At 69.1% G+C, this 56,255-nt stretch carries 52 protein-coding genes and 2 tRNA genes (2 of these 54 running past the window's edge); 27 read left to right on the forward strand and 27 right to left on the reverse strand.

The window, feature by feature from the left end:
- Together ASD13_RS01530 and ASD13_RS01535 are read left to right on the forward strand one after the other, a co-directional pair.
- Window positions 1-451: the 3' portion of an Lrp/AsnC family transcriptional regulator gene (locus ASD13_RS01530; RefSeq protein ID WP_017828874.1), read on the forward strand. Its footprint begins 17 nt before the window's first position; the window shows 451 of its 468 coding nt (coding positions 18-468); the start codon falls outside the window, past its left edge; its stop codon occupies window positions 449-451.
- Window positions 448-1,842 carry an aspartate aminotransferase family protein gene (locus ASD13_RS01535; protein WP_055865040.1) on the forward strand — a complete coding sequence of 465 codons (1,395 nt, stop codon included), beginning with the start codon at window positions 448-450 and terminating at the stop codon, window positions 1,840-1,842. The genes ASD13_RS01530 and ASD13_RS01535 overlap by 4 nt, the downstream gene beginning before the upstream one ends.
- A 28-nt stretch (window positions 1,843-1,870) precedes the next feature.
- Here ASD13_RS01535 and ASD13_RS01540 read toward each other — a convergent pair whose 3' ends face one another.
- A complete protein-coding gene (locus ASD13_RS01540; protein WP_082531413.1) occupies window positions 1,871-3,412 on the reverse strand; it encodes a PucR family transcriptional regulator in 1,542 nt (513 codons plus the stop codon).
- 102 nt (window positions 3,413-3,514) lie between these two features.
- On the opposite strand from ASD13_RS01540, the gene ASD13_RS01545 reads away from it, so the two are divergent.
- Window positions 3,515-4,999, forward strand: coding sequence for a CoA-acylating methylmalonate-semialdehyde dehydrogenase (locus ASD13_RS01545; protein WP_055865043.1), 1,485 nt, complete (start codon window positions 3,515-3,517; stop codon window positions 4,997-4,999).
- A gap of 14 nt (window positions 5,000-5,013) precedes the next feature.
- A complete protein-coding gene (locus tag ASD13_RS01550) occupies window positions 5,014-6,402 on the forward strand; it encodes an aspartate aminotransferase family protein (RefSeq protein ID WP_055865046.1) in 1,389 nt (462 codons plus the stop codon).
- Between the two features lie 80 nt (window positions 6,403-6,482).
- On the opposite strand, the gene ASD13_RS01555 is transcribed toward ASD13_RS01550, so the two are convergent.
- The 10 genes from ASD13_RS01555 to ASD13_RS01600 form a co-directional block, all read right to left on the reverse strand.
- Window positions 6,483-8,144, reverse strand: a complete 1,662-nt coding sequence (locus ASD13_RS01555) for an amidohydrolase (RefSeq protein WP_442922311.1) — start codon at window positions 8,142-8,144, stop codon at window positions 6,483-6,485.
- Between the two features lie 2 nt (window positions 8,145-8,146).
- A complete protein-coding gene (locus ASD13_RS01560) occupies window positions 8,147-9,022 on the reverse strand; it encodes an ABC transporter permease (protein WP_200942434.1) in 876 nt (291 codons plus the stop codon).
- Window positions 9,019-9,903 (reverse strand): ABC transporter permease, encoded by an 885-nt coding sequence (locus ASD13_RS01565; RefSeq protein WP_055865053.1) that lies wholly within the window; start codon window positions 9,901-9,903, stop codon window positions 9,019-9,021. Before ASD13_RS01565 ends, ASD13_RS01560 begins: the two co-directional genes overlap by 4 nt.
- On the reverse strand, window positions 9,896-11,074 hold the full coding sequence (locus ASD13_RS01570; protein WP_055865057.1) for a polyamine ABC transporter substrate-binding protein: 1,179 nt from the start codon (window positions 11,072-11,074) through the stop codon (window positions 9,896-9,898). Before ASD13_RS01570 ends, ASD13_RS01565 begins: the two co-directional genes overlap by 8 nt.
- Window positions 11,071-12,231 (reverse strand): ABC transporter ATP-binding protein, encoded by a 1,161-nt coding sequence (locus ASD13_RS01575; RefSeq protein WP_055865062.1) that lies wholly within the window; start codon window positions 12,229-12,231, stop codon window positions 11,071-11,073. Before ASD13_RS01575 ends, ASD13_RS01570 begins: the two co-directional genes overlap by 4 nt.
- 137 nt (window positions 12,232-12,368) lie before the next feature.
- Window positions 12,369-13,097: a FadR/GntR family transcriptional regulator gene (locus ASD13_RS01580; protein WP_055865065.1), complete on the reverse strand. Its 729-nt coding sequence runs from the start codon at window positions 13,095-13,097 to the stop codon at window positions 12,369-12,371.
- A gap of 33 nt (window positions 13,098-13,130) precedes the next feature.
- Window positions 13,131-13,910 carry a 3-oxoacyl-ACP reductase gene (locus tag ASD13_RS01585; protein WP_055865069.1) on the reverse strand — a complete coding sequence of 260 codons (780 nt, stop codon included), beginning with the start codon at window positions 13,908-13,910 and terminating at the stop codon, window positions 13,131-13,133.
- Between the two features lie 39 nt (window positions 13,911-13,949).
- Window positions 13,950-15,311 (reverse strand): aldehyde dehydrogenase family protein, encoded by a 1,362-nt coding sequence (locus tag ASD13_RS01590; RefSeq protein WP_055865072.1) that lies wholly within the window; start codon window positions 15,309-15,311, stop codon window positions 13,950-13,952.
- Window positions 15,308-16,060: a gamma-glutamyl-gamma-aminobutyrate hydrolase family protein gene (locus tag ASD13_RS01595; protein WP_055865075.1), complete on the reverse strand. Its 753-nt coding sequence runs from the start codon at window positions 16,058-16,060 to the stop codon at window positions 15,308-15,310. Before ASD13_RS01595 ends, ASD13_RS01590 begins: the two co-directional genes overlap by 4 nt.
- Window positions 16,041-17,447, reverse strand: coding sequence for a glutamine synthetase family protein (locus tag ASD13_RS01600; protein WP_055865078.1), 1,407 nt, complete (start codon window positions 17,445-17,447; stop codon window positions 16,041-16,043). The genes ASD13_RS01595 and ASD13_RS01600 overlap by 20 nt, the downstream gene beginning before the upstream one ends.
- A gap of 105 nt (window positions 17,448-17,552) precedes the next feature.
- Here ASD13_RS01600 and ASD13_RS01605 point away from each other — a divergent pair, with 105 nt between their 5' ends.
- Window positions 17,553-19,103, forward strand: a complete 1,551-nt coding sequence (locus tag ASD13_RS01605) for an amino acid permease (protein ID WP_055865081.1) — start codon at window positions 17,553-17,555, stop codon at window positions 19,101-19,103.
- A 62-nt stretch (window positions 19,104-19,165) separates the two neighbouring features.
- Here ASD13_RS01605 and ASD13_RS01610 read toward each other — a convergent pair whose 3' ends face one another.
- Window positions 19,166-19,438 carry a metal-sensitive transcriptional regulator gene (locus tag ASD13_RS01610; protein ID WP_017828890.1) on the reverse strand — a complete coding sequence of 91 codons (273 nt, stop codon included), beginning with the start codon at window positions 19,436-19,438 and terminating at the stop codon, window positions 19,166-19,168.
- Window positions 19,439-19,542: 104 nt separating this feature from the next.
- Here ASD13_RS01610 and ASD13_RS01615 point away from each other — a divergent pair, with 104 nt between their 5' ends.
- Window positions 19,543-20,820 (forward strand): DUF445 domain-containing protein, encoded by a 1,278-nt coding sequence (locus tag ASD13_RS01615; RefSeq protein WP_055865084.1) that lies wholly within the window; start codon window positions 19,543-19,545, stop codon window positions 20,818-20,820.
- Window positions 20,821-20,822: 2 nt separating this feature from the next.
- A complete protein-coding gene (locus ASD13_RS01620; protein ID WP_055865088.1) occupies window positions 20,823-21,755 on the forward strand; it encodes an agmatinase family protein in 933 nt (310 codons plus the stop codon).
- A gap of 44 nt (window positions 21,756-21,799) precedes the next feature.
- Here ASD13_RS01620 and ASD13_RS01625 read toward each other — a convergent pair whose 3' ends face one another.
- The 7 genes from ASD13_RS01625 to galU all read right to left on the reverse strand — a co-directional run bounded on the left by ASD13_RS01625 (window position 21,800) and on the right by galU (window position 29,969).
- Window positions 21,800-23,197 carry a HupE/UreJ family protein gene (locus ASD13_RS01625; protein ID WP_055865092.1) on the reverse strand — a complete coding sequence of 466 codons (1,398 nt, stop codon included), beginning with the start codon at window positions 23,195-23,197 and terminating at the stop codon, window positions 21,800-21,802.
- Window positions 23,194-26,343 carry a LamG-like jellyroll fold domain-containing protein gene (locus tag ASD13_RS01630; protein ID WP_055865095.1) on the reverse strand — a complete coding sequence of 1,050 codons (3,150 nt, stop codon included), beginning with the start codon at window positions 26,341-26,343 and terminating at the stop codon, window positions 23,194-23,196. The genes ASD13_RS01625 and ASD13_RS01630 overlap by 4 nt, the downstream gene beginning before the upstream one ends.
- Before the next feature lie 162 nt (window positions 26,344-26,505).
- Window positions 26,506-27,219, reverse strand: coding sequence for a GntR family transcriptional regulator (locus ASD13_RS01635; RefSeq protein ID WP_082531366.1), 714 nt, complete (start codon window positions 27,217-27,219; stop codon window positions 26,506-26,508).
- 143 nt (window positions 27,220-27,362) lie between these two features.
- Window positions 27,363-27,435: transfer RNA gene (locus ASD13_RS01640), tRNA-Ala, on the reverse strand.
- Between the two features lie 52 nt (window positions 27,436-27,487).
- The gene (locus tag ASD13_RS01645) at window positions 27,488-28,333 is read right to left on the reverse strand and encodes a hypothetical protein (protein WP_055865100.1); all 846 of its coding nucleotides are present in this window, start codon (window positions 28,331-28,333) and stop codon (window positions 27,488-27,490) included.
- Window positions 28,334-28,426: 93 nt separating this feature from the next.
- Window positions 28,427-29,056 carry a GNAT family N-acetyltransferase gene (locus ASD13_RS01650; protein WP_200935152.1) on the reverse strand — a complete coding sequence of 210 codons (630 nt, stop codon included), beginning with the start codon at window positions 29,054-29,056 and terminating at the stop codon, window positions 28,427-28,429.
- A 25-nt stretch (window positions 29,057-29,081) separates the two neighbouring features.
- Window positions 29,082-29,969: a UTP--glucose-1-phosphate uridylyltransferase GalU gene (galU, locus tag ASD13_RS01655; RefSeq protein ID WP_031205546.1), complete on the reverse strand. Its 888-nt coding sequence runs from the start codon at window positions 29,967-29,969 to the stop codon at window positions 29,082-29,084.
- A gap of 41 nt (window positions 29,970-30,010) precedes the next feature.
- Here galU and ASD13_RS01660 point away from each other — a divergent pair, with 41 nt between their 5' ends.
- The 3 genes from ASD13_RS01660 to mscL are packed head-to-tail and all read left to right on the forward strand — an operon-like array spanning window position 30,011 to window position 31,341.
- Entirely contained in the window at window positions 30,011-30,607 is a 597-nt protein-coding gene (locus ASD13_RS01660; protein ID WP_017828900.1) for a 5-formyltetrahydrofolate cyclo-ligase, read from the forward strand.
- 14 nt (window positions 30,608-30,621) lie between these two features.
- The gene (locus tag ASD13_RS01665; protein ID WP_017828901.1) at window positions 30,622-30,894 is read left to right on the forward strand and encodes an FmdB family zinc ribbon protein; all 273 of its coding nucleotides are present in this window, start codon (window positions 30,622-30,624) and stop codon (window positions 30,892-30,894) included.
- 24 nt (window positions 30,895-30,918) lie between these two features.
- On the forward strand, window positions 30,919-31,341 hold the full coding sequence (mscL, locus tag ASD13_RS01670; protein WP_055865112.1) for a large conductance mechanosensitive channel protein MscL: 423 nt from the start codon (window positions 30,919-30,921) through the stop codon (window positions 31,339-31,341).
- A 286-nt stretch (window positions 31,342-31,627) separates the two neighbouring features.
- Here the strand turns inward: mscL and ASD13_RS01675 are convergent, their stop codons facing one another.
- Window positions 31,628-35,347, reverse strand: coding sequence for an ATP-binding protein (locus ASD13_RS01675; RefSeq protein ID WP_055865124.1), 3,720 nt, complete (start codon window positions 35,345-35,347; stop codon window positions 31,628-31,630).
- A 178-nt stretch (window positions 35,348-35,525) separates the two neighbouring features.
- Here ASD13_RS01675 and ASD13_RS01680 point away from each other — a divergent pair, with 178 nt between their 5' ends.
- The 3 genes from ASD13_RS01680 to ASD13_RS01690 all read left to right on the forward strand — a co-directional run bounded on the left by ASD13_RS01680 (window position 35,526) and on the right by ASD13_RS01690 (window position 37,460).
- Window positions 35,526-36,053: a methylated-DNA--[protein]-cysteine S-methyltransferase gene (locus ASD13_RS01680; RefSeq protein WP_055865127.1), complete on the forward strand. Its 528-nt coding sequence runs from the start codon at window positions 35,526-35,528 to the stop codon at window positions 36,051-36,053.
- Between the two features lie 110 nt (window positions 36,054-36,163).
- A complete protein-coding gene (locus ASD13_RS01685) occupies window positions 36,164-37,021 on the forward strand; it encodes a LuxR C-terminal-related transcriptional regulator (RefSeq protein ID WP_017828906.1) in 858 nt (285 codons plus the stop codon).
- Between the two features lie 94 nt (window positions 37,022-37,115).
- Window positions 37,116-37,460, forward strand: coding sequence for a histone-like nucleoid-structuring protein Lsr2 (locus tag ASD13_RS01690; protein WP_031205549.1), 345 nt, complete (start codon window positions 37,116-37,118; stop codon window positions 37,458-37,460).
- A gap of 48 nt (window positions 37,461-37,508) precedes the next feature.
- Here the strand turns inward: ASD13_RS01690 and ASD13_RS01695 are convergent, their stop codons facing one another.
- Window positions 37,509-38,156 carry a MarR family winged helix-turn-helix transcriptional regulator gene (locus ASD13_RS01695; RefSeq protein ID WP_081603847.1) on the reverse strand — a complete coding sequence of 216 codons (648 nt, stop codon included), beginning with the start codon at window positions 38,154-38,156 and terminating at the stop codon, window positions 37,509-37,511.
- 88 nt (window positions 38,157-38,244) lie between these two features.
- Here ASD13_RS01695 and idi point away from each other — a divergent pair, with 88 nt between their 5' ends.
- The 9 genes from idi (at window position 38,245) to ASD13_RS01740 (ending at window position 46,253) form a co-directional block, all read left to right on the forward strand.
- Window positions 38,245-38,766 (forward strand): isopentenyl-diphosphate Delta-isomerase, encoded by a 522-nt coding sequence (gene idi / locus ASD13_RS01700; RefSeq protein WP_055865130.1) that lies wholly within the window; start codon window positions 38,245-38,247, stop codon window positions 38,764-38,766.
- Window positions 38,767-38,769: 3 nt separating this feature from the next.
- Window positions 38,770-39,852: a polyprenyl synthetase family protein gene (locus tag ASD13_RS01705; protein WP_055865133.1), complete on the forward strand. Its 1,083-nt coding sequence runs from the start codon at window positions 38,770-38,772 to the stop codon at window positions 39,850-39,852.
- Window positions 39,849-40,757 (forward strand): phytoene/squalene synthase family protein, encoded by a 909-nt coding sequence (locus tag ASD13_RS01710; RefSeq protein ID WP_055865136.1) that lies wholly within the window; start codon window positions 39,849-39,851, stop codon window positions 40,755-40,757. The genes ASD13_RS01705 and ASD13_RS01710 overlap by 4 nt, the downstream gene beginning before the upstream one ends.
- Window positions 40,754-42,355, forward strand: a complete 1,602-nt coding sequence (crtI, locus tag ASD13_RS01715) for a phytoene desaturase family protein (protein ID WP_055865141.1) — start codon at window positions 40,754-40,756, stop codon at window positions 42,353-42,355. Before ASD13_RS01710 ends, crtI begins: the two co-directional genes overlap by 4 nt.
- Window positions 42,355-42,696, forward strand: coding sequence for a lycopene cyclase domain-containing protein (locus tag ASD13_RS01720; protein ID WP_055865142.1), 342 nt, complete (start codon window positions 42,355-42,357; stop codon window positions 42,694-42,696). Before crtI ends, ASD13_RS01720 begins: the two co-directional genes overlap by 1 nt.
- Window positions 42,693-43,037: a lycopene cyclase domain-containing protein gene (locus ASD13_RS01725; RefSeq protein ID WP_055865146.1), complete on the forward strand. Its 345-nt coding sequence runs from the start codon at window positions 42,693-42,695 to the stop codon at window positions 43,035-43,037. Before ASD13_RS01720 ends, ASD13_RS01725 begins: the two co-directional genes overlap by 4 nt.
- The gene (locus ASD13_RS01730; protein ID WP_055865149.1) at window positions 43,034-43,927 is read left to right on the forward strand and encodes a prenyltransferase; all 894 of its coding nucleotides are present in this window, start codon (window positions 43,034-43,036) and stop codon (window positions 43,925-43,927) included. The genes ASD13_RS01725 and ASD13_RS01730 overlap by 4 nt, the downstream gene beginning before the upstream one ends.
- 26 nt (window positions 43,928-43,953) lie before the next feature.
- Window positions 43,954-46,140, forward strand: a complete 2,187-nt coding sequence (locus ASD13_RS01735; protein ID WP_055865151.1) for an MMPL family transporter — start codon at window positions 43,954-43,956, stop codon at window positions 46,138-46,140.
- A gap of 40 nt (window positions 46,141-46,180) precedes the next feature.
- Window positions 46,181-46,253, forward strand: a tRNA-Arg gene (locus ASD13_RS01740).
- A gap of 80 nt (window positions 46,254-46,333) precedes the next feature.
- Here the strand turns inward: ASD13_RS01740 and ASD13_RS01745 are convergent.
- The 3 genes from ASD13_RS01745 to ASD13_RS01755 form a co-directional block, all read right to left on the reverse strand.
- Window positions 46,334-46,831: an HNH endonuclease gene (locus tag ASD13_RS01745; protein ID WP_029258662.1), complete on the reverse strand. Its 498-nt coding sequence runs from the start codon at window positions 46,829-46,831 to the stop codon at window positions 46,334-46,336.
- Between the two features lie 309 nt (window positions 46,832-47,140).
- Window positions 47,141-47,887, reverse strand: coding sequence for a M23 family metallopeptidase (locus ASD13_RS01750; protein ID WP_055866793.1), 747 nt, complete (start codon window positions 47,885-47,887; stop codon window positions 47,141-47,143).
- A gap of 361 nt (window positions 47,888-48,248) precedes the next feature.
- Window positions 48,249-48,950 (reverse strand): metal-dependent transcriptional regulator, encoded by a 702-nt coding sequence (locus ASD13_RS01755; protein WP_055865154.1) that lies wholly within the window; start codon window positions 48,948-48,950, stop codon window positions 48,249-48,251.
- 101 nt (window positions 48,951-49,051) lie between these two features.
- Here ASD13_RS01755 and serC point away from each other — a divergent pair, with 101 nt between their 5' ends.
- The gene (gene serC / locus ASD13_RS01760) at window positions 49,052-50,164 is read left to right on the forward strand and encodes a phosphoserine transaminase (protein ID WP_055865158.1); all 1,113 of its coding nucleotides are present in this window, start codon (window positions 49,052-49,054) and stop codon (window positions 50,162-50,164) included.
- Window positions 50,165-50,174: 10 nt separating this feature from the next.
- Here serC and ASD13_RS01765 read toward each other — a convergent pair whose 3' ends face one another.
- Window positions 50,175-50,753 carry a DUF3027 domain-containing protein gene (locus ASD13_RS01765; protein ID WP_055865161.1) on the reverse strand — a complete coding sequence of 193 codons (579 nt, stop codon included), beginning with the start codon at window positions 50,751-50,753 and terminating at the stop codon, window positions 50,175-50,177.
- A complete protein-coding gene (locus tag ASD13_RS01770; RefSeq protein WP_017828921.1) occupies window positions 50,737-51,117 on the reverse strand; it encodes a cold-shock protein in 381 nt (126 codons plus the stop codon). Before ASD13_RS01770 ends, ASD13_RS01765 begins: the two co-directional genes overlap by 17 nt.
- Window positions 51,118-51,235: 118 nt before the next feature.
- On the opposite strand from ASD13_RS01770, the gene ASD13_RS01775 reads away from it, so the two are divergent.
- The 3 genes from ASD13_RS01775 to ASD13_RS01785 are packed head-to-tail and all read left to right on the forward strand — an operon-like array spanning window position 51,236 to window position 54,909.
- Window positions 51,236-51,511: a hypothetical protein gene (locus ASD13_RS01775; protein WP_017828922.1), complete on the forward strand. Its 276-nt coding sequence runs from the start codon at window positions 51,236-51,238 to the stop codon at window positions 51,509-51,511.
- A 10-nt stretch (window positions 51,512-51,521) separates the two neighbouring features.
- Entirely contained in the window at window positions 51,522-53,231 is a 1,710-nt protein-coding gene (locus ASD13_RS01780; RefSeq protein WP_055865164.1) for a helicase-associated domain-containing protein, read from the forward strand.
- 37 nt (window positions 53,232-53,268) lie between these two features.
- Window positions 53,269-54,909 carry a DNA repair helicase XPB gene (locus tag ASD13_RS01785; RefSeq protein WP_017828924.1) on the forward strand — a complete coding sequence of 547 codons (1,641 nt, stop codon included), beginning with the start codon at window positions 53,269-53,271 and terminating at the stop codon, window positions 54,907-54,909.
- A gap of 10 nt (window positions 54,910-54,919) precedes the next feature.
- On the opposite strand, the gene ASD13_RS01790 is transcribed toward ASD13_RS01785, so the two are convergent.
- Window positions 54,920-55,951, reverse strand: coding sequence for a CPBP family intramembrane glutamic endopeptidase (locus ASD13_RS01790; RefSeq protein WP_055865167.1), 1,032 nt, complete (start codon window positions 55,949-55,951; stop codon window positions 54,920-54,922).
- Window positions 55,952-56,114: 163 nt separating this feature from the next.
- Here ASD13_RS01790 and ASD13_RS01795 point away from each other — a divergent pair, with 163 nt between their 5' ends.
- Window positions 56,115-56,255 carry the start of a response regulator transcription factor gene (locus ASD13_RS01795; protein ID WP_017828926.1) on the forward strand. Its footprint extends 552 nt past the window's final position, so 141 of the gene's 693 nt are visible here — the first part of the coding sequence; the start codon lies at window positions 56,115-56,117; its stop codon lies beyond the right edge, outside the window.

Consider the following 56,255-nt stretch of genomic DNA (forward strand, 5'->3'; position numbering starts at 1 on the left):
GCACCCTTCCCTCGATGCGGTCTCGAAGACGATCGTCGAGCTGCTCCAAGAGGACGGCCGTCGTTCCTACTCCGAGATCGGCCGCACCGTGGGGATGAGCGAGGCGGCCGTGCGCCAGAGGGTGCAGCGGCTGACCGAGTCCGGTGTCATGCAGATCGTCGCCGTCACCGATCCGATGCAGCTGGGCTTCCATCGCCAGGCCATGATCGGCGTGCGCGTGTCCGGCGATGCCCGCCGCGTCGCCGAGGCGATCGCCGCGATCGACGCCGTGGACTACGTCGTCATCACGGTCGGCTCCTTCGATGTCCTCGCCGAGGTGGTCTGCGAGGACGATGACGACCTGCTCGCACTGATCAACGACGTGATCCGCCCGATCGAGGGCGTCCTCTCCACCGAAACCTTCATATACGCCAAGCTGCAGAAGCAGCTCTACAACTGGGGGACCAGATGAGCATCGCACGCACCATCCCGTCGGAATCCGAGCTGCAGACGATGGCGAAGGATCATCTCTGGATGCACTTCACCCGGCAGTCCACGATGGCCGAGTCTGGTGTGCCCATCATCGTCAAGGGCGAGGGTCATCGGATCTGGGACGCCAAGGGCAAGGAGTACTTCGACGGCCTCGCCGGACTCTTCGTCGTGAACGCCGGTCACGGTCGGCGCCGACTGGCCGAGGCCGCGGCGGCACAGGCGTCCGAGCTGGCGTTCTTCCCGCTGTGGTCGTATGCGCACCCGGCGGCGATCGAACTGGCCGACCGCCTCGCGGACGAGGCACCCGGCGACCTGAACAAGGTCTTCTTCTCCACCGGTGGCGGCGAGGCGGTCGAGACCGCCTTCAAGCTCGCCAAGCACTACTGGAAGCTGCAGGGGAAGCCCGCCAAGCACAAGGTCATCTCGCGCGCGGTGGCGTACCACGGCACCCCGCAGGGCGCTCTGGCGATCACCGGCATCCCGGCGATGAAGTCGATGTTCGAACCGGTCACCCCCGGCGGCTTCCGCGTGCCGAACACCAACTTCTACCGCGCGGCCGAGATGGGCGGGCCCGCCGATGACCTCGAGGCCTTCGGCCGGTGGGCGGCCGACCGCATCGAGGAGATGATCCTCTTCGAAGGGGCCGACACCGTGGCCGCGGTCTTCCTCGAGCCCGTGCAGAACTCCGGCGGATGCTTCCCGCCCCCTCCCGGCTACTTCGCCCGCGTGCGCGAGATCTGCGACCGCCACGACGTGCTGCTCGTCTCGGACGAGGTCATCTGCGCCTTCGGCCGCCTCGGTCACACGTTCGCGTGCACGGGTCTGGGCTACGTGCCCGACATGATCACGTGCGCCAAGGGCATGACGAGCGGCTACTCCCCCATCGGAGCGACGATCGTCAGCGACCGCATCTACGAGCCCTTCTCGAAGGGCGACATGTCCTTCCCGCACGGCTACACCTTCGGCGGACACCCGGTCTCGGCCGCGGTCGCGCTGGAGAACCTCGCGATCTTCGACGAGGAGGGGCTGAACGCGCACGTGCGTGAGAACTCCCCGCTGTTCCGCTCCGAGCTCGAGAAACTGCTCGATCTGCCGCTGGTCGGCGACGTGCGCGGCGACGGGTACTTCTTCGGCATCGAGCTCGTGAAGGACAAGGCGACCAAGGAGACCTTCGACGACGCCGAGTCGGAGCGGCTGCTGCGCGGTTTCCTCTCCCCCGCCCTGTTCGAAGCCGGTCTGTACTGCCGTGCGGATGACCGCGGCGACCCCGTGATCCAGCTCGCACCGCCGCTCACCGTCGGGCCTTCGGAGTTCCGCGAGATCGAGCAGATCCTGCGGGATGTGCTCACGCGCGCGCAGTCGGTCCTCTGACCGTCGCGGAGACGGCACGGCGCGAAGGTCACACGACCGGCGCCGCGCTCCGCTTCGCCAACAGCGCGAGGTAGAGCGCGGCGAGGGTCTCCCCGTCGTCGAGATCCACATCGAGCAGGTCGCCGATCAGCGTGAGGCGCTGGTAGAAGACGGAGCGTGAGAGGTGGCTCGCGGCTGCGGCGGCCGAGCGGTTGCCGGGGTGTGCCACGAGCGCCGCCAGCACATCGAGCAGGTCGCCACGGCGCTCGCGGTCGTGCGTCACGAGCGGCGCCAGCATCCGCTCGCTGTGTGCGAGCAGGCGATGGTCGTCGCGCAACGAGGCGACGAAGCGCTCGAGCGGACGGTCGTCCACGCGCCGCACGCGCGGACCGCCATCCGAACGGTCGCTGGCCGCCAGATCGCGCGCGGCCCGCAGCGAGGCGAGCAGACCCAGCACCTCCTCCGCAGGGGGCCCGACGAAGACCGTGCGGTCAGGACCGACGAGGCTCGCGACGAGCGCATCCGACAGCGGAACGGATGCCGGCAGCGACAGCAGTGCGACATCGTCGTCACCCACCCGCGCGGCGACCACCGCGACCCCGAGCTGCGCCGCGCGGTGCGCAAGGTGCACCGCAGGTTCCGTGCCACGTGCCACGATGCCGTGGCAGTGCCGCCCCGCGAGCAGGAAGCCGCTGGCCGCGAGGCGGGCCTCGATGTCATCCGGACTCGCGAACCGCGCGCCGAGCAGGTCGTCGATGAGGCCGCGCTGTGCAAGCAGCGACCACTCGGAATCACCGCCGTCCGCGAGGCACCCGAAGGCGAGGGCCGTGGCCCCCTGTTCGAGCACGGTGAGCCGGCCGGCCGGATGCGCGGGTCCGGGGAGCGCGAGCAGGGTCCCCCACCGCACGCCGCGCGCCTGGACGGGAACACGGTCGGCGGAGCGCAGCATTCCCAGCGCCTGGGCCACCGGCATCCGCAGGGTCTCGTGCGCTATCACCTCCCGCGCCAGGTTCTCCAGCACGACGGGTGCGCCGAGCGCCCGCGCCGTCTCGGCGACGACGATGTCGGCCGGGGCTCCCCGCAGGCTCAGCGCCGTGAAGAGTTCGTGCAGGTGCTGGCGTTCGCGCAGCGCCATGGTCTGCGCGGCGATCAGCGCGCGGTGCACGGTCTCGGTGACGGCGACGAACTTGACCTCGCTGGTCAGTGCGATCAGCGCGAGCCCGCGCTCCGCGCACACCTCGACGACGGCATCCGGGATGCGCGCCTGGCCGGAGCCGAGCTCGACCACGATGCCCGCGACCCCGGCCTGGTGCAGTCCCTGGGCGAAAGCACGCAGCTCCGCCGCAGCGGTCGGCCAGCCGGCCCCGGTGCTGAGCAGGAGTTCCCCGCCGTCGAGCAGACGGGCGACACCGGCGCTGTCGGACACGTGCACCCAGCGCACGGCGGCATCGAGCGCACTGCCGCCGACGATCAGCTCGGGAGCGCCCGCCTGCAGCACGGGCTCTGCGAGCACATCGGCGACCGTGAGGAGCGCGTCACCGCGTGTCGGACGATCTGTCCGGATGAAGCGGAAGTCCTGACGTTCTGACATCACGATCAGCTCCCTCGCTCTGTGATCATTGAGGAGCACAAGCCTATCGAACACCGGTCAGAGTGTTCGAGCCCCGCATTCTTCAGCCCTCGGAGGAACATCGTGGACATCGTCCGTCACGTCATCAACGGCACGGAGACCGCCGAAGCGGCCCGCACCGGTCAGATCTTCGACCCCGCAACGGGTCAGGTGTCCAAGCAGGTCGCCTTCGCATCGGCGGCCGAGGTGGAGACCGCGATCGCCGCGGCTGCGGCCGCCCTGCCGGCCTGGCGCGAGACGAGCCTGATCAAACGCGCCGACGTGTTCTTCCGCCTTCGCCAGCTGTTGAAGGAGCGCACGCCCGAGCTGGCCGCGATCGTCACCTCCGAGCACGGCAAGGTGCTCTCGGATGCCGCCGGCGAGGTGTCGCGCGGCATCGAGAACGTCGAGTTCGCGGCCGGACTCGTGCACCTTCTCAAGGGCGAGCGCAGCGAGCAGGTCTCGCGCGGTGTCGACGTGCACTCGGTCAAGCAGCCGGTCGGCGTCGTCGCCGCGATCACCCCGTTCAACTTCCCCGTGATGGTGCCGCTGTGGATGGTGGCCTCGGCCATCGCCTGCGGCAACACGGTCGTGCTCAAGCCGAGCGAGAAGGACCCGTCCGCCGCGGTGTGGCTCGCGAAGCTCTTCACCGAGGCCGGCCTCCCCGACGGCGTGCTCAACGTCGTCCACGGCGACAAGGAGGCCGTGGACGCGATCCTCGACTCCTCCAGGGTCGACGCCGTCAGCTTCGTCGGCTCCACCCCGATCGCACGCTCGATCTACCAGCGCGCCTCGTCCGCCGGCAAGCGCGTGCAGGCCCTCGGCGGCGCCAAGAACCACATGGTCGTCATGCCCGACGCCGACATCGATGCGGCCGCAGACGCCGCGGTCTCCGCCGCCTACGGCTCCGCCGGCGAGCGCTGCATGGCCGTCTCGGTGCTGGTCGCGGTGGGCGACATCGCCGATGACCTGGTCTCCGCCATCGCCTCGCGCATCGACGGGCTGAAGATCGGCGCCGGCACGGATGCCGAAAGCGAGATGGGTCCGCTCATCACCCGCGAGCACCGCGACAAGGTCGCCTCCTATGTCACCGGCGCCGAAGCCGAGGGCGCGACGGTCGTCGTCGACGGCACGCAGAAGCAGTTCGACTCCGAGGGCTTCTTCCTCGGCGTCAGCCTGATCGACCAGGTCGCCCCCGGCATGAAGGTCTACGACGACGAGATCTTCGGCCCGGTGCTGTCGGTCGTGCGCGTCGAGACCTACGCCGAGGCGGTGGCCCTCGTGAACGCGAACGCCTACGGCAACGGCACCGCGATCTTCACCCGAGACGGCGGCACCGCCCGTCAGTACGAGTTCGACATCGAGGTCGGCATGGTCGGGGTCAACGTACCGATCCCGGTGCCGATCGGCGCCTACTCGTTCGGCGGATGGAAGGACTCGCTGTTCGGCGACTCCCACATCTACGGCCCCGAGTCGGTGCACTTCTACACGCGCTCCAAGGTCGTCACGACCCGCTGGCCCGATCACACCCCGTCGCAGATCGACCTCGGCTTCCCGAGCAACCACTGACAGGAGCGACCACGATGACGAACTTCACCGACCGCCACGGCGTCTCGCACCCGCTCCCCGCCCCCGAGGCCGAGGCTCAGGTGCGTGCCGACGACCGCGGCCACGTGTTCCACTCCTGGAGCGCGCAGGGCATGATCGACCCGATGCCCGTCGCGACGGGCGAGGGCTCGACGTTCTGGGACTACCAGGGCAACGCGTACCTCGACTTCTCCAGCCAGCTCGTGAACCTCAACCTCGGGCACCAGCATCCCGACCTGGTCGCCGCGATCCAGCAGCAGGCGGGGCGTCTCGCGACGATCCAGCCCTCGATCGCGAACGACGTGCGCGGGGAGCTCGCGCGCCTGATCGCCGAGGTCGCCCCGGAAGGACTCGAGAAGGTCTTCTTCACGAACGGCGGCGCCGAAGCCAACGAGTACGCAGTGCGCATGGCCCGCCAGTTCACCGGCCGCCGCAAGGTGCTCTCGATGTACCGCAGCTACCACGGCTCCACCTCGACCGCGATCTCGCTCACCGGCGACCCCCGGCGCTGGGCCAACGACACCGTCGATTCCGGGGCCGTGCGCTTCTTCGGGCCCTACCTGTACCGCTCGCCGTTCCACGCCGAGACCCCGGAGCAGGAGTCGGAGCGAGCGCTCGCCCATCTGGAGCAGACGATCCAGCTCGAGGGACCGCAGACGATCGCGGCGATCATCATCGAGACCGTGGTCGGCACGAACGGCGTGCTCGTGCCGCCGCCGGGCTACCTGCAGGGCGTGCGCGCGCTGTGCGACCGCTACGGCATCGTGTACATCGCCGACGAGGTCATGGTCGGCTTCGGTCGCCTGGGCGAGTGGTTCGGCATCGACGCGTTCGACGCGAGCCCTGACCTGATCACGTTCGCGAAGGGCGTGAACTCCGGATACGTGCCCCTCGGCGGCGTGGTGATCTCCGACCGCATCGCGAGCGCCTTCGACACGATGCCGTTCGCCGGCGGACTGACCTACTCCGGTCACCCGCTGGCGTGTGCGGCGGGTGTGGCGACGTTCGAGGTGTTCCGCCGCGACGGCATCCTGGAGCGCGTGCGCGACCTCGGCACGCGAATCGTCGAGCCGACGGTGCGCTCCTGGGCCGAGAAGCACCCGAGCGTCGGCGACGTGCGCGGCCTCGGGCTGTTCTGGGCGGTCGAGCTGGTGCGCGACACGCAGACGCACGAGCCCCTCGTGCCGTTCAACGCCTCGGGTGCCGACGCCGCCCCCATGGGAGCCTTCGCCGCGGCCGCCAAGAAGGGCGGGGTCTGGCCGTTCACGCACTTCAACCGCATGCACGTGGCGCCGCCGCTGGTGATCAGCGAGGACGACCTGGTGCGCGGACTCGCCGCGCTTGACGACGCGCTCTCCGTGGCCGACGAGGCCGCCGCCGGCTGACACGCGCACACCCACAGACGAAGCCCCGGCGACGCGAGGTCGCCGGGGCTTCGTGTGTGTGCGCGGGCTCCTCCTGCGGCTCATCCCGCGGAGTCGAACACCCGCTCCCCCTCGACCCAGGTGCCGCGCACCTCGGTCAGACCGATCTCCTCCGCCGGATGCTCGAACGGATCCCGGTCGAGCAGGGCGAGGTCCGCCCGCATGCCCACCGCGATCGTGCCGGTGTCGTCGAGATGGTTCACGCGTGCGGAGCCGGCGGTGTACGCGACGAGCGCGGTGGCGAGGTCGATCGCCTGCTCGGGCAGGAACGCCTCGTAGTCGCCCTCCCACTCGGTCGGCGCGGAGCGGCGGTTGACGGCCACGTGGATCGCGGCGAGCGGGTTGGGCGTGCTCACCGACCAGTCGCTGCCCGCGGCGAGCGTGGCGCCGGAGCGCAGCAGGTCGCCGAACGGATACTGCCAGGTGCTGCGCTGCTCTCCGAGGAACGGGATGGTGAGGTCGACCATCTGCGGCTCGAGCGTCGCCCACAGCATCTGCATGTTGGCGGTGACGTCGAGCGCCCGGAACCGCGGGATGTCGTCGGGGTGCACGACCTGGATGTGGGAGATGTGATGCCTGTTGCCGCGTGGCCCGCTGTGCACGAGCGCGGCCTCGACCGCATCCAGGCACTCCCGCACGGCGCGGTCGCCGATCGCGTGGAAGTGCAGCGTGAAGCCCAGGGCATCGAGCCGGGTCGCGGCCTCTTTGAGCAGCTCCGGTTCGACGAACGAGATCCCGGAGTCCTCGCGTGGATGCCCATGGCCGTCGCAGTAGGGCTCGAGCATGGCCGCGGTGAAGTTCTCGGCGACGCCGTCCTGCATGATCTTCACGCTGCGGGCCCGGAAGCGGCCGACCGTGCCGGCGTCGCGGCGGGCGACGATGTCGTCGATCTGCTCCAGTCCGCGCGAACGGTCCCACCACAGGGAACCGACGACGCGACCGGTGAGGGCGCCGGAGGCCGCGGCCGTCAGATACGCAGGGAGCGGGTCGCCCGCGTCGCCGTACTCGGTGCCGACGATCGCATCCTGCCAGGCGGTGACACCGTACGAGTGCAGGTGACGCTGCCCCTGCAGGAGCGCCTCCACGAGTCGCTCCGGCACCTCGACAGGGAGGAGCCTGTTGACCAGCCCCATCGCGCCTTCGTGCAGCGTGCCGTTCGGGGCTCCGCCGGCGTCGCGTTCGATCCGACCGTCCGCAGGGTCTGCGGTGTCGCGGGTGATGCCGGCGAGCGCCAGTGCCCGGGAATTGACCCAGGCCCCGTGTCCGTCGCGGTTGGGCAGGAACGCGGGGCGATCGGGCAGCACGGAGTCCAGGTCGGCCGCGGTCGGTGTGCCGCCGGGGAACGCCGACATCTGCCAGCCGCCGCCGAGGATCCACTCGTCGTCCGGATGCTCCGCCGCGTACTCCGCGATCCGCGCCAGGTACTCCTCCCGCGTCGCCAGCGCCGACAGGTCGCAGCGCAGCATGTCGAGACCACCCCAGACCGGATGCACGTGCGCGTCCTGGAACCCGGGAACCAGCAGCCCGCCATCGAGGTCTACGACCTCGGTGTCCGGTCCGATCAGCGCCGAGACGTCGTGCCCCACCGCGCTGATGCGACCGGCGGTGACCGCCACGGCGCGCGCGGTGGAACGCGCGGCATCCGAGAGGAACACCCGTCCTCCCCGCACGCCGCCGGTGAACACCAGATCTGCATACTTCACTGTCATCCCCCGGCCATCGTGCGGGCGATCTCGGTCGCCGAGTCGCCCGCTCTCTTGAGCACCACCGCCACCAGCGCGAGAGCGAACAACGTGAGCACCAGCATGATCGTCGACACCGCGGCGATCTCGGGACGCAGGCCGCTGCGCAGCGCGCTGAGCACGTACACCGGCCACGGCGTGGTTCCCGAGACCTGCACGAATGCCGATACGACCGTGTTGTCGAGGCTCAGCGTGAACGACAGTAGGAACCCGGCGAGCACCGCGGGCATCGCGAGCGGGAGCGTGACCTTGAAGAAGGTGCGCACGGGCGGAGCGTAGAGGTCGGCCGAGGCCTCTTCCAGGCGGGCGTCGAGTCCCACCAGGCGGGCCCGCACGATGTACGACACGATGGCGATCGAGAACAGCGACTGTCCGACGACGAGCCGCATGGTGCCGTCGTTGAAGATGCCGATGCCCGCGTCCTGTCCGAGGAAGACGAGCCACGGCAGCAGCGCGACGGCATCCACGATCTCGGGGGTTACCGACACGAGCAGCAGGAGTCCGAGGAACCACCACACCCACTTGCCGGGGTTACGGGCCATCGCGATGCCGGCGAGGGTGCCCAGTGCTGTCGCGAGCAGGGCGGCCAGCAGACCGGTGCGCACCGACACGAGCACGGCGTCGCGGATCGCCGGTTTGTTCACGATCGCGAGGAAGGAGTCGAACCCGAAGTGGTCCCATGACACCAGCAGGCGCCCGACGTTGAACGAGTAGGCGATGATCACGAGGATCGGCAGGAACAGGAACAGGAACACCAGTGCCGCCCAGATCGGGAGCACGAAGCGTCCGGCTCCGCGGCGCGCGCGCGGCGCCGGCGCGGTGGTCTTCGTATCGGTCATGATCCCTCCCCCAGGACGAGGCGGTGGCGTTGTCGGAGCGGCAGCGTCACGAGCCAGAGCAGACCTGCGGCGAGCGCGATGGAGATCATGATGACGATGATCAGCAGCACGGCCATCGCCGAGCCCAGCGCCCAGTTCTGGGCGGTCTGGAACTGACTCGCCACCACCTGCCCGATCATGTTGCCCTTCGCTCCTCCGAGCACGGTGGCGGTGATGTAGTCGCCCATCAGCGGGATGTAGACGAGGAGTACACCGGCGATGATGCCGGGCCTGGCCAGCGGCACGGTCACCCGGAGGAAGGTCGTGATGCTGTTCGCCCCGAGATCCTTGCTCGCCTCTCGCAGCGGGCCGGAGACCCGGTCGAACGCCACGAACAGGGGCAGGATCATCAGCGGCAGATAGTTGTAGACGACGCCGAGCAGCACGGCCCCGCGCGAGTACAGCAGATCGAGCGGGCCGGGGATGACCCCGATGCCCTGCAGCAGCTGCGAGAGCCACCCCTCGGGGGCGAGGATCACCTGCCAGCCGATGGTGCGCACGAGGAAGTTCGTCCAGAACGGCACCATCACCAGCGCGAGCAGCAGCCCGCGCTTCGACGGCGGGGCCTTCACCGCGATCCAGTACGCGACGGGGCCGCCGATCACCAGGCACAGCACGGTGCCGAGGATGCCGATCCACAGCGTGTTCAGGAAGGTGCTGAAGAACGTCGGAGAGAGCGCCTCGAGGTAGCGATCGAAGGAGAGGTGGTCCAGCGCGTGCGTGGCGAAGATGCTCGGCTTGTAGCCGAAGCTGAACACCACGACCATGAAGATCGGGGCGACGAAGAAGATGAGCAGCCAGGCCCACGCGGGGATGGCGAGACCGAACTTGAGCTTAGGCACCGGCGGCCGCCTTCATCGAGTTCCAGATCGAGACCACGCGGTCCTGCGCATCGGTGAGCTTGCCCTCGTGCATGGTCTCCACCTGCTTCTCGTCGAAGAACACCATGTCGAGCCGTTCGAGACCCGCGGCCTCCGCCTCTTCGCGGATGCCGCTGATCCCGGTGTCGTAGCCGATGTAGTCCACCTGTGCGAGCTGCACATCGGGCTGCAGCACGAAGTCGATGAACGCGTGCGCGGCCTCGGGGTGCGGGGCACCGGCGGCGATCGCCCAGTTGTCCATCCATAGCTCGGTCGCCGGGCTCCCCAGCACCCACTGCCAGCGGTCGGGGTCGTCGGACTCGAAGATGCCGAGCCGCGCGTCGCCGTTGTAGGACTGCAGCAGCGCGTGCGAGGCCTGGGGAATCGATGAACCGCCGGGATACGAATCGAACGCCGAAACGTGCGGCGCGAGATCCTTCACCAGGAACTTCTCGACGGCGTCGAGGTCGTCGGGATCCGTGGTCGTCCAGTCGATGCCGTTCGCCCAGAAGTAGATGCCCAGCAGCGGCGCCGGGTCGTCGAGCACCGAGGTCGAACCGGAGGCCTCGTTCTGCGCGGCGTCGATGAAGTCGTTCCAGGTCGTGAGCTCTCGCGAGATCACCCTCTTGTCGTAGACGAAGCCCGTGGTCCCCCAGGCCTTGCACACCGAGTACTCGTTGCCGGGGTCCCACGAGCGCCCGCGGAACTCGGGCGCCACGTGCTTCATGTTCGGGAGCAGGTCGAGGTTGAACTTCTGCAGGAGTCCGTTCTCGGCCATCGGCCCGACGAAGACTCCGGTCGGTACGACGATGTCGTATCCCGAGGTGCCGCGCGCCGCGACGAGCTTGGCGATCAGCTCCTCGTTCGAGTTGAAGGCGTCGAGCACGATGCGCGGGCCGTTCTCCGCGGTGAACTGCTCGAGCACCTCCGGGGCGTCGTAGTCGCCCCAGCTGTAGATGGAGAGCTTGTCCTCGAGGGGGCCGCCCTTGGCGTGCACCGCCGCGGCGTTCTGCCCCGGCGCGCATGCGCTGAGCACGACCGCCCCTCCCGCCATGATCGCGGTGGCGAGGAAGCCGCGCCGGGTCAGCTCCGTGCGGATCACCCGCGCAGCGCTCCGATGCGCCAGCACGCGCACCGGGGGCACGCCCGTCACCGGCCGCCGTCCTTGGGCAGGGTGATCACGTGCGTCGCGGTGGTCGGGATGCCCTCGGCGGCGAACAACCGTGCATCCGCCGGGCTCCAGACGCAGCGGACGACGTCGTCGACCCCCACCGACGGGGCGGTCGGGGCGGGCATACGCGAGAGGAATGTGGCGTCCTCACCGATGCGGACCGCGACCTGCAGGGTCTCGCCGAGGTGGGAGACCCCCAGCACGCGTCCGGGGACTCCGGCGCCCTCCCCCTGCTCCAGACGGATGTACTCCGGCCGGATCGCGGCGACGGCCGGTTGTCCTGCGGCGACACGCTCGCCACTCCACCGTCCGGAGACCGCCCCGATGGCGGTGTCGACCGCGTTCCCGTCTGCGCGCACCGTGCCGTGCACGAAGTTCTGCTGCCCGATGAAGGAGGCGACGTACGCCGAGGCGGGCTCCGCGTAGATGGCGGCCGGTGCGTCGAGCTGCTCGATCCGCCCCGCACGCATCACGGCGATCCGATCGCTCATCGACAGCGCCTCGGCCTGATCGTGCGTGACGAACACGAAGGTCGTGCCAAGCCGTGCCTGCAGCAGCTTCAGCTCGAGCTGCATCTCTTCGCGCAGCTGCCGGTCCAGCGCTGCCAGCGGCTCGTCCAGCAGGAGGACGCTCGGCCTGTTGATGAGCGCCCGCGACAGGGCAATGCGCTGTTGCTGCCCTCCGGAGAGCTGCGTCGGCTTGCGGTCGGCGAACGCCCGCAGCTGCACCATGTCGAGCGCTTCGCTCACGCGCTCGCGCTGCTCGGCTTTCGGCACGCGCCGCTGCTGCAGCCCGTACGCGACGTTCTCGGCGACCGTCAGATGCGGGAAGAGGGCATACGCCTGGAAGACGGTGTTGACCTCGCGCCGATAGGGCGGGAGGTTCAGGACGCTGCGACCGGAGATGAGGATGTCGCCGGCGTCCGGGAACTCGAAGCCCGCGATCATGCGCAGAGTCGTCGTCTTGCCGCAGCCGGAGGGCCCGAGGAGAGAGAGGAACTCCCCCGGCTGCACATCCAGACTCAGGTCGTCGACGGCGGTGGCAGCACCGTAGCGCTTGGTGACGCCGTCGATGCGGACCGCACCGGTGGTGGCGGGTGCGTCGGGTGTCGCCGTCGACGTTCGGGTGGTGTCGGGCATGGAGCCTCCCCATTGAGATTCGCTTGTCGCGAGTCTGTCATAGGAAAGGCGCCAGGTATAGCGAAATCGGAAGTCTCTTGATCCGTTCGCAACTGTATCCGTTGCGAACTCTCAAAAAAGCGACCGATTAGCGCTGATCAGATGAGGAAGCCGCGCAGCAGCGCCTCGGAGCCGGCGAGGTGGTCGCGCATCGCCGCCTCTGCCGCATCCGGGCGCCCGGCGAGGATCGCGGTGACGATGCTCTCGTGCTGCTCGCCCGAGTGCTGGATGTTGCGCGGCATCAGCGGGAACGTATCGAGCCACACGTTGACATCGGCTCTGTTCTCCGCGACGAGCGCGACGAGCGACGGGATGCCCGCGGCCTCGGCGATCGCCAGATGGAGCAGCGTATCCAGGCGCCGGTATTCCTCCGGCCCGGCCGGCAGCGCCGCTTCATGTCGCGCCCACAGGTCGGCACGGGTCGAGGCGTCGAGCGATCGACTCGCCGCGGCGCGCACGGCCCCGGTCTCGAGCACGCGGCGCAGTCCGAGGACGTCGTCGATCTCCTCGGGCGTCACCGTCCCCGACGTGGTCGGGTGCGGCAGCGGGTCGGCGACGAACGTCCCCCCGTACCGCCCGCGCCGCGGCAGCAGGTAGCCGGTGTCCGCCAGTTCGCGGATCGCCTCGCGCACGGTGTCCCGGCTCACCCCGAACGACGCGGCGAGCTCGCGCTCCGGCGGCAGCGACTCCCCCGGAGCGACCACGCCGAGCCGGATCGTCTGCACGAGGCGGGCGACCGTGTCCTCGAGGGCGTTGCCGCGCCGCAGCGGTCGGTAGACCGCTTTGCGAACCTCGACGAGGTCGCCGTCGTGGGGGTGCTCGCTCATGCCTTCACCCTGTCACAGCGAGGTGAGGGTCGCTCACAGCGGGGTGACGTAGGCGTTCGTGATCCCGCCGTCGACGACGAAGGCGCTCGCGGTGATGAACGACGAGTCATCAGAGGCGAGGAAGGCCACGGCCGCCGCGAGTTCCGCGGGCTCGGCGAAGCGGCCCATCGGCACGTGGACGAGGCGCCGCTGCGCACGTTCCGGATCCTTGGCGAACAGCTCCTGCAGCAGCGGGGTGTTCACCGGTCCCGGGCACAGCGCGTTGACCCGCACCCCCTGACGCGCGAACTGCACCCCGAGCTCACGGGACATCGCCAGCACGCCGCCCTTCGACGCGGTGTAGCTGATCTGCGAGGTCGCCGATCCGAGCAGCGCGACGAACGACGCGGTGTTGATGATGGAGCCGCGCCCCGCAGGCACCATGTGGCGCAGCGCCGCACGGCTGCACAGGTACACGCTCTTGAGGTTCACGTCCTGCACCCGATCCCAGGCCGGGAGCTCGGTCGTCTCGATGGAGTCGTCGTCGGCCGGCGAGATGCCCGCGTTGTTGAAGGCGATGTCGATGCGGCCGAACTCCTCGGCGACGCCGTCGAACAGCGCGTCGACCTTGGCCTCGTCGGCGACGTCGACCGGACGGAACGCCCCGCCCACCGCGGCGGCCGCCGCCTCTCCGGTCGTCGGATCGACGTCGGCGATCACGACGAAGGCGCCCTCCGCGGCGAACCGCTGGGCGGTGGCGAACCCGATGCCGCTCGCGCCACCGGTGATGATGGCGACGCGGTCCTTCAGTCGCTGGGTCAGATCGATGCTCATGTGGGTTCTCCGTTCCGGGTGGGTGAGGGGACGACGCGATCAGGCTTCATCGGTCGCGAAGAAGACGTTCTTGGTCTCGGTGAAGTGCTCGGCGGCGTCGGGGCCGAGCTCGCGCCCCAGGCCCGACGCCTTCATGCCGCCGAACGGCGTGGAGTACCGCACCGAGGAGTGGGAGTTCACCGACAGCACGCCGCTGCGCACACCCCGTGCCACGCGCACACCGCGCCCCAGGCTCTCGGTCCACACGGAGCCGGCGAGCCCGTAGGCGGTGTCGTTGGCCAGACGGATGGCGTCGGCCTCATCCTCGAACGGCATCACCGCGACGACGGGCCCGAACACCTCCTGCTGGGCGATGCGGTCGGCGGGGTCGGCGAGCACGACGGCCGGAGCGAACCAGAACCCGTCCCCGTCCGGCGCGCTTCCCCGGAACGCGATGTCGGCGCCGTCGAGGAAAGAGGCGACGGTGTCGCGGTGCCCTGCCGAGATGAGCGGCCCCATGTCGGTGTCCTCCCGCGCGGGGTCGCCCACGCGCCAGGCGGCCACGGCCGGTTCGAGCAGTTCGAGGAAGCGGTCGTACACCGAGCGCTGCACGAGCAGGCGACTGCGGGCGCAGCAGTCCTGGCCTGCGTTGTCGAACACCGAGCCGGGGACCCCCGCCGCCGCGCGTTCGAGGTCGGCATCGGCGAAGACGATGTTGGCGCTCTTGCCGCCGAGCTCGAGAGTGACCGGCTTGAGCGCTCTCGCACAGCCGGCCGCGACCTCGATGCCGACCTCGGTCGAGCCGGTGAAGACCACCTTGCGCACGTCGGGGTGCTCGACCAGACGCTGACCGACGACCGAGCCCGAGCCCGTGACGACCTCGAACAGCCCTTCCGGGAGTCCGGCCTCGAGCGCGAGCTCACCGAGGCGGATCGCAGTGAGCGGGGTCAGTTCGGCGGGCTTCAGCACCACGGCGTTGCCCGCGGCGAGCGCCGGCGCGAACGCCCAGGAGGCGATCGTCATGGGGAAGTTCCAGGGCACGATGACGCCGACGACGCCGTAGGGGTCGTGGAAGGTGACATCGAGCCCGCCGGCCACCGGGATCTGTCGTCCGGACAGCCGCTCCGGGTCGGCGGAATAGTAGTTGAGCACCTGGGCGACGTGCCCGGCCTCCCACCGTGCGGAGCCGATCGGATGCCCGGAGTTGAGCACCTCCAGCTGGGCCAGCTCCTCGACCGCGCCCTCGACCGCTCGGGCGAACGCCCGAAGCGCGTCGGCTCTGGCGATCGGAGCCAGTGCCGCCCACCGGCGCTGGGCGGAGACCGCACGGGCGATCGCCGCATCGGTCTCTCCGACATCCGCGCGTGCGACGTCGCGGATCGCGGCTCCGGTCGACGGGTTGATGACTGTGAACGCACTCATCGGGCGTCCTCCTTCCGCTGCGCGGCGAACGCACGCGCCTGTGAGACGAGATCTGCGAAGAGACGCCGGTCTTCGGCGTTCTCCTCCGGATGCCATTGGATGCCGACGATGCGGCCGGCCGAGGTGTCGACGAACGCCTGCACGAGTCCATCGTCGGAGCGGGCGGCCGCGACCAGCCCCTCCCCGAGTCGATCGATGCCCTGATGGTGGTAGCTGTGCACCCGCACATCTCCCGCGCCGAGCACCTCGGCGAGCGCGGTCTCGTCCGAGACCTCGATGTCGTTCTCGGCGAACACGCCTCCGCCGAGGCGGTACCGTTCGGTGCCGAGCGACTCGGGGAGGTGCTGCTGGAGAGTGCCGCCGCGCGCCACGTTGACCAGCTGCAGTCCCCGGCAGATCGCGAGCACCGGGATGCGCCGCCGCTCCGCCGCCCGGAACAGCGCCAGCTCCCACGCGTCACGGTCGACACGGGCGGGGTCGGTCAGCGGATGCCGCTGCGCACCGTAGAGCTCGGGCGCGACATCGGCCCCGCCGGAGAGGATCAGTCCGTCCATCCCGGCGATCGCCGCATCCGCCGATTCCGGGTCCTGCGGGGGCAGCAGCAGCGCGATGCCGCCGGACGCCGTCACACCGGTCAGGTACTGCTCGGGCAGGAATGCCGCCCGCACATCCCACACCCCCTGCTGCGCCCGCTCCAGGTAGGTCGTGACCCCGATCAGGGGTGCCGGGTCAGAGCCGCTCGAAACCACGGACGCGCTCCCAGTCGGTCACGGCGGCATCGTAGGCTTCCAGCTCGATGCGCGCCTGGTTCAGATAGTGGTCCACGACGTCATCGCCGAAGGCCTCCCTGGCGATGGTCGACGCGCTGAACAGCTGTGCGGCCTCGCGCAAGGTCGTCGGCAGGTGGTCGACGCCCGCCTCGTAGGCGTTGCCCTCGAACCGCTCGGGCAGGGCCAACTCGTTCTCGATGCCGTACAGGCCACCGGCGATGATCGCCGAGATGCCCATGTACGGGTTCACGTCGCCGCCGGGCACCCGGTTCTCGACCCGCAGCCCCGATCCGCTGCCGATCACGCGCAGCGCACAGGTGCGGTTGTCGATGCCCCAGGCCACGCCGGTCGGGGCGAAGCTGCCCTTCGCGAAGCGCTTGTACGAGTTGATGTTGGGCGCATACAGCAGCGTGAACTCGCGCAGGGTGGCGAGGATGCCGGCGATCCAGTGCTCCATGACGGGACTGAAGCCGTGCGCACCGTCGCCGGCCATCACCGGCGTCCCGTCGTCGGCGCGCAGGGAGAGGTGGATGTGGCAGCTGTTGCCCTCGCGCTCGTTGAACTTCGCCATGAACGTGAGCGACTGCCCGTGCTGCGCGGCGATCTCCTTCGCGCCGTTCTTGTAGATCACGTGCTGATCGGCCGTCTCGCGCACCTCGGCGTAGCGGAACGCGATCTCCTGCTGCCCGAGGTTGCACTCGCCCTTCACGCCTTCGCAGTAGAGACCCGCTCCGTCCATGCCGAGGCGGATGTCGCGCAGCAGCGGTTCCATGCGGGTCGAGGCCTGCAGGTTGTAGTCGACGTTGTAGTCGGTGGCCGGTGTCAGCCCCTCGTACTTGCGCGCCCAGGCGTCGCGGTAGGTGTTCTCGAACACGATGAATTCGAGCTCGGTGCCGGAGAAGGCCGTCCATCCGCGCTCTGCGAGCCGGTCGCGCTGCCGGTCGAGGATCGCCCGCGGCGAGGGACCGACGGGCTCGCCGTTCTGCCAGACCAGGTCGGCCATGATCAGCACGCTGCCCTCGAGCCACGGCATCCGCCGCAGGGTCGCGACATCGGGGCGCAGCACCATGTCGCCGTACCCGCGGTTCCACCCCGACATCGCGTAGCCGTCGACCGTGTTCATGTCGACGTCGACGGACAGCAGGTAGTCGCAGGCCTCGGCGCCGTGATGAAGGATGTCCTCCTGGAACAGCCGCGCGGAGACGCGCTTTCCGACCAGCCGACCCTGCGCATCGGCGAAGGCCACGATCACCGTGTCGATCTCACCGGCGGCGATGCCGGCATCCAGCTGCTCGATGCTGAGGTTTCCCGACATCTTCTCGCTCCCGTCGTCGTGGTGAAGCGATCGACCGACCGGCTTCGCCATCAGAGTAGATCACTGTCGCGTTTAAAGGTAGACGAAACCACCATTGACTGCCACAATCATCCGCAAGGTGCACCCGGCGCCTGTGTGCATGCGAACGGAGAGCGGATGTCTGAGCAGAGCAATAAATCCCGCAAGGTCGCTGGGGCGACCTATACACGTGCCGGGAGCGAGTACTTCGAGAAACGGACGCTGAAGAGATCCGCCGGCGTCTGGGGCCTGTGGGGCCTCGCGGTCGCTGCCGTCATCTCCGGCGACTTCTCCGGCTGGAACTTCGGCATCGACTTCGCGGGCTTCGGCGGGATGCTGATCGCCTTCGCGATCCTCGTGCTCATGTACTACGGCATGATCTTCGCGATCGGCGAGATGGCCGCGATGATGCCGCACACCGGTGGCGCGTACTCCTTCGCACGATCGGCGATGGGACCGTGGGGTGGTCTCGTGACCGGGGCTGCCGAGACGATCGAGTACGTCGCCACCACGGCGGTGATCGTCTACTTCTCGGCGTCGTATGCGAACGGCATCACCAGTGAGCTGCTCGGCCTCGAGCTGCCGGGGTGGGCCTGGTACCTCATCCTCTACATCGTCTTCATCGCTCTGAACTCCGCGGGTGCGGCGATCTCCTTCCGCTTCGCGATCGTCGTCTCGATCATCTCGATCGGCATCATCCTGGTCTTCTCCGCGATGGCGGTCTTCTCCGGCGCCTTCAGCTGGGACGCACTGTGGGACATCGCTCCCGACCCCGGCCAGACGGAGTTCCTGCCGCACGGCGTGCTGCCGATCCTGTTCGCTCTCCCGTTCGCGATGTGGTTCTTCCTCGGTATCGAAGAGCTGCCGCTGGCCGCCGAGGAGTCGCACAACCCGACCCGCGACATCCCGAAGGCCGGATTCTGGGCTCGCGGCACGCTCATCGTCACGGGTCTGCTCGTGCTGTTCCTGAACACCGGCGTGATCGGCGCCGAGGCCACCGGCACTGCGGGCGAGCCGCTGCTCGACGGCTTCCGCGCGATCGTGGGCGATCAGCTCGCCGCCGTGCTCGCCCTCTTCGCCCTCATCGGACTGCTCGCCTCGCTGCAGGGGATCATGTTCGCCTACGGCCGCAACATGTACTCGCTGTCGCGCGCCGGCTACTACCCGCGCTTCCTGTCACTGACCGGCAAGCGCCAGACCCCGTGGGTCGCCCTCGTCGTGGGTGCGGCGATCGGCTTCGTCGCCCTCATCGTGCTCGACGTCCTCGCAGCCGTCGACGCCGAGGGTGCGGGTTCCGTCGCCGGTGCGATCGTGCTGAACATCGCCGTGTGGGGAGCCGTACTGGCCTACGGCCTCCAGCTGGTCTCGTTCATGATCCTGCGCAAGAAGTACCCGAACGTCGACCGTCCGTACCGCAGCCCGTGGGGCATCCCCGGTGCCGCGGTCGCGCTGGTGATCGCCGCGCTGATCTTCGTCGGGTTCCTGCTCAACCCCACGTTCGGCCCGGCGATCGTCGCGATCGCGATCGTCTACGTCGTGATCCTGCTCGGGTTCGGACTCTTCTTCCGACACCGCCTGGTGCTCTCCCCCGAGGAGGAGTACGCGATCTCGGGCGGCACCCACGGCGACCCACAGGCCGAGGGCTACGACGCCATGGAGGGCGAGGTCTTCGACGACAGCGGCAGGTGAATCACCGCGCAGCGCCTCGACGACTCGGTCGGGGCGCTGTGTCGTGCCCGGCTCGGAACGCCCTACTTGCGGTCGAAGTCGAAGGCCTTGAGGAGTTCGACGACGGCCTTGTCGCGCTCCTCGCCGCCCTCGTCGAACATGTGGGTGACGTGTGTGCGGAGGTGGTTCTCCAGCAGCAGGCGGTTCAACGACTCCAGCGAGCGCTGGATGGCGCGGGACTGCGTGATGATGTCCATGCAGTACTCCTCGTTCTCGATCATCCGCGCGACGCCGCGCATCTGGCCCTCGAGGATGCTGGTGCGGTGCAGAGCACGCTTCTTGATGTCTTCGATCACCCCTTGAGGGTACTCGTCCGTCGAGGCGGACGGCTGTCTGAGCACCGAGACACCGCACCCGCGCCGTCGGCACCGCGACGACGACGGCGTGAAAGGATGACGTCATGCCGCGAACACCGATGGCGATGCTGTCCCCCTCCGACCAGGAGCGCCTGCGCGCGCTCCGAAGAATGAAGGCCGTCGCCCTCGGAGCTCTGGTGTTCATGGCCGTCGTCTTCGTGTTCGCCTTCGCGTTCCAGCAGCGGTTCGAGGGGCTCGCCTATGTGCGCGCTGCGGCCGAGGGCGGCATGGTGGGTGCGCTCGCGGACTGGTTCGCCGTCACCGCACTGTTCCGCCGTCCGCTCGGCCTCCCGATCCCGCACACCGCGATCATCCCCAACCGCAAAGACGAGATCGGCCGCACGCTCGGCGAGTTCGTGGAGACGAACTTCCTCGCCGCCGACGTGGTGCGCACCAAGTTGTCGAGCACGCGGATCGCGCTCCGCGCGGGCGAATGGCTGCGCGAGGCCCCGCACGCCGAGCGAGTGGGCGCCGAGGGCGCGACCATCGCCACGGCCGTGCTCAACGCGCTGAGCGATGACGATGTGCGAGACCTCATCACCGACCTTGCCCGTGAGCACCTGGTCGACCCCGAGTGGGGTCCGCCCGCGGGAGCCTGGCTCGAGAAGATCGTCGAGGCCGACGCCCATCACGGCGCCGTCGACCTGGCCGCCGACAGCATCGCGCGCTGGCTCGACGCGAATGCCGAATCGTTCAGCGGACTCGTCTCCCGTCGCCTGCCAGGGTGGGTGCCGAAGCTGGCTCATCGCTTCGTCGACGACACGGTCTACCACGAGGCCGTCAAGTTCGTGCATGCCGTGCAGGCCGACCCGCATCACCCGGCCCGCATCGCCGTCGACGGGTATCTGGCGCGTCTGGCGGACAGTCTGCAGAACGACCCGGCGACCCGCGCGAAGCTCGAGAACGCCAAGGCCTCGCTCTTCGACAGCCCGCGTGTGGGCGCCCTGGCCGCCGAGGCGTGGAACACCGCGAAGAACGGTCTGCTCACCGCCCTCGCCGATCCGGAGAGCGGTCTGCGCCGCCGCGCGGTGCAGGCCCTGCAGGAGGTCGGAGAACGCCTCACGACCGACACCGCGCTGCAGCACCGCGTCGACACCTGGGTGTCGGACGCGGCTGTATTCCTCGTCGACCGCTACCGGCACGACATCGCCTCGATCATCACCGACACCGTCGAGCGCTGGGACCCGGCCGAGACGACCGAGAAGATCGAGCTGATGGTCGGCCGCGACCTGCAGTACATCCGACTGAACGGCACGTTCGTCGGCGCGCTGGCAGGTCTCGTCATCTTCTCCATCGCCCACGCCCTGATCCCCGGAGTCTGATCATGAGCCCCCACACCGCACAGCTCAGCAACGACCCGCTCTGGCCGCGTGCCGGATCCTGGCCCGCATTCGACGGCACCGCCGACGCCGTCGTGCTCGGAGTGCCGACCTGGCGCACCTCGCTGTCACCGACGGGAGCGCACGCGACGCCGGCCGCGATCCGCGAGGCCCTCCCCCGCTACGGGACGACGCTGATGGGTCCGCCCGCGATCGAGCTCGACGAGGTGCTGCGCATCGCCGACGCCGGTGATGTCGCCGACCCCGACGGTTCCGCCGGCGAGGCGCGGGTCATCTCCCGCGTGCGCGAACTCGCCGCGGCCGCGAAGCTCGTCATCGCGCTCGGCGGCGACAACTCGCTCACCTATCCGACGGCGCTCGGGGCCGAGGCCACCGGACTGATCACGTTCGACGCGCACTTCGACCTGCGCGACGGCGTCTCCAACGGCACGCCGGTGCGGCGCCTCGTGGAAGACATCCCCGCCGCGTCGCCGGTCGACACCACCCGGATCGACCCGACACGGATCGTGCAGATCGGCATCGCCGACTTCGCGAACTCCGCCGCCTACGCCCGGCGCGCAGCCGACTGGGGCATTCGCGTGATCACCCTCGACGAGCTCCGCCGCCGCGGCATCGACGACGTGATCGCTGAGGCCCTGGACGTCGCAGGAGCAGGAGCCGATCCGCGGATCCACCTCGACATCGACGTCGACGTGTGCGACCGCTCGGTGGCGCCCGGCTGCCCCGCGAGCGTTCCCGGCGGACTGCAGGCCTGGGAGCTTCGGGCGCTCGCGCGTGCCGTGGCCTCGGACTCCCGTGTGGTGAGTGCCGACCTCGCCGAGGTCGATGCGACCGCCGACGCCGACGATGCCCGCACCGTGCGCCTGGCGGCGCTGTGCGTGTTGGAGCTGCTCGCCGGCCTCGCGTCGCGTCGCTGACTCCGGAGTGCGCCCGCCACCGTCTCGGGGCGGGCGCACTCCGGTCAGGCTCCGGCGATCAGCCTCTCGACGAACCAGAACAGCCCGACGGCAGCGACGACCGCGGCGATCCAGAATCCCGCCGAGGGCAGCCGCCGCCGCAGCAGCACGAACAGCGGGAACACCACCGCGATCACCAGAAGCTGCGCCAGCTCGATGCCCACGTTGAAGACGAGGAGCGCCCCGAGCAGATCCCACGAGAACGGCTCGTCGATTCCCAGCGCTCCGGCGAAGCCCACGCCGTGCATCAGCCCGAAGGCGAAGACCACGCCGATACGCAGCAGATCCCCTCGGGTGAAGCCGTCGACCACCGCTGCGGATGCCGGCGCCGCGAGGATCCGCTCACGCACAGCGACAGCGTTCCCGCCGCCCCCGACGAGCGGCTGCTCGTCGAGAGGACCCTGGGGCTTCCCGGAAAGAGGCCGAAGCGTCCCGTCCGCCCCCATCGCATCCGTCCGCCTGGCACGCCGGAACCGTCGCATCTCCCAGAGCGCGACGACGGCGATCGACAGGGCGATGGCCGGCTCCACGATCCACGCGGGAATGCTCACCACCCCGAGGGCGGCGAGGATGAAGGTCGCCGAGTGCGCGACCGTGAACGCCGTCGCCGCCAGCACGATGTCCCTGAGCCGGCGAGATCCGATGATCAGCGCCAGCAGGAACAGCAGGTGGTCGGGGCCGAGCAGCAGATGCTCTGCCCCCAGCACGAGGAACTCACCCATCCGAGAGCCCCAGTCGGTCGTGGTGACCATCGAGGGGTTCGTGTCGGTGTCGAGACTGGCCACACCCGCACCCGAACGCACGTCGTAGTCGACGATCGTCGTCGTCATGCCCCCGGGAGCCGTTCCGGGGAAGAGCTCGGTCGTGATCCGATACGGCACGGGCATCGCCTCGACCTGCGCCGTGCAGTCGGCTTCGATCACCAGGCGCGCATGCGGCACGCCGTCCCGGATGACGATCTCGTAGGGCGCCACCACGGCGTTGGGGCACGCCTGCGACGGCTCCCCGTCCTGGGCCACGCTCACCGAGAACCGAGGCAGCACGTATCCCTCGACGGAGTCGGCGTGATCGTCGAGCACCGCGGGCGTGAGCTTCTCCGGATCCCGGCCGCTCGCCTGCACGTCGGCGTAGGCCTCCTGCTCGAAGGCCGTGTCGCCCATCGCCCGCGCTCCGTCGGTGGCGAGCAGGACGTACTCGATGTCGAGCACGGTGCGCACGACGCCGCGCTCGGGTTCGGACACATCGGCGAAGACCGTCGCCGCATAGCTGTGCGCCGCGGCCGGGGCCGCCGTCAGCATCACGCTGACGGCGACCCCGGTGAGGGCGACGACTCCGGCGACCAGGGTGCGGATCGCCGGTCGGGGGCGCTGGCGCGCACCCGGATGCCGACGCCCCGTGCTCATTCCTGTCCCTCCGGGCGGCGGAGCATCCGCCGGCGGAGCAGAACGCCGCCTCCGGCGAGCAGCAGCAGTCCGGCGAAGGCGAGCATCGTCGGGGCCGGGCCACCGGTCGCCGCCAGCGGATCGGACTGTCCACCGGCGGAACCGCCGCCCTGGTTCGCGCCGCCTCCGGTGTTGCCGCCACCGGGGTTACCGCCGGGGGTGCCACCGGGGTTGCCGCCGGGGGTGCCGCCGTCAGAGCCGGCCGTCGAGGTCACGGTGAACGTGACCTGGTTCTGCCGGGCGGCCGCGTCGGTCGCGATGTACTTCAGGGTGTAGGTGCCGGTCGCGGTCGGGGTGAACGTGTATCCGTCTCCGGCAGCCGCGGCGAGTGCCCGCAGGCCGGACGCCGGGTCGTCGACGGGCACCGGGGCACCCGACGGGTCGGTCACCTCGAGCATCGTGCTCACGCGCCCCGAGTTGTCCACGGCCTCGGCACGCGGGGCGGTGTAGGCGGTTCCGACTGTGGCCTCACCCGCGGGTTCCGGGGCGACGCGCACGAGCGGCGGCATGGTGTCGAGTACGGTGAGCTCCCGCGTCGCCACCCGGTACACGTCCTTATCGGAGAGCGGAGCGCTGTAGACCTCGACTCCGGCGATCCGCCCGTCCATGGTGGCGTCGTCGAGCGCGCCCGACGTGTTCGCGTCGCCGCCGATCACCATGTAGCGCGCATCGGCCGCGCTGGGCTTGACGGAGAACGACACCCCTTCGGACTCGGCCTTTCGGACGCCGTCGACGTACAGCCGTGCATCCTGACCGTCATACCAGGCGGTCACGTGGTACCACTGGCCGTACTTCAGGCTGACCGCCGGACGAGGCGAAGCGTACCAGAACTGCAGCTCGTACGTCGTCGCGCTGGTGCCGACGGCCTCGAGACCGATGCCGCCGCTCTGCATGCCGCCGAACACGTCGACGTATCCGCCGGCGATCGCGTCGAGACGGAAGGTCGCATCGAGGGTGAAGCCGTCCTGCAGCGCTGCATACTCCGCGTCCGTCCACTTCGGAGTGCGGATGCCGGTGGCAGCCCCCTCCGCGCCGATCACGACATCGGATCCGACGGCGGGATCGTTCTCGATCCGGGCATCGGCGCCTGCGGTGAGCGGACGCGCGGCCGGAGAGGAGTCGCTCGCCGTGCCGCCCGCGAAGCCGACATCCAGGAGATCAGCCGTGGGCAGGGCAGCGCGGAGGTCGTCGAAGGTCAGGCTGCTGGGGTCGAAGGGCCCCTCACCGCCGCTGCCCTCGGTGCTCGTGAACCGGGCCGTCAACGCCGACCCCTCCTTGCCCCAGGCGTTGATGGGGGTGACCCGCACCTCGTACTCCTTTCCGGGGAGCAGGTTCCACACCTCGTGCCTGCGGTCGGCAGGCATCGGCAGGTTGTAGAAGCCCGACCACTGCAGGAAGGAGTTGACCTCCTCGCCGGTGGCCACGTCGACCGTCGAGTAGCGGTACTTGTGCACGATGTCGCCGACGGAGTTCGGCGCGGGGACGGCCTGCGGGAACGAGACCATCGCCTTCGCGCTCGCGATGTCGCCCACGGTCACGGCCGCACCCTCCGGCCAGACCGGCCCCGCGGACTGGCTCGCTCGGTAGGTGTCGTTGAACGGGAACCGCTCGTCGTAGCTCTTGGTCTCATCCACGGAGTCAGCCACGTCCCAGGTCCACGTCTGGTCGATCCACTGATCGGCGAGCAGATCGTAGTTCTTGATGGTGACGGTGGAGCCGGTGATCTCGACGATGGCCGTCTGGCGGTTGTTGCCCGCGTCATCCGGCGTGGTGTCGTTGCCGCGGCTGGTCGGGCTCGAGTTCACGACGCCGGACTCGAACTCGTAGTACGCCAGCGGCGGCGCGTTCACGGTGGTGAATCCCTGAGTGGACCGCTCGCCGCTCCGGTTCTCCTGGCCCTGCCAGATCGAGGTCGGGATGTTCTGCGGCGTGTGGATGTGACCACCCCAGACGACAGCCTGCGGGAAGTCATCGAACACGGACTGGAAGCCGTCGCCGCAGCCGCTGGAGAGACCGGTGCCGTACCACTCGTTCGAGACGTAGTGGGTGCACTGGAGCGGGTGGTGCACCAGCACCATGACGGGCTTGTTCGGGTCCTCGGCCGTGGCGGCCGCCAGCCTCTGCTGCAGCCAGGACTGGGCATAGGCGTAGTTGCCGCCGCTCGCTCCCGAGGGCTTGCCCGTGTCGGGGTCGATGGTGCCGCTGCCCGGCGACACCGTGATGACGTGGTATCCGTTCACGGTGTAGTCGGCGTTCGGCTTCTGACCGCCCGTCGCCTGCGTGAACAGGTCGTACGACGAGATGCCCGAGACATCGTGGTTTCCGAGCGACGCGATCGCCGGGATGCCGAGGCCTGCCTTCGAATCCATCGTCTGCTTGAGGCCGGCGAACTCGCCCGGCGTCGCACTGTTGGTGAGGTCGCCGACGAACAGGGCGGTCTGCACGTTCTCCTGCGCCCAGAAGTCGTAGGCCTCGGCGAGCTCGTCCCAATTGACGTGGATGTCACCGATCGCCGCGAAGCGCACGTCCGGTCCTCCGGCCTCGACCGCCGGCGCCGCCGCGACGCTCGGAGCCGCGGCCACGGCCGCATCCGGCGCACCGGTCACGGTGATCGTGCGGGTCTCCTCGCTCACACCGCCCGCGGCATCGCTGATCGAGTAGGCGACGACGTACTCGCCGGGGATCGTCGGGGTGAATCGATACCCGCCGGACTCTTCCGGCATCACCATCGTGACGACACCGGAAGGGTCTTTCACCGTGACGACGAGCTCGCTCGCGGAGCCGTCGACGTCGACCGCCGCGGCCGGCGGGAGCACGATCGCGCGCCCGACCTGACCGCTCGTCGGCGCCTCGCCGTCGAGACGGATGATGGTGCCGCCGGTCTCGGTGGAGCCAGGAGCCTCGCTGTCGGACACGGCGAGAGCCGACCGGTCGGAGGCGGCGACAGCCGGTGCAGTGAAGTTGGGTGCGGCGAAGGCCGGTGCCGCCGTCAGAGCGGGCGCTGCGATGCAGGCGGCGACGGCGACCAGCGATGCGGGGCGCAGGAGCCGGGTGAATCCACGGCGGGAGAGGGTCGGATCGGGGGCGGGCGGTTTACGACGAGACACGGAGCATCCTCTGTGAGAAGAGAAGAAATCGGACCCACCCAATCGACCGCCGCGAGATGTCCGGTGGGTGAACTCCGACCGACCTGCGCGTGTCATCGTGCGCCCGCACGCGGATCCGGGCGACCCGGTGCGCACAGTGGGCGCGTGCCGTCAGCCCGGACTTCAGTCCTCGCCCGGAAGCGCGGCGGCGCCGAAGGCCTGCGCCTCGAACGAGATCGTGTGCGGGACGTAGCGGTCCTCGGCGCATTCGACGGGGCGGCCGTTCGATGCGAAGGTCTCCCGTCGCACCTGCAGGAGCGGACTGGACCTGCGCACCCCGAGCAGACGCGCATCCTCGGTGGCTGCGGCCACCGCCTCGATCCGGTGGTTCCCCGACGACACCAGGATTCCGGCATCCGCGAGCACCCGTGTCGTGGAGACGACATCGTCGGGGACGCCGGTCACATGCGGCACCACCCAGGGCGCCCAGGTCGAGCGCTCCACCATCACGGCACGCTTGTCGAGGGTCCGGACCCGGGTGAAGGTCAGGACGTCGGCATCCGTCCGAATAGCCAGCAGACGCGCCTCCCGCGCCGTCGCCTTCCTCGTCGCGCGTGCCACGATGAGACCGCCGGGTGTGCGCCCGCGACCGCGGGCCCACTGCGTGAACGACCGCATCCGGTCGAATCCCTGCGGCTGGCTGGGCTGCACGAACCATCCGGAGCCCCGGTGCGACTCGACCAGGCCTTGCCGCGCCAGGGTGGCGAGCACGGTGCGGATCGTGCGTCGAGAGACGCCGTGGAGGGCGGCCAACTCCATCTCGCTGGGAAGTCCTGCTCCCCCGGCGTAGGTTCCGTCGAGGATCTGCCCGCGCAGACGGGCCAGCACCTCACTCATCGGAACGCATGCGAGCGCATCACGGCGTTGTCGAGCGGAACGCTCCCGGGTTGCGACGGCACAGCTCACTCTAACGCCCGTGCGCCGTCACGCAGGAGATGACTGAAGCCCCCGGGCATGTGCCTGGGGGCTTCAGTGTTCGGTGGACCTAAGGGGATTCGAACCCCTGACCTCCTCGATGCGAACGAGGCGCGCTACCAACTGCGCCATAGGCCCGTGAACGACATCTACGCTATCACGACGGAGAAGCTGTTCGTGCCGCGGACGGTCATCCGGCGGCGCGGCGCGAGAGCATCTCGCGCACGTGCGCTTCGATCTCGGCGTCGTCGACGAAGCCCATCCGCGCATACGGCGATGAGGCCGCAGGCAGGGCCACCGGGGCCTCGGGCGCCATCTGCTCGGCACGCTCGCGCAGAGCAGCGACCCTGGCTGCCTTGCGACGCTGCTCCTGCGCCTCCAGCTGGGCCTGCGCGGCCTGCGCGCGGGATCCCGCCACCGAGACCAGGGGCTCCGGCAGCGGCCGCGGCGTCCACGTCGCCCGTCCCTGATCGTGCAGCTCCGGCGCGACGCGAGGAGCGGCGGGAGCGGAGACGACGTGCGTTGCTCGCGCGACCCGGCCGGCGACGGCGGCCATGCGCTGCAGCGCGACACCGGCGACGACGATCGCGGCACCGCCGAGCCAGAGCAGCAGCGCGCTTCCCGCGGCCAGCAGCTGCCAGACACCGAGGCCGGCGAGCACGAGCCCGACGAGGAGAGTGCTGGTCGCCGCGACCCGCACACGTCGACGCGCGCGCGCACGACGGATCACGGGATCGGCTCGGGTGGCGGCGAGTTCTTCACGGAGCGCCTCGAGCTCGGCGGCCTCGCGTTCGGACTGCACGCGCTTGGCCAGCTTCTGCTGCGCGAGCGCGGTGCGCGCATTCAACTCGAAGCGCACCTCACCGGGGGTCTCGCTCGTCTCGGCGAGCACGCGCAGGGCTTGGTTCAGCCGCACGGCGTTGCGTTCGGCGGCGTTGTACTGGAAGCGGCCCCGCCACGAAGGCAGAAGATAGAGCATCCAGAGCAGCACGGAGACGAGTACGATCACTCCCCCGCTCAGCACCGGCCCATCCATACCGTCCACGCTAAGGGTTGCGAGCGGGCAGCGCCGTACACACGGGCGCGTGTCGCGGCGAGTCCGTGCGGATCCGCCGCCGGAGCACCCGTTTCAGTGCGAGATGCGGTCCGAGGGCGGCACCGTCGCAGCATCGGGCGGCACCTGGCCGCTGAGCCAGCGCGCGAGCACGCCCTGGGGCACGTCTTCCCTGGTCAGAGCGAACGCGTAGTGGTCGCGCCAGTCGCCGTCGATGTGGATGTAGCGACGACGCAGTCCCTCGTAGCGGAACCCCAACTTCTGGACGATGCGCAGACTCGCGTCGTTCTCCGGGCGGATGCAGATCTCCATCCGGTGGAGCCCGTACTCGGTGAAGCACGCGTCGGTGGCCATCGCGACCGCCGTCGGGGTGATTCCCCGACCGGCGAACCGCTCGCTCACCCAGTACCCGATCGTGGCCGAGCACAGGGACCCGCGCGAGACTCCCCACACGTTGAGCTGCCCTGCGATCTCGCCGTCGTACTCCATGACGAACGGGTAGCCCGAGCCGTCGCGATACTGCTGGAGCAGCCGTCGGATGCTGAGCCTCATGTCGAACGACACCGAGCCGTACGGGACCGTCGCCTCCCACGGCTGGAGCCACGACCTGTTGGCGAGCAGCTCATGCTGCAGCGGTCTCGCATCCTTGGCACGGACGAGCCGCAGTTCTATGGGTCCGTGTCGCATTCCTGCCGCCAGATCCATGCCGCACCGACGCCCGCAGAGTCGCCTAGAGGCGTTCCGCGAACTCCTTGAGCCAGGGGCGCAGCTCGGGACCGAGGTCGTCCCGGTCTGCCGCGAGCTGCACGATCGCCTTGATGTAGTCGACGCGGTCGCCCGTGTCGTAGCGGCGTCCGCCGAAGATGACGCCGACGACGCCGGGGCCGTCGGGATCGGTCGCGAGCACCTGCAGCGCGTCGGTGAGCTGGATCTCGCCGCCCTTGCCAGGCTCGGTGTGCTCGAGGATGTCGAACACCGAGGCCGGAAGCACGTAGCGGCCGATGACGGCCAGGTTCGACGGTGCGTCTTCCTGGGCGGGCTTCTCGACGAGTCCGGTGACGCGGACGGCGTCGGATCCTTCGAGCGGCTCGACCGCGGCTGCACCGTACATGTGGATGTTGGCGGGGTCGACCTCCATGAGCGCGATCACGGCGGCGCCGGAGCGCTCGTGCTCGGCGATCATGTCGGTCAGCAGCGCGTCGCGCTCGTCGATGAGGTCGTCTCCGAGGAGCACGGCGAAGGAGCTGTCGCCGACGTGGGTGCGTGCACGAAGGACCGCGTGCCCGAGCCCCTTCGGTTCTCCCTGGCGGACGAAGTGGATGTCGGCGAGGTCGCTCGACTTCATCACACGCTCGAGACGCCCGGTGTCGCCCTTCTCCATGAGCCTGACCTCGAGCTCCGGCACGGAGTCGAAGTGGTTGGAGATGGCGTTCTTGTTGCGGCCGATGATGACGAGGATGTCGTCGATGCCGGCATTGGCCGCCTCTTCGACGACGTATTGGATCGCCGGCTTGTCGACGACGGGGAGCATCTCTTTCGGCATCGCCTTCGTCGCAGGGAGGAATCTCGTACCCAGGCCTGCTGCGGGAATGACGGCTTTGATCTTGTGGTCAGCCATCTTGCCAGCCTAGTGGTGAGCGCCGACGTAGACTCGGAGCCATGTCGAACGACGTCGAACATGCGAAGCGCGCACTCCGCGCCGAACTCCGCGAACGACGCCAGCTCCTCTCCGACACGCAGCGCGAAGCCGCGGCCACGGCCATCGGCGAACGCCTCGACGCCCTGGTCGACGAGCTCGGCGCCCGATCCATCTCGTGCTTCCTCTCCACCACCACCGAGCCGGGCACCCGCGAGTTCGTGACCAGGGCCGTGCGCCGCGGCATCCGCGTGCTCCTGCCCGTCACCCGCGCCGACGGGCTGCTGGACTGGGCTGTCGCCACCGATGACGACGAGGTCACCGAGGGACTCTTCGGCCTGCCCGAGCCCACCGGCGAGGTGCTGGGCCCGATCGCGGTGAACGACGTGGACCTGATGATCGTCCCCGCCGCGGCGGTCGATCGCACCGGCATGCGCATGGGGTGGGGACGCGGCTACTTCGACAAGACGATCGGCTCGATGGAGAAGTGCCCTCCCGTCTACGCCGTGATCTATGATTCCGAGGTACTCGACGAACTTCCGCGAGAGGTGCACGACCAGCCGGTGAACGGCGTCGTCACCCCGTCGCAGACCCTCACCCTGTCGCCACGCCGGCGCTGATCGCAAGGACCCCCATGCCCACCTACGCCTATGCCTGCACCGCGTGCGGACACACTTTCGACGCCGTGCAGAGCTTCGCCGACGACGCTCTCACCGTGTGCCCCGAGTGCGGTGGCGCGCTGCGCAAGCAGTACGGCTCGATCGGTGTGACCTTCAACGGCTCCGGCTTCTATCGCACGGACTCGCGCGCGAAATCCGGGGCTTCGAAGGATGGTTCGGCATCATCGAAGACGGAATCGACGACGAGCGCCAAACCGGCGGCTGCGTCGACTCCGGCCTCTTCCTGAGGCCCCGATCTGTTGGGGGATCCCATGCTCAAAGGTTTCAAGGACTTCCTGCTGCGCGGCAACGTCATCGACCTGGCCGTCGCTGTCGTCATCGGCACCGCATTCACCGCGATCGTCACGGCTGTCGTCAACAGCATCATCAATCCGCTCATCGCGCTCTTCCTGAAGGCGGATGCGACAGGCCAGTTCGGCATCCAGGTCCCGAACATCTACGGAGAGATGGTGACGTTCCCGATCGGCGACCTGATCTCGGCGATCATCAGCTTCCTCGCCGTCGCCGCCGTCGTCTACTTCGTCTTCGTGCTGCCGATGAACACCTTCAAGGCCCGTGTCGAGGCTCGCAAGGGCACGCCGGCCGAGGAGCCCGAGGAGGAGCCGGCCGCATCGACCGAGTCCGAGCTGCTCGTCGAGATCCGCGATCTGCTCAAGGCACAGCGCGGGGCCTGAGAGGTTCCACTCGCACGACGAGACGCACGGTTCCTCTTCGGAGGGGCCGTGCGTTTCTCGTCCGCGGGCGCAGACCGAGACTCACGCTCAATAGTGCGGCGGCACGTCCCGCATCAGCTGATCGTCGTTCGGACCCCTGGCGCCCTTCGGCCGTGTCGGCGGAGGCGATACCTGGGCGGGGCCGGACTCCGGTTCGGGATCGCTTCCCGGCACCGGTGTGAGACGCGCACGTCGGGAGCCGGATACCCGCACGACGCGCTGGCGCGGTTCGGGGGTGTCGGGCTCGTCAGTCATTCCGGGGGTCGACGATGTCGATCGGCTGCGTGTCGTTCTCGGCACGCGGGGCGGAATCCGAGATGCCGAGCACCGCAGCGATCCGCGTCGCGACAGTCGCGGGGTCGCTGTAGAGATCGAAGGCGTGCACCCGCACGTAATGCCAGCCGAGGCGACGCAGCACATGCGGTCGCAGACGCAGGGTCTCCCGCAGCGATTCTCCTCGCGACTCCGGGTCGGACTCGATCACGACCGCCTTGCCGCCGTGCTGCGCGACCAGCGGGAGCAACCCGCGATAGTCGACATCCACCGAGGCTCCGAGCCGCCGCAGCTCCCGCGCGAGGGCGAGCGTGAGCGGATCGGCGAGATCCTCCAGGCGGGCATCCCTGCTGCGCGCGGCCAGGCCGCCGAGGATCGACATCAGGGTGGCCGCTCCGTGCTCCAGGCGTCCGTCGTCGAAGGACGAGGGGCGGATCGACGACACGAGCACCATCGACCGGCGGGCCCTGGTCATCCCGACCGTGAGAAGTCGCTCTCCGTCCGGAGTGGAGAGATCGCCGAAGTCGCTCAGGACGCGGCCGTGCTTGGTGAGCCCGAACCCCAGCGAGAAGATCACGCGGTCGCGACTCTCGGCGACCGACTCCTCGAGGGTCAGCACCGCGAAGGGTTCGACCGTGTCGCGCCCGACGAAGTCCGCCACATCCGAGCGTCCGGCGAACGCCGAGGTGACGGCCGCGCGCACGCGCTCGGCGTGACGGGCGCTCGCGGTCACGACCATGAGGGACTCAGCCGGACGGTGCACGGCGTGCTCGACCACGAGGGTCACGACCCTGGCGACCTCGGCATCCGGACTCTCGACCGCGCCGGAGATCGGATCGGGCGTTCCCGTCCCGCCCTCCACGTAGTCGACCGTGAGGCTGCCACGACCGAGGTACGAACCCGCCCAGGGAAGGGAGACGATCTCGCCGCCGTAGAACGCGTCGTTGATCAGTTCCGCGAGGTCCTCACCGCCGGCACGATAGCTGCGGGTCAGGGTCATCACCGGCAGGAGCTCGGAAAGACGCTCGAAAGCCGAGACGTCGTCGAACGGCACCTCGGGCTCCCACGACTCCTCAGGATCCACCGCGATGCGGAAGGGAGTCGGGCGCTGCGTCACCGGGTCGCCGAACGCGACGATCTGGCGCGCGCGACGGATCGCCGGGGCGGCCTCCGCGAGGTTGATCGCTGCGGAGTCGACCAGGATCACGGTGTCGAACTCCACAGAGTCCGGAATCTCCGGGACGAGGTACGGCGACGAGATCCAGACCGGTGCGAGCACATCGACCAGGGTGGGCGCGGCGCTGACGACCTGCGCGGTCGTGGTCGCTGACTGCGTCAGCGCACGGCGCAGGTGCTGCGACTGCTGAGGCTCGTCGACGATCGCGATCCGCCACTGGTTGGCCAACTGCCATGCGAGCAGCGGTCCGGCCATCGCGGCATGGGCCTCATCGACCAGGCGGAAGTCCCGTTCGAGGCGGTCGACGACAGCGGTGTTCGCGCCGAGGAGCGCGCGGTTGTCCTGCAGGGCACGCTCGAGGAGGGACTGCCACCAGGCGAATTCGAGCTCCTCCCCCACCTGGGACTCCGCGACATGGCGCACCGAGAGCTCGGCGAGAAGGGGCTCCAGCCCGAGAAGGGCGAGCCGATCGCGCAGCTGAGCGCGCTCGACGAGGTTCTCGAAGACATCGGACTTCGCAGCGAGCCCGGCGAGGGTGCGGACGAGTCGCGCGACCGGGAGCGAGGCCAACGGTTCGCGACGCCCCAGTGCGACATCGAGCTCGCTGAGTTCAGCCTCGACCCGCTGCCAGGCCGCGTACACATCGGCGAGACCGAGGGGAATCTCCGGCGCGACGCCGGCTTCGACGAAGCGCTGCCACTGCGTGCGCTGCGCCTGGATCCGCAGAAGCGCCTCGTGCATCTCGGTGACATGCACGCCGGGGCGCACGTACTCCTTGGCCAAGCGCCGCAACCGCCGCCTGTTCGCACCCGACAGCCCAGGGGCGTCGCGACGCGAACCGTGCGCCTGGATGAGCTCACCCAGCGGGCGCTCGAACACGGTCGGGCTGAAGCGGTCGAGGGAGTCGCGGATGCCCTGCAGCAGTCGCAGGTACTCGCCCAGCTCGTCGATGGTCGCAAACGGGCGCATGTGCGTCTGGGCGATCAGCTCGTAGCCGCGCTCGAGGAGGGCCGGCACGCTGTCGGAGTGCAGGCGACCGGCGAGCTCATGAGCCGCACGAGCCGCTTCGGTGCTGGAGAAGGTCACCCCGTACCAGGGCGAATCGTTCGGGCCGAAGCGGAACTCTCCGAGACGGGCGGCCTGCGCGAGAGCCTCGGCGGCTTCGCTGCGATCCGCGGCGAGACGGCGCAGCGCATCGGGGCCCAGTCGAGCCGTGGTCGACGGCGGCACCGGGAGCGATGCCAGCCGCGTCAGCTGCCTGGTCGCATCGAGCACGGAGGCGTTCAGCCCGGCCACCGGCGCACTGAGCGCCTGGCGGTAGTCGCGAAGGACCGTGCGCAGGCGCACGAGCGCGTCGTCGACCTCGCTGACCTTGGGCGCCGTGGCCTTCTCGTTGCGTCCGATCGCCCTCACCAGGTCGCGCCGCACGCTCGCCGGCGAGATCGCCAGGCTGTCGAGCCCGATCCCGGCGAGTCGATGGCGCACGCCGTCCAGCGTGGAGCGACGGGCGGATACGACCAGTACCCGCTTGCCGCCGCGCACCAGCTCCCCGAGCGCGTTGATGACGGTCTGCGTCCCCCCGGTACCCGGAAGAGTGGCCACGGTGAGGGAGTGCCCTGCAGCGATACGGGCGAGCACCGCCTCCTGCTCCGCGTCGGCGTCGAGGAGGAGGTTGTCGGATGCCGGAGCGCGATCGTCCGGGCCGATGTGATGAGGGGTGGCGCGCGGGGCGGTGACCTGCTCGCGGTCGCCCACGTGGCCGGCGAGCGCGTTCAGCACCTGATGGTCGAGACTGCCGCCGTCGCGGGACATCACGCCGGACACATCGGCGAACGTCGAGACGACCAGGCGCGGCTCGACCGAGAAGGTGTCGATCGAGCGCGTCAGCGCGCGCAGGCTGTCGATCACGGGCTGCGGTTTGAAGATGCCGCCGTCGTAGGCCAGCGCGGCGAGGGCTACGGCATCGATCGTGAGGCCGAAGTGGTCGCGCGCGATCCGCACGAGTTCCGGGTTCACCTCGAAGGTTCCCTGGAGCTTCAACTCGAAATCGGAGTGGTGGCGGCGGATGGCCAGCGGGCGCAGCAGCACGGGGGCGGCGAAACCTGCGCCGCCGATGCGCCACCGTGCGACGCCCACGGCGAGATGCACCGCTTCGATGCCGCGGACCGTACGCAGCTCGGTGTTCTTCGCCGTGATCCGCTCCGCGGCCAGTCGTGCCGTGCGCAGTCCGACCTCATCACGGAAGAGGTTCGACAGCAGCGTCGACTTCCCGGTGATGAACTGCGGCAGGCTGCCCGGGTGCGCCTTGGAGATGTCGATGCCGGACTCCGGGGTGTCGCGGAAGCTGACCAGCGGCGAGGGGCCGCCGAGATCGGCCGCTTCGGCCCTCAGACGCGTGCGCTCGGCCTCGGCCGCGTGCGCGATGTCGATGCCCGTCGTGGTCCCGTGCAGGTCGCCGATCGGCACAGCAGGGTCCACCGCTGTGTCGTCCGCAGACTTGTCTTCACGTCGCCACACACTGACACCCTAGGCGCGTGACCCGCGGAGGCGCGGTATCCCGGGCGGGTTTCCGCCGAATTCCGCCGTCCGAGAGGCAACCTGCACTCCTCCTGCCCGGTGTGGTCGCCGCTCGCGTTCTCCACCCGGAGCGGCCGGCGCAGGAGTCCGAGTCGGATCGGGCGGTCAGGATGGGGGCATGACCTTCCGCTACGACTTCGCGCCGACACCGTTCGGCGATGCTCTCGCGGTGTTCTCCGACGAGGGCATCGTGCGCTTCGACCTCTCCGAATCCGAAGACCCGCGCGTGCCCTGGCTGCTCGAAGGCGTCTCCCGGCAGCTGAGTGCGGTGCCCGAGCCCGACCCCGGTGCCGCCGACGAGCTCGCACACCTGCTCGCCGAGTACTTCGACGGCGAACCGGTGCGCTTCGAGGAGCACATCCGGCTCGACTGGCGACTCGTCGACGGGTTCGCCCTGACCGCGCTGCAGACGATCTGCGACATCGGGTGGGGAGAGACGATGAGCTACGGAGAGGTCGCGGTGCTCGCCGGGCACCCCGGTGCGGCGCGCGCCGTGGGCACGGCGTGCCGCATCACCCCGTTCTCGATCATCGTGCCGGTGCATCGCGTCGTGCGCTCCGATGGGAGCGCTGGTCAGTACGGAGCGCACCCCGAACGCAAGCGGTTCCTGCTCGACCTCGAGGCGAGCGGAGCCGCCGGCCGCTGATCTCGTGGGCCCGGCGTGTAGGCCGCCGGGCCCACGCGCATCTCGACGTGAGTGATATCGTCGACGCTACGAAACGGGGAACTGCGTCGTCACCCCGGAAGTAGGTAGTCGTGTCCTCACCCGTCACCCGCGAATCCGAGGCGGATCTCATCGCCAATGCGGTGCGCGAGCTTGCCAGGCGCACGCGCTTCCCGGTCGCTTTCGGCGGCCTCATCGAAGAAGGCGTCGTGAGCGTCACCAGCATCGTCGGTGCGCGCACCCGATCACTGGACGGTCTGCGCGTGCGTCCGGAACGTGGACTCGGCGGACGGGCGATGATGGAACTGCGCCCCAGGATGACGAGCGACTACGGGTCTTCGCAGCAGATCACGCACGACTACGACGTCTTCGTGCTGGGTGAGGGACTGCGCACTCTTCTCGCCCTTCCGATCGTCGTCCAGGGTCGTTCTCGCGGCGTGCTCTACGCAGGAGGCTGGGATGAGGAGCGGGTCGGCGGGGTGACCACCGCTCCCGCCATGCAGGTCGCGCAGTCCGTCGCCGACGAACTGCGCATCCGCGACGAGGTGCAGCGACGGATGCAGGAGGCGCCCCTCGGCGTCGACAGCGTGGCACCGGCGCACCGGGAGGAACTGCGTCAGAGCTTCGCAGAACTTCGCAGCATCGCCGCCTCTGTCGACGACGTCGATATCCGCGCGAGGATCGCGCACGTCGAACGCCGACTCATGACGCTCGCGGGAAGCACATCCGCGCCGGCGACAGGCCCCATCCCCACGGTCCGCCTCTCCCCCCGCGAGACCGATGTGCTCGCGTGCGCGGCGCTCGGTTCGACGAACGCGGAGATCGCCGCGCAGCTCGGCCTGCGCGAAGGCACGATCAAGGCGTACCTCGGAACCGCGATGTCGAAGCTCGATGCTTCCACGCGTCATGCGGCTGTCACCAGAGCGCGGCGTGCGGGACTTCTTCCCTGACCACAGGGAATTGATTTATTGCTTCGCGTGAATTCCATTGCGCTAATGATTGTTCCGACTTGTCGCATTTCGTCCTGACGGGTAAAGTCCCCGTATGGCAAGACGAATTGTGCATCAGCTGGTAGACGACATCGATGGCAGCGTCCTGGAGGTCGGCGAGGGCGAGACTGTACATTTCTCGCTCAACGGCGCCGCTTATGAGATCGACTTGAACTCCGCGCACGCCGATGAATTGCGCAAGGCCCTCGAGCCTTACGTGACTGCGGGGCGAAAGGCCGGCTCCTCGAGCGCTCCTCGCACCTCCGCGGCTCGGAAGCGGCCCGCGCGCAACCCCGAGGTCGCAGCCATCCGCGCCTGGGCGAACGAGAATGGGCACAAGCTCTCCGAGCGCGGTCGCATTCCCGCACAGGTCGTGGACGCATACAACGCCGCACACTGACCTCGGTCGCAATTAAGCAGCACTTCCGCCTGCACCGGCAGGCGGGTATTAAGCGCCTCCCTGCAACCAAGGTTCGTCGCGGAGCGTGATCTCTTCTGTCATATCCATGAGGAATCGGATCACGACTTCCCTTTCGGCAGGCGCGAGTCGGGCGGCAGAATAGAAGCGCTTCGCCTGCTGCCGTCCGACGGTTTCCATCGCGGCATGACGCGTCTGCGCGGTGATGTTGATCTGCAGCGCCCTGCGATCCGTCGGGTGCGGGGCACGCGTGATGTGCCCTCCCTGTTCCAGACGGTCGAGAAGCTTGGTCGTCGCCGCGGTCGAGACCCCCAGGTGATGCGCGATCCCTCCGGGCGTCGCCACCAGGTTCCGGTTCGCGCACACGATCAGGTAGTGCAGCGCGCGCATGTCGGTCTCGTTCAGGCGCATGTATCGACGCGATGCCTGGGAGAGCGTCTGCTCCGCCTCGCGCAGTCCGGCGAGCGCCTCCATGACCCTCGAGATCTGCTTGAGCTCCTCCGGCGAGACGCCGGTCCGGTCAATCAGGACACTGCGAGGATCGCTCGCCTCGACGTCGTAGATGGCCGAATGGGTCAACCCGTCCGGGGCCGCCCCGGATGACCGCGATCCTTCGCCTGCGACGGGGAGCGAATCCTGCGCGCCCGCGTGCGGGGTGGTGCCGGGCTCCGTGTCCATGCGATCATGTTACACACCAACAGTTTCATGCTAAGTTGACTACTCACCAAGTTAGCTAAATGGAGAAGCTTCAGAACAGGGAGATGCCATGGACGACGTGACCCTCCTCGCGGAAGACGGGACAGCCATCGGCACCCTTCCCAAGAGCGAAGTCCATACCCACGACACTCCCCTGCACCTCGCCTTCTCGTGCTACGTCCTCGACCGCGAAGGACGACTGCTGCTGACGCGCCGAGCACTCTCGAAGAAGACCTGGCCCGGTGTCTGGACGAACAGCTTCTGCGGGCATCCTCGGCCCGACGAGGCGATGTCCGATGCCGTGCGTCGACACGGCGCCGGCGAGCTCGGCCTGCAGCTCTCCGAGATCCGGATGATCCTCCCCGATTACCGCTACCGCGCGGTGGATGCCAGCGGAATCGTCGAGAACGAGATCTGCCCCGTGCACGTCGCGGTCTTCGACGGCGAACCCGCCGCCAACCCCGACGAGGTGTCCGAATGGACGTGGGTCGCCGTCGGTCCGCTCGTCGAGGCCGTCACGCATGCGCCCTTCGCCTTCAGTCCCTGGCTGGTCGAGCAGCTCCCGCTGCTGCGGCGGCTCGGCGAGGTGTGAGAGATGAGCACGACGACGACGGAAGAATCGCTGGGGACACGGATCGAGCAGGCTCTGCGACACCGCTTCTCCGAGCGGAGCGCCGCCGCCGAACGGTACGGGAGCGAGTTCGTCGGACTGTGGCAGGCGGCTGAGGAGCACGCTCTCGGTGGAAAGCTCATCCGCCCGCGTCTGCTCCTGGACCTCGCGCGTGCTTTGGCACCCGCCCCTCTGACCGCCGACGAGATGCGCTCCGCCATCGATGTCGCGGCCCATGTCGAGCTCCTCCACTTCGCCTTCCTCCTGCACGACGACGTCATCGACGGCGATCTGATGCGGCGGCGGCGCCCCAATCTGATCGGTGCGCTCGTCGCAGGACGCCCGGCGGGCCCGACCGAACCCGCCCTCCACTGGGCGCGCTCGAGCGCGATCCTCCTCGGGGACCTGCTGCTGTCGTCGGCGGTGCTGGGATTCGCGCGCGCGGGCGTCACGGACGAGGCCCGCGAGCGTCTGCTCGGCCTGCTCGAGGAGACGATCTTCGAGACCGTCGCCGGTGAGCACGCCGATGTGGCACTCAGCGACGGCATCATCACCCCCGATCTGCGGACGATACTCTCCACGAGCGCGTACAAGACCTCGACGTACTCCTTCGTGCTCCCGCTGCGGGCGGCCGCGGTGCTCGTCGGCTCGTCGACCGCGGCAGAAGATCACCTCGCCGTGATCGGCCGGCACCTCGGACTCGCCTATCAGCTGCAGGACGATCTGCTCTCCGTGTTCGGCGACCCCGATGAGCACGGCAAGGACCCGTTCTCCGATCTGCGGGAGGGCAAGGAGACCGCGATCATCGCCTACGCGCGTATGACCAGCCAGTGGGACGGGATCGAGCTGCACTTCGGCAGAGCCGACCTCAGTCCCACGGACGGAGCAGCTGCCCGCGATCGACTGCGCGAATGCGGCTCGGAGAGCTTCGTGCGAGGCCTGGTGCGGGAGCACCTCGAGTCGGCGGACGCCGCACTGCGCGAGGCGGAGGCCGCCGGGCTGCTCCCGGCAGCGGCCGGGGATGCCATCCGCGCACTCGCGTCCCGAGTCGGAAGCCGCAGCCGATGACCGCGAACTCGGCCGGTCACAGGGACGACACCGCCCTTCGTCGCTTCAACCGCACGGCGGAGATCGCGACGACCGATGTGATCCGCACCTATTCGACGTCGTTCGGGCTCGCCACCCGTCTTCTCGGAAAGCGCCATCGCCAGCACGTACGCAACATCTATGCCATGGTGCGCATCGCCGATGAGATCGTCGACGGCGTGGCCGCCGAGGCAGGGCTGGACGTCGCCGCGCAATCGGCCGCCCTCGATTCCTACATCGCCGAGACTCATCGATCGATGCGCAGCGGCTACAGCAGCGACCTGATCCTGCATGCGTTCGCGCGTACCGCACGGGAGTGCGGGATCGGCGAGGACCTGACACAGCCGTTCTTCGATTCGATGCGCGCGGACATCGAGGAGGACGCCGGCTTCGCCGCCTACGACATCGACGCCCATGCGGCGTACGTCTACGGCTCCGCCGAAGTCGTGGGTCTCATGTGTCTGCAGGTCTTCCTGCGCGGGGTCGAGCGCACGCCCGAAGAGCTCGAGACCCTGCGCCACGGTGCACGCCAGCTCGGTGCGGCGTTCCAGAACGTGAACTTCCTCCGAGACCTCGCAGACGACACCGACCGACTCCACCGCGGCTACCTCGGTGGGACCGCGCGTCTGACGGATGCCGATCGGGACGCATGGGTTGCGACCGTGTTCCGGCAGCTGTCCGACGCCCGCGACACGATCCCGCTGCTGCCGAAGGACGCCCGTGCGGCGGTGCGCAGCGCCCTGGCTCTGTTCGCCGCGCTCACCCGACGTGTGTCCCAGACACCTGCCGACGTCCTCTACCGACGCCGCGTGCGCGTTCCCGATCCGATCAAGGCCGCACTCGCCACCCGCGCCGTCCTCACCACCGCGATGGAGCGCGACCGATGAGCCGGGTCGTGGTCATCGGCGCAGGAGTCGCCGGTCTCGCGACAGCGGGCCTGCTCGCTCGGGACGGGCACGAGGTGGTCGTGCTCGAGAAGAACGACCGCGTCGGCGGACGCGCGGGGACGATCGAGCGCGACGGCTTCCGCTTCGACTCCGGCCCCTCGTGGTACCTCATGCCCGAGGTCTTCGACCACTTCTTCGCGATGATGGGCACCTCGACCGCGGAGCAGCTCGACCTCATCCGCCTCGACCCCGGCTACCGGGTGTTCCGCGCCCCGGACGCGACGGATGCCGACCGCTCCCCCGTGACGGTGCCCGCCGGACGCGAGCAGGTCACCCGGCTCTTCGAAGAACTGGAGCCCGGCTCCACAGCGGAGCTCGACTCCTACCTCGACTCCGCGCAGCATGCCGGAGCGATGGCGCAGAAGTACTTCCTCTACAACCCGTTCACCCGCATGCGCTCGCTCCTCGCACCAGAGGTGCTCCGGGCGCTGCCTCGCCTCGCCACCCTGCTCGGAACGCGGCTGCAGTCCTTCGCTGCCCGACGCTTCACGCACCCCGTGGTGCGCCAGATCCTCGGCTACCCCGCGGTGTTCCTCGGAACCGACCCCCGAAGCGCGCCGGCGATGTACCACCTCATGAGCGCGCTCGATCTCGACCAGGGCGTCAGCTATCCGCAGGGCGGTTTCTGGCGTGTGATCGAGCGGATCGAAGCGCTGGCCCTCGACGCGGGGGTACGGATCATCACCGAGGCGAACGTCACCGGAATCCGCACGCAGGACGGCGCCGACGGCACCCGTGTGACGGGTGTCGGCTGGGTCGACGGCGCCGGCTCCTCGCACATCGAGAGCGCCGATGTGGTGGTCTCCGCGGCCGACCTTCACCACACCGAGACCACTCTGCTCCCGCCCTCGCTGCAGACCTACCCCGAGTCGTGGTGGGCGCGACGCACCAGCGGACCGGGCGGCGTGCTCGTGATGCTCGGCGTGCGCGGCGCGCTCCCCGAGCTCCCGCACCACTCCCTGTTCTTCACCGACGACTGGGACGCGAACTTCGACGCGATCTTCGGGGCCGCCCCGACCGTGCCGGACCCGGCGTCGATCTACGTGTGCCGCCCCAGTGCCACGGACCCCGAGGTCGCGCCCGCCGATCACGAGAACCTGTTCGTGTTGATCCCCGTACCCGCGGACGTCGATCTCGGACACGGTGGACCCGACGGAGAGGGATCACCCGCGATCGAACGCGCAGCGGACGCGGCGATCGATCAGGTCGCGACCTGGGCCGGGATCCCCGATCTCCGCGACCGCATCGTGGTGCGCGAGACGAAGGGTCCCGCCGACTTCCGCGACGACTACCACTCCTGGCACGGCGGCATGCTGGGGCCCGCGCACATCCTCTCGCAGAGCGCGATGTTCCGTGCTCAGAACACGTCGAAGCGCGTGCAGGGTCTGTTATACGCGGGTGCCACCACCGCGCCGGGTGTCGGTGTCCCGATGTGCCTGATCAGTGCGGAGATCGTCCTCAAGCGCATCCGCGGCGATCACTCCCCCGGTCCGCTCCCCGTCCCCCGCACCTCACCTGCGGGGACAGAGGCGTCCTGATGGGCGTGGTGTACCTGGCGGCCCTTCTCCTGTCGCTGGGCTGCATGCTGCTGCTGGACTGGCGATTTCGACTCTTCTTCTGGCGCGATGCGGTATCGGCTGCGGTGGTGACGGCCGTCGGTCTCGTCTTCTTCCTGATCTGGGATGTCGCCGGCATCGCCAATGGGATCTTCTTCCGGGGCGACGGCATGATCGCGACGGGATTGGTGCTCGCGCCGGAGCTGCCCCTCGAGGAACCGATCTTCCTGCTGTTCCTCGTGGTGTGCACCATGATCATCTACACCGGAGCAGAACGGGTGCTGACACGGCGCCGCGAGCAGGCGGAAGGCGGCGGGTCATGACCTACATCCAGCTCTCCGCGTGCTTCGTCGCCGTCGCCGTCCTCGGCGGCATCGGGCTCGCGCTCGCATCCCGCGGAAAGGGCCCGCGACCGCTCGCCGTCGTGCTGACCGTGATCGTGCTGTTCCTGCTCACCGCGGCCTTCGACACCGCGATGATCGCAAGCGGCCTCTTCCACTACGCGCAGGACCCGCTGCTCGGGGTGCACATCGGACTGGCTCCCATCGAGGACTTCGCGTACCCCCTGGCGGGCGCGCTGCTCCTTCCGGCCCTGTGGACGGCGATGCGCGCCCGGCGGCGAGTGCAGGATCGTCGAACGCTCGAACAGGAGGAACGACGATGAGCACTGCCGCAGCCCCGTCGAACAGCATCGGACGCGACATCGCCCAGATCGTGCTGTCGTCGCGTCCGATCAGCTGGATCAACACGGCCTTCCCGTTCGCCGCCGCGTATCTGCTCAGCACACGCGAGATCGATCTGACGCTGGTGATCGGCACGCTGTACTTCCTCATCCCCTACAACCTCGCGATGTACGGGATCAACGACGTCTTCGACTACGCCTCCGACCTCGCGAACCCCCGCAAGGGCGGGATCGAGGGGGCCCTCCTCGCACCCCGCATGCACCGGACGACGCTCTGGGCGGCGGCGGTGACGAACATCCCCTTCCTCGTCTACCTCGTGATCGTCGGGAATCCGGCGTCCTGGCTCTGGCTGGCGGTCAGCGTGTTCGCCGTGATCGCCTACTCCGCCCCCGTCCTGCGCTTCAAAGAGCGCCCGTTCCTCGATTCCATCACCTCGAGCACGCACTTCGTGAGTCCTGCCATCGTCGGCCTCGCCCTCGCCGGGGCGCCGGCGACCGCCGCCACGGTCATCACGCTCAGCGCCTTCTTCCTCTGGGGCATGGCCGCACACGCCTTCGGTGCCGTGCAGGACATCGGGCCCGATCGGGAGGCCGGGATCTCGTCGATCGCCACCGTCATCGGAGCGCGCGCGACCGTACGCCTGTCCCTCTCCCTGTGGGTGATCGCGGGCGCAGCCATGCTGCTGACGCCCTGGCCGGGCCCGCTCGCCGCGGCCCTGGCTCTGCCCTACGTCGTGAACGCGGCTCGGTGGTGGAACGTGACCGATGAGACCTCCGGCTCCACGAACCGCGCCTGGCGACGTTTCATCGCCCTGAACTACTTCGCCGGTTTCCTCGCCACGATGATCCTCATCCTCGCGTGGATCTCCTGACCCGCAGCACACCCGAAAGGAACCCGATGTCCCGCCGCGAACCGACGCCGACCCCGTCCATGAGGGAGCGTTCACGACGACACTCCTGGGTGCGCGTCTTCCTCCCCGTGGCCCTGATCCTCGTGTGGCTGGTGGGCGCATCGCTCGGCGGACCCCTGTTCGGCAAGGTCGACGAGGTCTCCTCCAACGAGCAGACCACCTACCTCCCCGAGTCCGCGGATGCGACCCAGGTGCAGAAGCTGCTGGGCGAGTTCAACGACAGCGACTCGATCCCGGCCATCGCCGTGTTCACCTCCGACGAGAAGCTCACCGCTGCCGAGCTCGACGCGATCTCCGGCGCCGTCGCGGACGCGCCGAAGGTCGAGGGCGTCGGCGAAGACGTCTCTCCCGCGCTCCCCTCGGATGACGGCCGCGCGGTGCAGGCCTTCATCCCGATCGACTCCGACGCCGAGCTCGCGGACGCGACGAGCGCTCTCGGGGAAGAGCTGCGCGCTGCGGTCCCTGACGGGATCACGGTCTACATCACGGGACCCGCGGGGTTCAGTGCCGACCTGGTGGCGGGCTTCGCCGGTATCGACGGCCTACTCCTGGGCGTCGCGCTCCTCGCCGTGCTGGTCATCCTGGTGCTGGTGTATCGCTCGTTCCTCCTCCCGTTGGTCGTGCTGTCCACCAGCCTCTTCGCCCTCTGCGTCGCGCTGCTCGTGGTGTGGTGGCTCGCGAAGTTCGAGATCCTGCTGCTCAGCGGCCAGACGCAGGGAATCCTCTTCATCCTGGTGATCGGCGCCGCCACCGACTACGCCCTGCTGCTGGTCGCGCGCTTCCGAGAAGAGCTGCGCGTCTCACAGGACAAGGGCACCGCGATCATGGCGGCGTGGAAGGGCTCGGTCGAGCCGATCGTCGCATCTGGCGGCACGGTGATCGCAGGGCTCCTGTGCCTGCTGCTCAGCGATCTGAAGTCCAACAGCACGCTCGGGCCGGTCGCGGCGATCGGCATCGTGTTCGCGATGCTCTCCGCCCTGACGCTGCTGCCGTCGCTGCTGCTGCTCTTCGGACGCGCCGTCTTCTGGCCGCGACGCCCGCGCTTCGAGCCGGAGGTCGTCGCCGCAGAGCACGGCATGCGCACCACGGGTCTGTGGGCGCGACTCGCCGGCTTCATCAAGCGCCGTCCGCGCGTGATCTGGATCGTGACCACGCTCGTCCTGCTCGCGGGAGCGGCGGGAGTCACCCAGCTCGATGTGGACGGCGTGCCGCAGTCCGACCTGGTCCTCGGTGCATCGGAAGCGCGCGATGGCCAGGTGGCGCTCGGCGAGCACTTCCCCGGCGGATCCGGCAGTCCGGTCTACGTCGTCGTCGCCGAGGACCAGCTGCAGGACGCCGCTGACATCCTGCTCGCGAACGACGGCGTCGACGCGGTCTCCGTGACCTCCGCCGACTCCCCGAGCGGCTCGGCCCCTGTGACCGCAGACGGGATCACGGCCGTGGGCCCTCCCGGAACGCCGGTCCCCGAGCCGTCCACGGTGAAGGGCGACGTGCTCCTGCAGGGCACTCTGACCGATGCGGCGGACTCCGAGGCCGCAGCCTCCACGGTGCGCGAGCTTCGCGGCGAACTCGACGGCGTGGATGCCCTGGTGGGAGGAGTCACGGCGACCTCGATCGACACCAACGACGCCTCGATCCACGACCGGAACCTCATCATTCCCGTCATCCTCGTGGTGATCATGTTCATCCTGATGCTGCTGTTGCGCTCTGTCCTCGCGCCCGTGCTGCTGATCCTCACCACGGTGCTGTCCTTCGGCACGGCGATGGGGGTGTCGGCGCTCGTCTTCAACGGCATCTTCGCCTTCCCCGGTGCCGATCCCGCAGTTCCTCTCTTCGGTTTCGTCTTCCTCGTCGCGCTCGGCATCGACTACAACATCTTCCTGATGACGCGAGTGCGCGAGGAGTCGAAGGCGCATGGGACGCGGGAGGGCATCCTGCGTGGTCTCTCGATCACCGGCGGCGTGATCACCTCGGCGGGTCTCGTGCTCGCCGCGACCTTCGCCGCGCTGTCGGTGATCCCGATCCTGTTCCTGGTGCAACTCGCCTTCATCGTCGCCTTCGGTGTGCTCCTGGACACCTTCGTCGTGCGTTCGCTGCTGGTCCCGGCGCTGACCTACGACATCGGCAAGGCGATCTGGTGGCCGTCGAAGCTGTGGCGGCGCGGGAAGGACTGAGACGTGGCGGCGTGCATCCGGTCGCTTAGACTGGATGCACGCCCACGTAGCTCAGGGGATAGAGCAGCCCTCTCCTAAAGGGCAGGTCGCAGGTTCGAATCCTGTCGCGGGCACGACGTCGAAGAGAAGAGGGGCCGCCCGAAAGGGTGGCCCCTCTTCGTCGTCTCAGGCCCTCGTCAGCGGGTCCGCGGCGTCAGGCGGCCAGAGCGAGGTACGGCTCCCATCGCGGGTCGCTGCGTTCGGTTCCGCGCACGGTCCAGGCGGTGCCGTGCGGCGGTCGAGGGGTGAAGCGCAGCTGCCAGCGCATCTCCTGCGGCGTGCGATCACTCTTGACGTTGTTGCAGCGCAGGCAGCACGCGACGAGGTTCTCCCAGGAGTCCGCTCCCCCGCGCGAGCGCGGCAGCACGTGATCGATCGTCGATGCCGCCTTCCCGCAGTATCCGCAGCGGTGGTTGTCGCGGCGGAGCACACCGCGCCGGGTGACGGGCACACGCCTGCTCGTCGGGACCCGCACGTAACGGGCCAGGATGATGACCGCCGGGCGATCGTAGACGCCGTGCGTGCCCCAGACGGGGTCTTCCTCGACCCGTTCGATCACGGTCGCCTTGTCGTTCATCACCAGCACCAAGGCTCGTTTGAACGACACGATCGCCAGCGGCTCGTATCCGGCATTCAGGACCAGTGTGCGCATTCGTCATCCTCTCGATCCGCCGGGACGGCTTCCCGGCACTCTCGACTCACACGAGGTCGTGCAGGAGGCAGATCGATCGCGGGGACGAAAAAAGGCGCCGTCTAGAGACAGCGCCTTTCGCGCACGGCAACGCCGTGGCATCCCTGCGGGCTATGCAGAAGGACGTGACGACCGAGGGCATCCATGGTTCGGATGCTCGGTATTCGCTCCATCAGCCTCTCCCACCTGTACGACAACGGGATCAGGCTAACCCATCGCGCTGGGTGCAGGGCGAAACAGCGGGTGAATGGAGTGAGGCGTGTCCGGAAATCAGCCGGCGTTGACCGAGAGCCAGGACATGGGCTCCACGAGTCCGCCGTTGATCCAGACCTCGAAGTGGAGGTGGTTGGCGGTCGAGCGGCCGGTGCTGCCGACGTAGCCGATCAGCTGCCCGGCGGAGACCGTCTGCCCCACCTGCACCTGACGCGAGCCGTAGATCATGTGGCCGTAGGTGGTCTGCACACGCTGCCCACCGACGACACTGTCGAGCATCACGGCAACGCCGTAACCGCCGATGCTCTCTGCGGAAGCACGGACGACGCCGGCGGCGGCCGCATAGATCGGCGTACCGGCCGGGGCGAGCATGTCGGCGCCGTTGTGCCCACCGCCCACCGTGCGGCTGACGTTCCACGAACCCATGGGAAGCGGATAGCGCACCTCACCGGAACCCGGCGAGGTGAGCGCGTAGCCCGCGGTGTTGAAGCGGGAGGAGGCAGTCCCTGCGGTGGAAGCGGCGGCGGCTGCACGTGCTGCGGCCGCCTCTTCTGCCTTCTTCTTCTCGATCTCCTCGGGGGTGGTCGCGCTGAAGGTTCCGCGAGCGAGGGGTGCCGCAGTGGCCTGCGAAGCGACGACGAGAGACTGCGCGTCGACGGCCGCGAGCTGCTGAACAGTCGTCGGCGCGGCTTCGCTCGGCTTCGTCGAGGCGAAGGCGGGCAGCGCGATTCCGGCGACCAGTGCACCGACGGCTCCGAAGATGGCGATGGATCGGAGTGGCTTGACGGCCTTGCGAGCACTCATGCGCGCACCGGATCGGCGGGCGGGTACTCGGTCTTCAGATGTCTTCTTCGCGGGCGGTTCGATGTCTGCGGCCAAAACTTGGTCCTCCTGGGCCCTCGCGCTGTTCGGGTCAGCGCTGGCTCGTCGGCACTCTGCTCTCGTGGCACGAATGTAGCTCGGGTACTTTGTGCGTTCCTGCCGTGAAGACGACGAGCCTGGAAGGCAATCTTCGCGGGTTCATCTCCAGCGGGCTTCTTCGCTGGCGACCTGTCCGAGGTTACCGGAAGATAACGATCATGTCACCCCGGGAATCTGACAATCACCGCAGAAGCCTCCGGCGCCCCGCCGCTGCGCTGGCGACGGTCCCGGATTTCTCGCGGGATCAGGCCGGTTCGCCGACCAGGAAGATGTGCGATGCCAGCTCCACCGGGAGCTCGAGCCCCTCGTCTTTGCCGTCCATCTGGATGAGCACGTAGCCCTCGCTGAAGCGGAAGTCTCCGTGGGCGCCGGGAACGACACCCGCGTCACGCAACTGCTCGAGCAGCTCGGGATCGACCTGAGCCGGCTCGGCGAGACGACGGACCGTGCCCTCGACGGGTGCACCCGCGGCGTTCAGACGCTGCACGAGTCCGATGACGCCCTCGTCGAACGTGCGCGCGGGAACGTCTCCGAGCTGGTCGAGCCCGGGGATCGGATTGCCGTACGGCGACTCGGTGGGATGTCCGAGCAGCTCGACGAGGCGGCGTTCGACCTGCTCGCTCATGACGTGCTCCCAGCGGCAGGCCTCTTCATGCACGAACGCCCAGTCGAGTCCGATGACGTCGGACAGCAGACGCTCGGCGAGCCGATGCTTGCGCATGACGTTGACGGCCTTGTTGCGCCCCGCGTCTGTGAGCTCGAGAGTGCGGTCCTCGGAGACGATGACGAGACCGTCGCGCTCCATGCGGCCGACGGTCTGCGACACGGTCGGACCGGAGTGGCCGAGACGTTCGGAGATGCGCGCGCGCAGCGGCACGATGTTCTCCTCCTCGAGTTCGAGGATGGTGCGGAGATACATCTCCGTGGTGTCGATCAGGTCGGTCATGTGCAGGCCCTCCGAGGTTCTTAGGCAAGCCTACATTCCCCGGCGGACATCGGACTCTCGAGCGGTCCTGCGACAGGTCGAGCGCCCCCTAGAATCGACCCATGGCGATCGAGATTCCCCGTGACCTCCTGCCCATCGACGGCCGCTTCGGCTGCGGTCCCTCGAAAGTGCGCCCTGCGCAGCTCGAGGCACTGGTCTCTTCGGGGTCGACGATCCTGGGGACATCGCATCGTCAGGCGCCGGTGAAGAACCTCGTCGGCAGCGTCCGCGAGCAGCTCGCCGCCCTGTTCCGCATTCCCGAGGGATACGAGATCATCCTCGGCAACGGCGGATCGACCGCGTTCTGGGACGCGGCAGCTTTCGGCCTCATCGAACGCCGCAGCCAGAACCTCGTGTTCGGCGAGTTCGGCGGCAAGTTCGCCGCCTCCGCCGCCGCGCCTTGGCTCGAGGCGCCCGACGTGCGCAAGGCCGAGCCCGGCTCGCTGACCGTCGCCGAGGTCGTGGAAGGCGTCGACGTGTACGCCTGGCCGCACAACGAGACCTCGACCGGCGTCGCCGCACCGATCCAGCGCATCGCCGTCGATGGCGCACTGACCGTCATCGACGCCACGAGCGCGGCGGGAGGTATCGACTTCGATGCCGCACAGGCCGACGTGTACTACTTCGCACCGCAGAAGAACCTCGGCTCCGACGGTGGCCTGTGGTTCGCCGCGGTCTCGCCGGCCGCGATCGAGCGCATCGATCGCATCGCCGCGTCGGGTCGCTACATCCCCGAGTTCCTGAGCCTGAAGAACGCGGTCGACAACTCGCGGCTCAACCAGACGTTGAACACCCCGGCACTGACGACCCTGCACCTGCTCGACAGCCAGCTGCGCTGGATCCTCGACAACGGCGGCCTCGCCTGGGCGGCGGCGCGCACCGCCGAGTCGTCTTCGGTTCTGTACGACTGGGCCGAGGCCTCCTCCGTCGCGACGCCGTTCGTCACGGAAGCCGCACACCGCTCACCCGTGGTCGCCACGATCGACTTCGACGACAGCATCGATGCCGCGGCGATCGCGAAGACGCTCCGCGCGAACGGGATCGTCGACACGGAGCCCTATCGCAAGCTCGGGCGAAACCAGCTGCGCGTGGCCACGTTCGTCTCGATCGAGCCGGATGACGTGCGTCAGCTGACCCGATCGATCGAGTACGTGCTGGAGAACCTGGGCGCCTGAGCGCCTGGAGTCACTCCTCCTCGTCGACCTCGCCGGCGTCCTCATCGAGGGCGTCGGCGTCGTCGTCTTCCGACTCTTCGTCTTCGGCGGCGCCGTCGTCGAGTTCGTCGATGTCCACGCCGTCCAGATCGCCGGCGTGCAGGATGTCCGCTTCGCCGTCGTCGAGGTCGTCGTCATCGAGGTCGTCGTCGTCGAGACCATCGTCGGCCAACGCATCGTCGCCGATCGCCACGTCGCCGCCGGCAGCAGCGGCCGCCTCGGCGAGCTCGACCTGATGGGCGCGGTACTCGGCCAGCCTCTCGGCCCAGGGGACCCACTCCGGCGCGAGCAGCGCGCCGTCGCCGGGCAGGAGTTCGATCTCGAGGACCGTAGGCTCCTCGCCCTCGACGCGGGCGACGGTCACGGTCCAGAACCACCCCGGGTAGCCGGGGAGTCGGTTCTGGAAGCGCAGCGAGACCGAGCCGTCTTCCTCGGCGAGGTATCCGGCGGCGGGGCCGACCGTGGACGCCGGGGTGATCTCGGCCAGCGCGGCCAGCGCGAGGTCGTGGGCGGCGATGAGACGCGCGTCGGCGTCAGGCGTCGAGGTCATCAGCGACCTTGCGCAGGACGGCCGCGATCTTGCGGCCCTGTCCGGAAGAGGGGTAGCGCCCGCGGCGCAGATCCCCGCCGATGCCGTCGAGGAGCTTCACGAGATCCTCGACGATGATGGCCATATCGTCTGCAGGCTTGCGCTTGGCCTTCGAGAGGCTGGGCGGTGCCTCGAGCACACGCACGGACAGCGCCTGGAGTCCGCGCTTGCCGTCGGCGACGCCGAACTCCACGCGTGCACCGGCCTTCACCGCGGTGCCGGTGGGCATCGCGGAGGCGTGCAGGAAGACGTCCTGGCCGTCATCGCTGGCGATGAAGCCGAAACCCTTGTCTTCGTCGTAGAACCTGACCTTGCCGGTGGGCATGGGAGAACCTCGCTGAGATCGATATGCAGAACAGTGGACGCGCTCGTGCGCGTGCCCCCAGCCTACCGGTCGTGGCGCTCGCGCAGCCGAAGGCCTCAGTGCGAGTAGGCTGAGGCGGATGAGCACGCAGAATTCCGAACCGGAGGTTCCCATCCGCCGGCTGGATCGTATCCTGGCGTTCACCGCGCTCGGAATCGCCGCGGCGTCCGTGGTGTGCTTCTTCGCGATCATCATCGGCACCGCGCTCGGGATGGACCAGGCCGCGTTCGGCGAGGGCATCTGGCCCGTCGTCGCCGCGATCCCCTACTGGGGGTTGCCGGTCGCCTTCCTCATGATCATCACGCTCCTGACCATGAGCTTCATCCGGAAGGGACGCGCGTCTTCGCGTTCCTGAGGCATCGGCCATGAGCACTCACGCGCGACCGCTGGCGGATTGGCTGGCGGCAGCGAGCGATGACGACCTCCGCCACCTCTTCCGCGCACGGGGCGTGCGAGCGGATGCGCCGTGGCAGGACTTCTTCGATGCCGCTGAGGCACTGCTCGATCCGGCATCGCTGACGCGTGTGCTCCCCACGCTCACGGCATCCGAGGCGAGCGCGCTGGTCTCCGCCGCCGCCGGAAAGGACGCCGGACGCGAGACGGAGCAACTGAAAGCGCTCGCGCTGCTCCGTCCCGACGGCACGCCCTATCCCCCGGTGGTCGCCGCGATCGCCGGGCGCACCGCCTCCGGACCGCCCGCCGAAGCACCGGCACCGGCCTCGTCCGAGGCTGCCGCAGCGCACGCGGCCGAGCGCGCCTTCACGACCGTGGCCGTGCTCGCCGACCTTCTGATGATCGCGAGGGAGAGCCCGTTCGCCCTGCTCACGGGCGGTGGCGTCAGCGCCGGCGAGAAGCGTCAGCTCACCGAAGCCGGCGTCCCCGCCGAGATCGTCGACACCCTCGCCGCCATCGCGCTCCAGTCCGGGCTCGCCGTCTCCGCAGACCGGCGGCTGCGATCGAGCCAGTCGGCGGAGGACTGGCTGCGCTCGTCCGCTGCCGATCGATGGGCGGTACTTGCGACCGCGTTCCGCGACGCGCTGCCACGCGGAGTCCGCTCCGAGACCGGCGGATGGATCCCGCCCGAGGTATGGCCGTTCGCACACCCGTGGGATCCCGCCTGGGCCGAGCGTTCGCGCACCCTGCAGGAAGCGGCTTCGCTGCTCGGTCTGATCGCCGAGGACGCAACCGAGCCCGAGTGGGCCGTGAGCCTGCGTCGCGGGGATGCCGCCGACCCGGAAGCTCTCGTGCGCCTGCTGCCGACCGAGGTCGACCGCATCTTCTTGCAGAACGATCTGACGGCGATCGCACCGGGTCCGCTGGAGCCGGCGCTCGACGTACGACTGCGCACGATCGCGGCCCGGGAGTCCGCAGCCCAGGCGTCGTCCTACCGCTTCACCTCCGAGTCGGTGGCGCACGCGTTCGTCGCAGGCGAGACCGAGCAGTCGATCCTCGATTTCCTCTCCTCCGTCTCCCTCACGGGTCTCCCTCAGCCCCTCAGCTACCTGATCGCCCAGACCGCCCAGCGACACGGACTGGTCCGCGTCTCGACCGATGACGAGACCGGCCGCACGCGGATCGAGAGCTCCGACTCGCACCTCATCCAGGCGATGGCGGTGGATCAGTCCCTGCGCCCGCTCGCCCTCACCGCGCACCTCGACGCCCTGACCACCCGCGTCGGCCGGGACACGGTGTACTGGGCGCTCACCGATGCGCGATATCCGGCGACGCTCGTCGGCCCCGACGGCGCCCTGCTCGTCCGCGAGCGGCATCCGGCGCCCCCGTCGTCGGCATCGACCGGGGACTCGATCGACCTGATGCCGCTCATCACCCGGTTGCGCTCGCATCAGGGACCGGATGCCGATGCCGCTTGGCTCGACCGCGAGCTCGAGGCGGCCGTGCGCGCGAAGTCCGTCCTCCAAGTCACGGTCGGGATGCCGGACGGATCGACCAGGGAACTCCTCCTGGAAGCGACAGGGATCGGCGGCGGCAGACTCCGCGGACGAGACCGGGCGGCCGACGTGGAGCGGACCCTCCCCGTGTCGAGCATCCTCACAGCGACGATCGTCGCGCCGTAGGGCCCTGCACCTGTCTCGACCGCTAAACTGGTGAGCTATGTCTGATGGCCCACTGATCGTCCAGAGCGATCGCACCGTGCTGCTCGAAGTCGCCCACGCCGACGCCGAGAGCGCCCGCCACGAGCTGGCGATCTTCGCCGAGCTGGAACGCGCCCCCGAGCACATCCACACCTACCGGATCACGCGTCTGGGGCTGTGGAACGCCAGAGCCGCAGGGCACACCGCCGAAGACATGCTCGAGACGCTCGATCGCTGGTCGCGCTTCCCCGTGCCGCCTTCCGTGTCCGTCGACCTGCGCGAGACGGTGAACCGCTACGGGCGGCTGGTCATCGAACGCGACGACGAGGGAACCCTGATCCTGCGCTCCTCCGATCCCGCCGTGCTGGCGCAGGTCGCGAACAACAAGCGCATCCAGCCGCTGCTCATCGGCCACCCGACGCCTGAGACGTTCGTCGTCGATGCCTGGGCTCGCGGGCAGATCAAGCAGGAGCTGCTGAAGATCGGCTGGCCCGCCGAAGACCTCGCCGGGTACACCCCGGGGACACCGCACGAGATCGACCTCGCCGAGGACGGCTGGCACATCCGCCCCTACCAGCAGGATGCCGTCGATGCTTTCTCGAAGGACGGCTCGGGCGTCGTCGTGCTCCCCTGTGGCGCCGGCAAGACGATCGTGGGCGCCGGCGCGATGGCCGCGACCAAGACCACCACGTTGATCCTCGTCACCAACACCGTCTCGGCCCGCCAGTGGCGCGACGAGCTGCTCAAGCGCACCAGCCTCACTCCCGAGGAGATCGGCGAGTACTCGGGTCAGGCCAAAGAGGTCAAGCCCGTCACGATCGCGACCTACCAGATCCTGACCGCGAAGCGTAAGGGCGAGTACGCGCACCTGGCGCTGCTCGATGCCCTCGACTGGGGCCTCATCGTGTACGACGAGGTGCACCTGCTGCCGGCTCCGGTGTTCAAGCTCACCGCCGACCTGCAGGCGCGTCGACGCATCGGCCTCACCGCCACCCTCGTGCGCGAGGACGGACGCGAGGGCGACGTCTTCAGCCTGATCGGCCCCAAGCGCTTCGACGCTCCCTGGAAGCAGATCGAGGCGCAGGGCTTCATCTCCCCCGCCGCGTGCTACGAGGTGCGCGTCGATCTGCCGCCGAGCGACCGGCTCGAATACGCCGCGGCGACCGACGACGAACGCTATCGCCTGGCGGCCTCCGCCCCGGCGAAGGTCCAGGCGGTGCGTGAACTCATCGCCAAGCACGAGGGCGAGCGCATCCTCGTGATCGGACAGTATCTCGATCAGCTCGAGTCGCTGTCCGAGGCTCTGAACGCGCCGCAGATCACCGGCGCGACCCCCATCGACGAGCGCGAAGAGCTCTACCGCGCCTTCCGCGAAGGCGACATCTCGCTCCTCGTGGTCTCCAAGGTGGCGAACTTCTCGATCGACCTCCCTGAGGCCTCGGTCGCGATCCAGGTGTCCGGCTCCTTCGGATCACGTCAGGAGGAGGCCCAGCGACTGGGTCGCCTGCTGCGCCCGAAGCAGTCGGGGCACACCGCGAGCTTCTACACCCTCGTCGCCCGCGACACGATCGATCAGGACTACGCCCAGAACCGCCAGCGTTTCCTGGCCGAGCAGGGATACAGCTACACGATCATGGACTCGGACGCGATCGCCGCCTGACCGCGGAAGATCACGCTCGGGCGGAACGTCCCTGCAGGGCGAGGCCGAGGTGATGGGTACCGGTCGCCCCCACGGTGGGCGATGCGGCCCGCGCCGTGCGTGCGATCCCGAGCCTCGCCGCCCAACAGTCGGCGAGCAGGGCGTAGACGACCATGGCCAGCGCTGACGCGAGAAGGTCGACAGCCGTGCCGGAGGTCGCGTTGGCGTCGACCAAGGTGACGGATCCGAGCAGGAAGATGAGCACGTTGTTGACGATGTGCAGCGAGATCGCCGCCTCGAGTCCACCCGTGCGCCAGGTCAGCCAGGCCGCGACGATCGCGAACATGCCCACGCTGGCCGCGCCCCAGATGTCGTAGCCGTGACCGAGCACGAACAGTGGCACGGGCAGGAGGATGGCGAAGGCGGGATGACGCAGCCATCCCCCGACCAGCTGCATCAGATACCCACGGAACACGTACTCCTCGGCCGCGGCCTGGAAGGGGATCAGCAGCAGCACGAGCAGCACCATGATCCACAGCCCCGGGTGCGAGAAGTCGGCGGTCACCGCGTCGCCGGTGAGCGCCGACCACCCCAGCACGACGGCGAAGTAGACGACGAACACCGCGAGCGCCAACAGCAGACTCCTGCCGAGCCATCCCATCCGCAGACGCCCGGTGACGGACGACAGCAGACCGACCCCGCGTCCCTCGACGATCCGCGAGGCCAGCAGCAGGGCGGGGATCATCAGGATCAGCGGCAGCACCAGCGCCACGAGCAGCCACGGGCGGTCGAGGTCGAAATACTGCGACGTCGTGAGGAGCACCTGCGCGTCGACACCCCACCCCGGGACGAGCATCGACACGATGGCCAGTGGCACGATCACGATCAGCAGGATCGCGACGTAGAGGGCGATGCCGACGAGCCCGGTCAGCAGCATGCGCCACCAGCGATACCGCGGCCGCAGGCGTGCCAGCCGGTGGTAGGCGAGCTGCTCGACACCGGGCAGTCCGGCCTGTGCGACGGTGTTTCCGGGGGCGGGGGTGGCGTCCTCGTTCAAGCTCATACCTCGATCCTCCCGTGCGCAGCTGTGCGCCGCATCCGACCGTGGGACGATCTCGGCTCCCGCCGTCCACTTGCCGCGCGCCCGGCTCGCCCGAAGGGGGCGACTCCACGCCGTTCCGCACAATAGTCAGCATCCACATGGCCGGAGTCACCATAATGGGGACATGACTGCTCCGCGCATCCTGGTCGTCGATGACGAACCCAACATCCGCGACCTGCTCTCCACGGGTCTCAGCTTCGCCGGATTCCAGGTGAAGACGGTCGCCAACGGCGCCGCCACGATCTCGGCCGTCCTCGAAGAGGAG

The sequence above is a fragment of the Microbacterium sp. Root1433D1 genome, from assembly GCF_001426835.1.
Taxonomy (GTDB): Bacteria; Actinomycetota; Actinomycetes; order Actinomycetales; family Microbacteriaceae; genus Microbacterium; species Microbacterium maritypicum.

Excerpts from the sequence above, each read along its gene's own strand:
- ASD13_RS01535 (WP_055865040.1), top strand. The coding sequence starts at position 448 with ATGAGCATCGCACGCACCATCCCGTCGGAATCCGAGCTGCAGACGATG.
- ASD13_RS01540 (WP_082531413.1), bottom strand. The coding sequence starts at position 3,412 with ATGTCAGAACGTCAGGACTTCCGCTTCATCCGGACAGATCGTCCGACA.
- ASD13_RS01550 (WP_055865046.1), top strand. The coding sequence starts at position 5,014 with ATGACGAACTTCACCGACCGCCACGGCGTCTCGCACCCGCTCCCCGCC.
- ASD13_RS01560 (WP_200942434.1), bottom strand. The coding sequence starts at position 9,022 with ATGACCGATACGAAGACCACCGCGCCGGCGCCGCGCGCGCGCCGCGGA.
- ASD13_RS01575 (WP_055865062.1), bottom strand. The coding sequence starts at position 12,231 with ATGCCCGACACCACCCGAACGTCGACGGCGACACCCGACGCACCCGCC.
- ASD13_RS01580 (WP_055865065.1), bottom strand. The coding sequence starts at position 13,097 with ATGAGCGAGCACCCCCACGACGGCGACCTCGTCGAGGTTCGCAAAGCG.
- ASD13_RS01585 (WP_055865069.1), bottom strand. The coding sequence starts at position 13,910 with ATGAGCATCGATCTGACCCAGCGACTGAAGGACCGCGTCGCCATCATC.
- ASD13_RS01590 (WP_055865072.1), bottom strand. The coding sequence starts at position 15,311 with ATGAGTGCGTTCACAGTCATCAACCCGTCGACCGGAGCCGCGATCCGC.
- ASD13_RS01600 (WP_055865078.1), bottom strand. The coding sequence starts at position 17,447 with ATGGCGAAGCCGGTCGGTCGATCGCTTCACCACGACGACGGGAGCGAG.
- ASD13_RS01605 (WP_055865081.1), top strand. The coding sequence starts at position 17,553 with ATGTCTGAGCAGAGCAATAAATCCCGCAAGGTCGCTGGGGCGACCTAT.
- ASD13_RS01615 (WP_055865084.1), top strand. The coding sequence starts at position 19,543 with ATGCCGCGAACACCGATGGCGATGCTGTCCCCCTCCGACCAGGAGCGC.
- ASD13_RS01620 (WP_055865088.1), top strand. The coding sequence starts at position 20,823 with ATGAGCCCCCACACCGCACAGCTCAGCAACGACCCGCTCTGGCCGCGT.
- ASD13_RS01625 (WP_055865092.1), bottom strand. The coding sequence starts at position 23,197 with ATGAGCACGGGGCGTCGGCATCCGGGTGCGCGCCAGCGCCCCCGACCG.
- ASD13_RS01635 (WP_082531366.1), bottom strand. The coding sequence starts at position 27,219 with ATGAGTGAGGTGCTGGCCCGTCTGCGCGGGCAGATCCTCGACGGAACC.
- ASD13_RS01645 (WP_055865100.1), bottom strand. The coding sequence starts at position 28,333 with ATGGATGGGCCGGTGCTGAGCGGGGGAGTGATCGTACTCGTCTCCGTG.
- ASD13_RS01650 (WP_200935152.1), bottom strand. The coding sequence starts at position 29,056 with ATGGATCTGGCGGCAGGAATGCGACACGGACCCATAGAACTGCGGCTC.
- galU (WP_031205546.1), bottom strand. The coding sequence starts at position 29,969 with ATGGCTGACCACAAGATCAAAGCCGTCATTCCCGCAGCAGGCCTGGGT.
- ASD13_RS01660 (WP_017828900.1), top strand. The coding sequence starts at position 30,011 with ATGTCGAACGACGTCGAACATGCGAAGCGCGCACTCCGCGCCGAACTC.
- ASD13_RS01665 (WP_017828901.1), top strand. The coding sequence starts at position 30,622 with ATGCCCACCTACGCCTATGCCTGCACCGCGTGCGGACACACTTTCGAC.
- mscL (WP_055865112.1), top strand. The coding sequence starts at position 30,919 with ATGCTCAAAGGTTTCAAGGACTTCCTGCTGCGCGGCAACGTCATCGAC.
- ASD13_RS01680 (WP_055865127.1), top strand. The coding sequence starts at position 35,526 with ATGACCTTCCGCTACGACTTCGCGCCGACACCGTTCGGCGATGCTCTC.
- ASD13_RS01690 (WP_031205549.1), top strand. The coding sequence starts at position 37,116 with ATGGCAAGACGAATTGTGCATCAGCTGGTAGACGACATCGATGGCAGC.
- ASD13_RS01695 (WP_081603847.1), bottom strand. The coding sequence starts at position 38,156 with ATGGACACGGAGCCCGGCACCACCCCGCACGCGGGCGCGCAGGATTCG.
- idi (WP_055865130.1), top strand. The coding sequence starts at position 38,245 with ATGGACGACGTGACCCTCCTCGCGGAAGACGGGACAGCCATCGGCACC.
- ASD13_RS01705 (WP_055865133.1), top strand. The coding sequence starts at position 38,770 with ATGAGCACGACGACGACGGAAGAATCGCTGGGGACACGGATCGAGCAG.
- ASD13_RS01710 (WP_055865136.1), top strand. The coding sequence starts at position 39,849 with ATGACCGCGAACTCGGCCGGTCACAGGGACGACACCGCCCTTCGTCGC.
- crtI (WP_055865141.1), top strand. The coding sequence starts at position 40,754 with ATGAGCCGGGTCGTGGTCATCGGCGCAGGAGTCGCCGGTCTCGCGACA.
- ASD13_RS01720 (WP_055865142.1), top strand. The coding sequence starts at position 42,355 with ATGGGCGTGGTGTACCTGGCGGCCCTTCTCCTGTCGCTGGGCTGCATG.
- ASD13_RS01725 (WP_055865146.1), top strand. The coding sequence starts at position 42,693 with ATGACCTACATCCAGCTCTCCGCGTGCTTCGTCGCCGTCGCCGTCCTC.
- ASD13_RS01730 (WP_055865149.1), top strand. The coding sequence starts at position 43,034 with ATGAGCACTGCCGCAGCCCCGTCGAACAGCATCGGACGCGACATCGCC.
- ASD13_RS01735 (WP_055865151.1), top strand. The coding sequence starts at position 43,954 with ATGTCCCGCCGCGAACCGACGCCGACCCCGTCCATGAGGGAGCGTTCA.
- ASD13_RS01745 (WP_029258662.1), bottom strand. The coding sequence starts at position 46,831 with ATGCGCACACTGGTCCTGAATGCCGGATACGAGCCGCTGGCGATCGTG.
- ASD13_RS01750 (WP_055866793.1), bottom strand. The coding sequence starts at position 47,887 with ATGAGTGCTCGCAAGGCCGTCAAGCCACTCCGATCCATCGCCATCTTC.
- ASD13_RS01755 (WP_055865154.1), bottom strand. The coding sequence starts at position 48,950 with ATGACCGACCTGATCGACACCACGGAGATGTATCTCCGCACCATCCTC.
- serC (WP_055865158.1), top strand. The coding sequence starts at position 49,052 with ATGGCGATCGAGATTCCCCGTGACCTCCTGCCCATCGACGGCCGCTTC.
- ASD13_RS01765 (WP_055865161.1), bottom strand. The coding sequence starts at position 50,753 with ATGACCTCGACGCCTGACGCCGACGCGCGTCTCATCGCCGCCCACGAC.
- ASD13_RS01770 (WP_017828921.1), bottom strand. The coding sequence starts at position 51,117 with ATGCCCACCGGCAAGGTCAGGTTCTACGACGAAGACAAGGGTTTCGGC.
- ASD13_RS01775 (WP_017828922.1), top strand. The coding sequence starts at position 51,236 with ATGAGCACGCAGAATTCCGAACCGGAGGTTCCCATCCGCCGGCTGGAT.
- ASD13_RS01780 (WP_055865164.1), top strand. The coding sequence starts at position 51,522 with ATGAGCACTCACGCGCGACCGCTGGCGGATTGGCTGGCGGCAGCGAGC.
- ASD13_RS01785 (WP_017828924.1), top strand. The coding sequence starts at position 53,269 with ATGTCTGATGGCCCACTGATCGTCCAGAGCGATCGCACCGTGCTGCTC.
- ASD13_RS01790 (WP_055865167.1), bottom strand. The coding sequence starts at position 55,951 with ATGAGCTTGAACGAGGACGCCACCCCCGCCCCCGGAAACACCGTCGCA.